The organism is Leptolyngbya sp. FACHB-261 (assembly GCF_014696065.1).
GTDB lineage: Bacteria > Cyanobacteriota > Cyanobacteriia > FACHB-261 > FACHB-261 > FACHB-261.
Genome location: NZ_JACJPL010000002.1, coordinates 56,909 through 113,734 on the forward strand (window position 1 = coordinate 56,909; position 56,826 = coordinate 113,734).

Genomic DNA, 56,826 nt, shown 5'->3' on the forward strand with positions numbered 1-56,826 from the left:
GTTCTGAATCGTATCGCAGTAGCGATTGATAGGCTCTGCTTCTTCAGGAAAATTGTCCAGCAAACGGGTCCGCAGCTTTTCCCAACCAAGCGGAATCTTAAAATCTGCCTCGTCTGTAATCACGCGGTCGATGCAGTCTGGATCAAGGCTATTAAAGACAACCTCGCGCTCAATGTAGTTTAGAAATTGACCAATGGTCTGATTAGGACCACATTGCGAAATGTAGTGGACATCCGCGCAGAAGCGGTACTCCCCATAGTCGAAGGTGTGACAGCAACCGCCCGGCAGGTAGTGCTTTTCCAAAACGGCAACCCGATAGCCTTGCCGGGTCAAACAGGCGGCGGCTGAGAGCCCTCCTAAACCAGCGCCTAAAATGATGTAATCAAAGGTTTTCATCTTAGATTCCTCCAAGAATTGAGTTACCGATTTAGACCGGCTGTCAGATGAGCCAATTTGTGTGCTGTTGTCATAGGAATATTGCAAGAGTGAGCAATTCAAAACTCACCTTTCAATACTTTGGGATGTTAATGGGATATGAATGAGGAGCTTTGCAGAGACTAAAGCACCCAGCACTATGCGCAAAGGCTGATTTAGATGCTTAATTCGTTAACAGGAAAACGCCCAGGACATCAATATCCTTAGCCTGTATCTTTAACCTGTTCTAGGTCCAAGGGAAACCCAGATTTTTCTCATCAAGAGACTTTAAAAGAAGAACTGGCCGCTGTGGATCGATTGTTGTAAACTAATGGACCGTGGGCTGATAGTGTGAGCTATAAATTGAAGATTTCAATTTCTACTCCACGCCATTGAGTTTATCAAACAAACAATAAATAGGTTTGATTAAAGCGAACAATCTTTGTGTTTCTCAACTTGCAGTTACAACACGAAGACTGATCGTGGTGGTGGTTACACTCAAGCTTGCCAAAGCTAATTGAGCAGGTTTCTATGTCTGTTCGGCCAGAACTTACAAAACCGCTAAAGTACGAGAGGCTAGTTTTGCAAGGTTGCAAAACTGATTGGCAAAGCTAATGGTGTGCTCAGGCTGGCTAGGAGTGATTCAATGACAGACTCAAACAATCCCTTTATGCAAGAGGCAATTGCGCTGTCTCTGCACAGTATGCGCACTGGCAAAGGGGGACCCTATGGAGCCGTGGTTGTGAAAGATGGCGAGATTATCGGCAGAGGCATGAACGAGGTCACCTCCCGCCATGACCCAACCGCCCACGCGGAAATGACAGCGATTCGTGAAGCCTGCCAAAGCTTGCAATCTTGGCAACTGCTAGGCTGCGAACTCTACACTAGTTGCGAACCCTGCCCCATGTGCATGGCCACAATCTATTGGGCAAAACTAGCTCGGGTCTACTATGCCAACACTAAAGAAGACGCCGCTCAATTTGGCTTCAATAGCCTGTCGATCTACCAGGAACTCGCGCTGCCCATAGAGCGCCGCCAACTGCCAATGGATCAGCTCATGCAGGAGCAAGCTCTAGTTGCCTTTGAAGAGTGGCAGAACAAAGCAGACAAAGCACCGTATTAGTTTGACCCAGCATTACTGGCTGCCACTTCTCTAGCTCCGGCTCAGAGTAATGCTGGCTACTTTTTAATCACTTTCACTTTTTAATCACTACCCATTGCCCCCTCCTAACCTCCCCTTGCTAAGGGGAGGAGCCGTAGGCGGTGGGGTTCTGATTTTTAGCTCTCAATAAGAGAATTGATCTAGCTCTGGTTTAGAGCCCAGATTTAGCTCTCAGATTTAGAGCTTACTAGCCCACTCACTGCGCGGGATCCGCTAGCAAGTCTGCCGCCACAACATGCAGTCTGGCAACCTCTGGGTCGCGTTCTATCGCCTGGTAGTAACGTTGCTCCTGCGGCGTACCCTCTGCGGAGGAACGGATTAATTGGCGGGCGGTGGCAAGAAATCCATTCACCTGCTCCAGGGTCATCGGCTGCTTCGCTGCCAGGGTTTCATCCACTTGGGCCACAAACTGAGACATGGGACGCAGCCAGTTAAACCATTCGTGGCCAATCACTAGCCGAAAGAAATCGCCGGATGTAGCAATGCGACCATGAACCCGTTCGTACTGCACTCGCTCCGAATCCAGCAACGCTTTGTGGAGACGGAGAAAAGCCAAACGAACATTCTGAAGGTGCTGACGGACAATCTGGGGAGCGGGCTGGGGGGCGGGACCGGTTGAAGACATCGGCTAGCAAACGCGAAAAGCAGCTTTTTCATGCTGCCACAGGCGCATACTGCTATAGGAAAACCTGGGCCAGATGCAGAACTCCCCTCGTAACCTCCCCTCGCAACCTTGACTCTTAGTCTCCTGCTGCTAGGCGTCTAAGCTCCCAGGTCTAGATGACCTGCGACTGCGGCTAAACACTAGCAAGGCAATCATTGCGATCGCTGCCATACCTGCCGTTAGTCGAATTGCAGGATTGTCAACCTGACGCACAGCAATCGCCACATAGGCCCAGACGAACACCAGCGTGAACGCAACATCTGCGCGGCGAAGCGCAATCAGGCCACCAATAGCAGCGCCCACGATCAGCATGATCACCGTCCAACCTTCAGCAGAAATGCCCCAACCATTCCAACCGGAGTTGTAGAGGGCAGAGGCGACATTGACAATTGTGGCAACCGAAATCCAACCCAAATAGATGCTCAAGGGCACATACACCAGCCATCGCTGCGTTCGCGACGGGCGGCGACCCGCACCCAAGCGCAGATAAGCCCCAATCAATGGCAATAGGATGGCTAGAATTGCCACGACCGAAAGCCAGAACTGTTGCAGGGTGAAGAGATAAACCCAAATAATCTGAGCAATGCAAGCAATAATCAGCAGCGTATCCACCTGACGCAGGGTTAGATTACTGCGCTGCGCCGGAAGCAACTGGTAGATGCCATAGCAAATCAAGCCCAGGTAGATTAAGCCCCAAATTGCAAAGGCATAGTTAGCAGGCGTAATCTGCACGCCTCGCAGAATGGTGTTGGAAATTTGACCAATATTTAGCCCTTGCGGCGGAAAGAAATTCGACAGGACGTTGACGGTCAGGGTTGCCAGGATCGCGACCAGGGTTGCAATGGGCAGTGCGAGCCCTGGCTGGGGCTCTTGCGCGGATGTTCTCATTCACGTCTCCTACAAGATGCACAATCGAATGCTGCCTTTCACCTTCAGGCCCATCATCTCATTGCCAGTAATTCCACGCCCTAGCCCACGGCTAGGACCAGACCTCAAAACTCAGCTTGTTTGTTGTCGTTGGGTGACCAGTTGCTGGTGAGCCGCGCTGAAGTCATCAGCCGTAATTTGAATCGTGCTGGGGTCGCTGTGTCCTTGCCGACGGTGACGACGAATCGCTTCCACCGCCGCCTGGTTACTTAACAGAGTGAGGTCAGCGCCGTTCCAGGCCTCAGTTTCAGCCGCCCAGTGAGCCAAGTCCACACCCGCCAAAGGCCGGTCTTGATTGTGGACCTCTAAAATCGCTAGGCGGCTGGCCTGATCTGGTAAATCAACTTTCAGTTGCAAGTCCAAACGTCCAGACCTGAGCAAGGCCGGGTCCAGCGCTTCGGGGCGGTTGGTCGCTCCCACCAGCAAGACGTTAGGGCAGTCTTGCAAACCGTCGAGTTCAGTGAGCAACTGGCCCACCACACGGTCACTCACGCCCGAGTCGCCCTGAAAACTGCCCCGAGCCGGAGCCAGGGTGTCAATTTCATCCACAAACACCACGCAGGGAGCGGCCTGCCGCGCTTTGGCGAACAAATCTCGCACTGCCTGCTCCGAGGCTCCCACCCATTTGCTCAGCAGTTCGGGACCATTGACGGCAATGAAGTTGGCCCGAGCTTGTGCCGCAACCGCCTTGGCTAGCAGAGTTTTGCCGGTTCCCGGTGGCCCCCAGAGCAGAATGCCGCGCGGCGCTTTGGCTTTGGTGCGGTGATAGAGTTCGGGGTACAGCAAGGCCCCCTCGACCGACTCTTTCAGCGTTTGCTTGACGCTCTCTAGCCCACCAATCTCGTCCCAGGTGACTTTAGGGGCTTCAACTTCTACCGAGCGCAGAACCGCAGGCTTGATTTGCTTGAGTGCCTGGAGAAAATCGGCTTGCGTCAGGTTCAGGCCACGGGGCACTGGCCCTTGAAGGAGCGGCACCGAACGACGCAGGGCGGTATAAGCTGCCTTCTGGCAGAGGGCTTTCAGATCGGCACCGACCATGCCCACAGAGGCATCGGCAATTGCTGCCAAGTCTACAGACTTACTCAGGGGCATTGGCTTGGTCAGAATTTTGAGAATCTCCAGCCGTCCGGCTCGGTCAGGAACACGGAACTGAATTTCTCGGTCAAACCGCCCTGGTCGCCGCAGGGCTGCGTCGAGGTGCTCGGGTCGGTTGGTTGCTGCCAACACAATCACGCCTTTGGTGCGGGCAAAGCCATCCATTAAGCTCAACAGCTGAGCCACTACCCGCTTCTCGACTTCGCCTTCTACTTGGCTGCGGTCGGGGGCCAAACTATCAATTTCGTCGATGAAGATGATACAGGGAGCAGAGCGCGCCGCTTTCTCAAACAGACTCCGCAGGCGCGACTCAGCTTCGCCGTAGAACTTACCGATGATTTCCGGTCCGACAATGGCGATGTAGTTAACGTCTAAATCTTGAGCCAGAGCTCGGGCGGTTAGAGTTTTGCCGGTCCCCGGTGGCCCCACTAAAAGCACCCCGGAGGTAGGCTCCAGGCCAAACATCGTGAGCAGATCGGGACGCTTGAGCGGCAGCTCGACCAGTTCCCGCAGTTCTTGCAGAACCTCGGCTAAACCGCCCACCCCTTCCAAGGAAACCGCTGGCGTACTGCCCGGTGGTGGGGGCGTGACAATTACCTCATCAGTCGCAGCGGCAGAGGTTGACTGAGGATTGGCTTGCTGTGAATTGGCTTGCTGCGAACCGGCCCAACTAGTAGCCGTTGAAGTATTGCCGCCAGGGCTACCAGTATTGTTGCCTGCATTACTGCGGGAGTTGCGCTGCACGGGCGTCTTAAACTCTCCTAGATCCGCTCGTCCTTCTATTTCGCGAACGAAATCTAGGAAGTCGCCAACTCCCTTATCAACAAAGTCTTCAAATTCTTTAAAAAGGTCTGTCATAAGTTTGTTACCGCCCGTTGCTTTAGTATAGTCACTTCAGTTCTGGGGGCCGATGATACTGTGTTAGGTCTTGTTACAAGTGCAAGCGATGCAGGCCCAAGAATACAGGCTCAAACAATAGCTAAGCAGTGCTATTTCCAGGCTATTTCTTCCGAGCTTTTCCAGGTTATTTCTGGACAGAAAGCAGTAGGCAAAAAACACAAAAGAACACACCCAAAAGAACACAAGCTTGAAGCCCCTAAAACCTAAACAGAACCTCTACCCAGAGATAGAGGTTCTAGCTCAGAAGCACCCCTCGAGGCTGCAATTCCTCAATGCTCAATCAGAGCCAATTTGACAAGTTCTAGGGGTTTTCAGCTGAGAAAGCATCGCACTGCTCAGGGTTGCCACTTTCGACTCCACGCTTAAACCAGCGCGCCCGTTGCGCTGCACTGCCATGCGTGAAAGAGTCCGGCACAACATAACCTTGAGCTTGTTTCTGCAAGCGGTCATCACCAACACTGCTAGCGGCGTTGATTGCTTCTTCGATGTCACCTTCTTCCAGAATCTGGCGTGACTGTTGCGCACGATTGGCCCAGATACCTGCAAAACAGTCTGCTTGTAGCTCCTGTCGCACGGAGAGTTGATTAGCTTCTTCTTTGCTAACTTGTCTTTGCGCCGCTCGAACTTGCTGAGAAACACCTAGCAAATTCTGGACGTGGTGACCGACTTCGTGGGCAATTACATAGGCCTGGGCGAAGTCGCCGGGGGCTTGATATTTAGTTTGCAGATCATCGTAGAAGCTCAAGTCAATGTAGAGCTTTTGATCGGCAGGGCAATAGAAGGGGCCAACTGCTGATTTGGCAAAACCACAGGCAGACTCTACAGCGTTGGAATAGAGAACTAATTTTGGCTCTACATAGTCGCCACCAGACTGTCTGAAGATATCGCTCCAGGTGTCTTCTGTATCGGCAAGGACGACTGAAACGAACTGAGCCTGTTTGTCCTCAGCAGGGGGTGCACCTGCGGGCGCTTGGGAAGATGAGCCACCCGTGGACCCACCCTGGTCCAGAATGACGCTGGGGTCGCCACCTAACAGAGCCACCAGCAGGGACAGGACAACTGCGCCAAGCCCACCACCGACAGCCACAGGACCAGAAATACCTGAGCCGCGTCTGTCTTCGACATTGGTGCTTTTGCGACCAAATTCCCAACGCATAGTTTAGAGTCTCCGAGCGATTAATCCGAAAGGAAGTTCTAGCCAAAAATGCAGCAATCTAGATAGAACCTTAGTCGCTCGGTTTGTTTAACTCATCTGTCACAGGAGCAACAATGTCTTCAGGGCCGGTCAGCCTTAGGGCTGACTGCTTCAGCTATAGCGATTTAGAGATATAGAAATACCAGGGTTGAACAAAGCTCGTTTCTACGCCTGGAACCGATTCATTAACCAGGCTCATTAACCAGGCAAAGACTTGGCCCTGGTTCATCTGACGGCTACGTTGAAAGGCTTCCTGGAGCAGGCCAATGGCTAGAGGCAAGACTTGAGATTGCTGGATGCGCTTACTACCTCCATCGACAATTCCAAACGCTATAACCTCCATATTCTGCACATCAATAATCCAATATTCTGTTACTCCTAAAACTTGATACAAAAGCCGCTTCTCACCTTTATCAGCAGTTAAAGATAGGACCAACTATCCTTAAACACCCAACAGGGTTTGTTAACCAAAACGATCTAGATCAAAGCGATACTTTATCGTTTCGAAGAAACCCTCAATTGCCCAGTGATGCCGACCCCAGCGAGTCATAGTGCTGGCCTTTAGGGCTTTGTTTTTAATTTGCCCTCTGGTCGCACAAGACGCAATCCCAGTTGAGCTAGAGAGGGAGTATCCTTGCCACGATAGACTTGAACCCCCCCTACAAAGACTATATATCTGTTGCGATGAAAATTTCTGTTTTGAAGGTTGGAATTATTGCTGCCATTTCCTTTTTCCTCGGCGCCTGCGCCCACGCTACCGATAGCGGAGACCAAAGCCAATTGGAGCAAGTCGTGAGCGAGGCGATTCGGCCCCTTATGGACGAGAACAATGTTCCGGGGATGGTTGTGGCGGTCACGGTTGAGGGAAAGCGATATTTCTTTAATTACGGTGTCGCCTCGAAGGAGAGCGGACAAAAGGTCACTGAGAATACGATTTTTGAGATCGGCTCGATCAGCAAAACCTTCACAGCAACCCTCGCGTCCTATGCGCAAGTGAGTGGGACTCTGTCTCTGTCCGATCACGCAAGCAAATATCTGCCCGCACTCACTGGCAGCAGTTTCGACCAAATTAGCCTTCTCGATCTGGGCACCTATACGGCAGGCGGTCTACCCCTGCAGTTTCCGGACGATGTCAGTGATCAGGAAGGGATGATCGCCTATTACAAAGGCTGGCGCCCGAGTTATACGCCTGGTACCCATCGGCTCTATTCGAACCCGAGCATCGGCTTGTTTGGCTATCTGGCCGCTAAAAGCATGGGCGAGCCTTTCGATGATCTGATGGAAAAGAAGCTTTTCCCGAGGCTTGGCCTGACGCACACTTACCTCAGGGTCCCGCAAGACCAGATGGGCCAATACGCTTATGGCTACTCGAAAGATAACAAGCCAACCCGAGTGACGCCTGGCGTTCTGGATTCGGAAGCCTATGGCGTGAAGACAACTGCGTCAGACATGATCCAGTTCGTTGAGGCAAATATGAACGGCACGGATCTGGACGCAACCCTCCAACGCGCGATTGCTGGAACGCACACCGGATACTTTAAGGTCAGCGACATGACGCAGGGCTTGGGATGGGAGATGTATGCCTATCCAATAAATCTTGAGCAGCTGCTTGCAGGGAACTCGCCGCAAGTGATATTTAAGGCCAACGAGGTGACCAGACTTGCCCCGCCGCTGTCACCGCAGGAGAATGTGCTGATCAACAAAACCGGCTCGACGAACGGGTTCGGCGCCTATGTTGCCTTTGTTCCCACCAAGGGCATCGGTATTGTGATAATGGCGAACAAGAACTATCCCATTCCAGCTCGCGTGAAGGCGGCCTACCAAATATTGATAGCGCTGGATAGGTAGATTAGATTACTGCCTGCCACTTTAGCAGAATCGATAGGTGAAGGCAGAAGAGTTATAACCTTCACCTGCCGATTATTACTAAGCTGCTGACTAAAGCTGCTGGCTAAGCCGGAGACTTTGTGGTTTTGGGCGCTTCTCCCTTGAGGCGCGTGTTGACGCTTCTACGGACGCGTTCGCTATCTCGCACGCCACCGGCTACCTCATATTCATGGCTATCTCTGCCATAGGTAAAGGCAACGCCGAGTAACAGATTCTTGGAGACATCACTGACTGCTTTCTCTAGAGCCGCGATTTCCAGTTGCGAAGAGTTAATCGCAGCTAGAGCTGTGTTGTAAGCGTCAATTTTGGCGTGGACTTGATCGAGAAGACTGGTGAGACGGCTGAGCGAAACAGAGTTACCAAAGTCCATGTTTGGGTCAACGGCACGCAGGCCAGAGGCGCGAATTTCGGCTTTCTCTAGCTCTAGAGATGTTCCTTTTTTACGAGGCATTGGTTTTATTACCGGAAAGACTTCTCATTCCAATTTGCCCTTGAAGTCTGAATAATCTACCAGCAAAATTCACGAAAAATTTATGGCCCTTTCAGAACTGACTATTAATTCTCAGTAGATTTTCTAAAGGCACACCCCAACTTGCCATCAACAGGGGTTAAGTTCTTTTAAGTTAGACACATAAGTTAATCCTGGTGACCAGATTGATTAGGCTGGTAACCAGATTTATTAGCCTGGTAACCAGATTGCTTGTCCTGGTAACCAGATTTATTGGGCTGGTAACCAAGTTTATTAAGCTGGTGACCAGATTCGTTACCCTGGTGACCAGCTTTATTGGGCTGGTCACCAGATTGGTTGTCCTGGTGACCAGCCTGACTTGAAGCGTTGGCTTGCTCCTCCCCTTGGCAACGGGAGGTTGGGAGGGGTCAATCTGGAGTGCTTCAAAAATGAGCTGATATAAACCACTTGCCAGATCGAGCTAGCTGGTGTAATTTACACCTCAGCCGCTTGCGGTTGTCGTCCTGGTAAGGTGCTAGCTACACCCTGCCAGGACTAACCCCTAGACCATGACAAGGACTAGGGGCTAAGGGTAGTCTAATCGACTGCCCCCAACTCTGGACCGAGGTCTAGGGGTACCCCGCAGGCGGCTACCAGGGTAGTCGCTATCACATGGCTTTCTGACTGCCCCGGTTTTCCTCTGCTAATTTTTTGAGGGTTTACCGATGACCAGGTCTGTCTATACGTTTGGCATGCTCCCTGTGGGAGCAACGTTCTACTATTTGGGCCATGCCGCGCTCAAGCTTGCGCACGGGGAGGGCAACCAACCGGGCAAGTTCAAGTGGCTGTTTGAGTCGGAGCATCCGGGTTGGAACATCTACAACGGTGATGCTGTAGCTCCTGCCAACTTACCCGTCGAGGAGAACAAGGCGCGACAGAACTAAGGCTTTTAGAGACCTAACCATGCCCTCACTCCCTTGAGTGGGGGATATTTACCCTGCTTGGTCAAACAACAAGGGCTTGCCTGGCTTCAACAGCCAACCAAACAGTTCTCCAACCGTAGCTGCAACTCAGACAAAGGACGGAACAGGCAACTGAACGGCCGCTTCATCAAACGCCTTAGGCAGCTTTTGAGGCAAATAAACAAATATCGTTTGCTCCGTGGGTCAACCAGCCAGCCCATCCGCCTTCCATATTTCATGCAATATCGGCCTGGGGGAGGTCAATCACGTAAAGATTTTGAGCATTTAGAGTCACATATAAAAACTATAACTAATCTGTGGCTCATCATCGTCAGGACCAAGATATTTCATGATCTGACCAACCTTGCGAGAGCATGACAATGTAATTGGATACTTACCATCAAACTGAGTATTATTCCAATTCATTTTGGTTAAGCCTAAAATCTCCTGGTGTGATTTGCCAGGAGACTCATCAGCTCTAACAATCCGAATCTCTAGAGGTTTCGGAACATACTTCCCAGTGTATGTTCTATAGTAGCTAACTTAGCCTCTAGTGTAGAGTAAGTGGTTATTATCATCAAACTCTACATGCATGCCTCGGTAAGCTGGATAGTCATTCCCTCGTAGAAGAAGAAAATCGCTATCGAGGATAGTAACAAAGTCAATTTTGCGAACTCGCATTTCTCTGGTAGCTGCCTCAAAGCCATCCAGCTCTTCATCACTGTATTTTGAGGACTTATGTAATACAAGCCGAGCTGGAGAGGTGTCTAATGCAATTTCATATTCAATCAAGGCGCGTTTTAGTAACTCAAAGGCTTGTTCTGCACTGAGATGAGGCCTGCGATCTTTTTTACCGAGGTCAACAGGGTTACCTCGAAGGATGACATTGTTACCTAGCTCATCAAAGATTTGAGCAAGGCTGGTATTCAGTATTCTGCGATCACGGCTTCGGTAGAAGCTAATCCCAACAAAGCAAACAGAGGGGCGATTGATATTAGTCGAAAGCTTCCAAGGCACCGTCTGATTAGTCTTGTAATAGAGAGCCGTACACAAATTCCATGCTTTTGTTGCATCATCTTGTTGACCTCTAGAGTTAGGTTCTAAAGAAGTCTCTCTAATGATTTGCAAAGGTTTCCCAAGATGCATTGCTCGGGCCTTGAGTGCTCGTCTGAAGTTAACTTCTAGATCGTCGTTATCTTGTTCATCTTTATCCTCTAGAGACTCCTCTACAAGAGATACGTCTGATTTAGAAATGCAATCGTACAACTTAGCTGGTAGTACGCAGGCAATTACGTCCACCACCCGGTTTTGAGCTAAAAATTTAGCCTGCCGGTAGTAAAGCTCTACTGTTGCATCAACTCGTTCATTCCAGCTCTTGATCTTAATGATCTCATTAATATCTGAATGGCTCAGCGTTCTGGTAATTTCTTCATCAATTACTAATTCTGATCTAAATCCCAGATCTGTTCTAAACCCGCAGAATGCAACCCTGAGATTAGGTTGTCTGCTGTTTGCCTGTGGGGGAATTAGTTGTGAGCACTTGTCCAACCAAGCATGCAGTTTGGATAACATATCACTAGTCCCTACTGCACCAATCAAGACTCGCTCACGTCTGATTTTGAGCCTTGTATCATAGACATCATATTCTGTGATACCAGCTCTAGGACAGACATGGGAGCCTCGACCAAATTCTAGAGAGGGTTCTTTGATATAGTGCAGTTTCATAGTTCCAAGGGTAGCTCTATTTGCTTTAATTCATCTGTACTAACGTTGGCATCCCCCAAGGTTTTAGGGTTCCAATCATCATCATTCAGGGATGGGGAATCATCAAAGGTGACAAGCTCTCCAAAAGACAGGAAGGAATAATGGCGCCTTGTAAAAAATAGGTCTAAAGGTCGCTCAGTCTTTAGAAATGCTGCGATAAAACTTAAGTGATTATAAATACTTCTGTCATTTTCATGCCGTTTTAGCCAATCTAATTTCTCCTTAGCGTAGAAAGAGCGACGGTAGCCGTCGAAACTAAAAAACCAATCTGGCACAATGCAAAGGTACCAGTTTTGCCCAAACCTCTGGTATTTGGTTCGGAAGGCAAAGTGCTTGCAGTAGAAGATCTCATCAGGCTTGTTATTCTTCATCACCCGTTCGTAAACAGTACGAGTATTCTTCTTGTCGCTGTACCACTCTTCTTTACGCGTTGTAGAACCTTCGACCTCGGAAAAAATAAAAACCTTGTCTTGATGCTGCCAAACGACATGTTGATGATATAGTTTTTGTTGCAAACAACGGCCTAGCAAGGACTTGAATATGTTTTCATGATCGTCGTCAATCTCATAAAATTCTTGTGGATCAATTGAAGTTGTTGTTCTGCGGTCAATAATTGTTGAGAGTGGCAAATCACTATTTCTGAGATCATGAAAGGTCACAATCCTTCCTTTATGGCAGACCCAGTCTAGCCCAAAGCTTACACCTGCTTGTCCTAAGGCAGCACGCACTACGTCTCGTGTAGAAGCGTCTCTATTAAGCCCCAAACCTTCATTTACAGAACCGTCAATGACTCTTTCTCTATCAATACTTATGTCAGAGATGTACAAATTTTTAGGGAAAAACAGTTCTAGCAGATTGAGATGAACTGTCTCAAACGCAGGCGGTTCAGGTTCTATTAAAAGAGGAGTTCCGGTGTTCCCAAAGTTAGCCTCTAAGATATTCAGGATTCTGCGAAGCTTATCGATTTGAAAATTAGACGCAACAGCAAGCAGGTCTCGATAGTCACGAACATCTTTGTTCTTATCAAATAGAAATTTATTTTGAATAATATTTTGGTAACCGCGCCCTGAGTATGTCTTCTGCTTCTCAGTCAAAATATAGACAAACAATCGATCAAATTTCTCATAAAGCTTGTGCTCTACAAAGCCGCGCAAGGTGTCTTTTATCTTCTCACTATCTGTTGTCGAAGTAACTTGAATCGCAACCCTTGCTATTTCATCGCCTAAATCGATAGCGGGATAGTTAGCTCTCTCGTCAGTGTTTAGGTTTTTGAGTTTAGTGTAGCCATATATCTCTTTGAACAAGGGTATTAAAACTGTCTCGGCAACCTTGTTAATATCAGTCCTCCCCATTGATGTAGCGCCTTTGACCTGAGACACAAAAACTGCCATCAACTCATTAATCTTGTTTTGAGTGTGTAAAGATTGCATAACTAATTCAATTCCAGGCAGTGTAGGTCAGACAATAAACAGCTATGCCATTAACAAGCTTTCAAAGAAAATTACTGAGAGTAAAGTTCGGACAGATGGTTCAATCCACTGTTTATCATCCCCAAGGTCTTTCTGAATAGCAACATTCAGACAGCTCCGAATAGCATCCTCAAGGGTCTCTAGTAAATGTTCATAGTCCTCAACCCAAGTGTGACAACCAGGAAGAGCTGGCACCGAACCACACCACACGCCGTCTTCCTGCCAAATAAATGCCTTGATTTCTATCACAAATCTCTCGCACTTCTCTGCTCTATATCATAGCCAAACCGTAGAATTGCCAATAGTGAGCTTCAAGCTTGAAACTGAGACAACAACCAAGCACTAACCTTGCCATGATTCATCTGCCGACTACGCCGAAAAGCTTCTTCTAACAGTGCAATATCCAAACCCGAAAGCACCTGAGACTGCTCAATCCTGCGACTACCTCGATTCTGAATCTCAAACGCAAGCACCTGAACATTTTGGACATCAATAATCCAATACTCCCGAACGCCCAGTGATTCGTACAGTAGTCGTTTCTCCCCCTTGTCATCCGCCAGCGAAGAATAGGCAACCTCAATCACAAGGTCAGGAGCTGGGTAAACATCAAGGTCAATAATCGTCGCTTCCCAAGGAATAGCCTCAGCATTAGCCCCCAGGTAAAACGAGACATCCGGCTGCGCTTCCTCACTTCCCATCTTGCGATAGCTACAGTTGTCATGACCATCCAAATCAATGCCTCGAACTGTGGCAAAGAGAGAGATCGCAGCAATCACAATGAAATGGTCACGGGAATGAGGATTGCCAAGCGGAGCCATTTCCAGCCTCATGCGTCCATTGTGGTAGTAACCTTTAGCTTCTGCATAGGCGGGATTGCTAGCAGCCTGAAGGTATTCGTCCCAGGTAGCACTCACCCAGATATCAGTTGAAAGCTTGGTTTGAATTTGACGCATGGCCCGACCAAATCCTGCAAGTTTTAGGCAAATTAGGCTACTTGCTGCCACTCTAGCAGAATCGATAGCAGGCAGAAGCGCCAGAAGCTTCAATCATCACTATGACCAGTTTCTATTACCTTGGTAACTTTGGTATGCTCCCACCAAGGGCAATATTCTATTATTGGGGTGCTGCGCCATCAAGCATACACACAGAGAGGTCAACCAGCCAAGCAAGTTCAAGCGGTGTATGCCCATATCTCAAATCGTGCTTGAGATGATAACTCCACCTCCAATGAACCGTAATAGTCATGACAAAATACTTCAAACTCTTCCATTGCAAAATGAAACGCTTCATCTGGAACAAGCCAACACAACCCGTACGCCCGTAACCTGTAGAAACTGAGTAATTCTTGAACTTGGTTGCTTACCGTCCATTCCTTAGCTATCAAATAATTACACTGATACCCTTTATTACGCAAATAATCTTCTACGTTAATTCTATTAGTTACTCTACGTGGCTGTTGTGAAGGTTGTGGCTCTTCATACTTGGATAAGATAGTTCTGAAATGCTGCTCAAATTCTAGTCTTGCGGGTGGAGTAATCCATTGAGCATTAAGATAAAAACCCTTTGGTTTTAGGACACGATCGATCTCGTCTAAAAATATTTCTAAGTTGGAAACAGAGTGGAGCATGTGAACAGTTAGCACAACGTCAAAACTGGTGTCTGAAAAAGGTAGCTGTGAGGCATCCCCATGGATCAGCTTCAGATTCGGAGGAATTTCAGGCAGCTTTTGACGAAACTGGTTAAGCATCTCCTGGGAAACATCAATGCCAGTCACAGAATAGCCGCGTCTTACCAAAGGAAGAACGTTTAACCCAGTTCCTATACCAGGTTCTAGAAAAGTAGTTTCAGGAGTTGCCTTGACTAGAGTAAGAATAAAATCTGCAACTTCCTCAGCGATTGGTTCTGTCAGCCAGCGAGTTTGATCATAAACATCAGCAATTTTGCTGTAGTAAACACTTATTCCCAATTTTCTAGACCTTATGTTGCACTATTAAACAACTTTACCGCTAATTACACCACCAAGCCCTTTCACAGCATTCTCACAATCTGAGGGCACAAGCTAACAGCTCAAATCAGCTGCGCCTAGGAACCGACGCGATCGGCCGCCCTCGACTATGCCAAACAGGGCATTCGAATTAATGCCGTCAATCCTGGTCCCATTACGACTGACCTAATGGCTCGTAGCGCTGACCAGATGGGCATAACGTTCGATGATATTGGGTCTATGATTCTGGTGGGGCGCATTGGACAGGCAGAAGAAGTTGCTCAAGCCGTTGTGTTTCTCTGCTCTGATGCTGCCAGCTACACACGGGACAGCCTCTAGTAATCGATGGTGAATTCACAGCGAACTAATTTGCGGTGGCCCTGCCTAGCCAAAGGCACTAACCGCCACTCGCGCTTTGATTCAAGAGAAGTTGGTTTAGCCCAACAATAAACAAATCCTAAAGAATGTAGCCAATGAATCCGAGCAAACTAACCGAACGTGGTGAAAACGGATACAATTTCCCTGCAATGCAATCATTGAAGAGTAGCACCAGGTCGAATCGATAAGTTCAATGCTGAGATAAACGCTGAGAACAAAAGCTATGGCAGGGAACCTTATTAGTCCGCTTGAACTCGGTCAACGACTGAATAAACCTCCGGTATTATCCAGTCGGCAACTGGGCTGGAATGGGATTTTAGTTGAGCAATGCCAATGTTCTTCACCGTCATCCTTTGAAATGGAGCTTCCCGCCATATCAGATCATTGGCTTAACTTGTCCTTGGGGCGTCCTACCTCTTTAATCCAGCAACGCGACGATCGTCTACATGAATCCATTGTTCAAAGGGGGGACAGCATCTTTGTTCCTGCCGGACAACCAAGCTACTGGCGTCAGCACGAAGGTGACATTTGCTGCCCGCTACACATTTGCTTGAAACCGAAGTTGATCGAACAAGTCGCTGAAGCATCCGAAATTGATACAGGGCGGATCAACCTCGTAAACTGTTTCGGCAAGCAAGATTTACAGCTTCATCATATTGCGATGCTGTTTTTAGCTGAGTTGCAGTCAGGTAGCGTGATGGGTCGATTGTATATCGAATCATTGACTCAAGTATTAGTTATTCATCTACTGCGACATTATTCTGAAGTTGCACAAGTCATTACATCTGAGAATAGAAGATTAACTCATACTCAGTTGCAGCAAGCGGTCGATTATATTCACACTCACCTTAATCGAGACTTATCCCTGGCTGAACTTGCAAGCGTGATCAATATCAGTCCCACTTACTTTGCCAGTTTGTTCAAACGTGCTACAGGAATTTCTCCACATCAGTATGTGATTCAACAGCGAGTGAAACGGGCGAAAGCGATGCTGATGAAAACAGATTTGACGATCGCGGACATCGCCTTACAAGTGGGCTTCTCTAGCCAAAGTCATTTGACACAACAGTTTAAGCGCCTCACTGGAATGACACCCAAGCAAGTTCGCTAACACCCTAAAAATCTAACAAATCATTGTAAGAATCTGAAAAGGGAACATATCGCCTGGGTTGTGCTGGATGATTGGCATGATCTTGTCTTTCTCGAAAGAGGCAAAGTGGTCAGTGAAGGATTTGAGCAGCCTAACGTTCCCAGTCGCCAGCTACAAGTAATGCCAACTCACTGTTTAAGCGCTACCCATTGCCCCCTCTCAACCTCTCCTTGCTAAGGGGAGGAGCCGTAGCCCCTGGGGTTTTGATTCATAGCTCTCATTTAGAGAATTGGTACCTCACCAAGCTCAGCCCTAACCGAGAAGTATTACCGAAAAGTATTGCAGTTAGATTTAGCTTGTTAAATCTATTGCTCTTCAAATTAACACCGTCATTTAATCAAAGACTGTGAGCGCTCAGACCTTGAGTCGATAGCCAATCCCACGCACAGTTTCAATTCGTTTTTCTCCCAGCTTGCGGCGGAGATGCCCTACATAAACATTGACGATGTTGGTACCGGGGTCATAGTCATAACCCCAGATGCGATCGAGCAGTTGCTCTCGCGTCAGCACCTGTGTAGGGTGGCGTAGAAAGACTTCGGCAAGCAGAAACTCACGGGCAGACAGATCGATCGTGCGATCACCAACCCAAACTTGGCGACTGAGCAAATCTAAAGTGATTTCGCCCACACGTAAGGTCGTTTCCTGCCGAGCACCGGGCACCTGCCGATTGCGGAGTTGCACCCGAATCCGAGCGAGGAGTTCCTCAAATCGAAAGGGCTTAGTCACATAATCATCGGCTCCTGCCTCCAGAGCAATCACCGTATCATCGACGCCATCGCGTGCAGTTAAGACGATGATCGGAATGGTTTCGCCCTGACCCCGAATCCTGGCAATCACAGTTAGACCATCCCCGTCCGGCAGTCCCAGATCTAAAATCAACAGGTCGAAATTATTGCTGTCCGCAAGGCGAGAAGCATCCTGAGCAGAGGACACCACCATTGTGGTGAAACCGTGAACTTGCAACCCCGTCTCTAAAAAGGAAGTAATGCGGGGATTGTCTTCAGTGATCAGGATGCGATTCATGCAGGGGATTATCCAACAGCAGTTCGCGCAGGGGAGCCAGATGCCTGGTGGGAAGCAAGCTACGGGCAATAGTAATGGGGCTCAGGTTATTCGAGCCTGGAATTTTCATGGCGACACCCTTATCCGCAGTTGCAGTTCATCACCAGAAAACTTAACAGGAGACATCACTCTGGATTGTAGATGCAGGCTCTTAGTTTGGCAAAAGCCAGTGTTCTTAATAGAACACTAGTGCATACTCAGACCAACTTTTTTGCAAGATCCCTGCAGCCCTCATCCCCCAACCCCTTCTCCCAATTTTGGGAGAAGGGGGGTAATACTCACTCACTGTTTAATCGCCCCACATTTGACCCCTCCCAACCTCCCCTTGCCAAGGGAAGGAGCCGTAGGCGTGGGGTTCTGATTTATAACTCTCATTGAGAGGATTGGTATGAGAGTAGATTGAAGTCCCTCTTCTAAACTTGGCAGAGGGATTTAGGGGTGAGGGCAGGTTTAGTAAGAAACGAGCCTTAAGCAAGGTTCTGAACCTGAGGTTTTGGCGTGGGAGGTTTGGATTTAGAGGCAGTGCGCTCAGAGAAATCGCGCAATAGCCCCATAATCGCTGGCACCACCGTTGGTGTGAGAATCGTGGAGAATGTCAGTCCTCCCGTGAGGACAATTCCCAAGCCCTGATATAGCTCTGCCCCCTGTCCGGGGACCACTGCTAAGGGCAACATGCCCAGCACACTGGTTCCGGCAGCCATGAAGATGGCTCGCAGACGATCTCGGGTGGCATTGTAGAGCGAAGCATCGTAATCCTCGCCCTCCTGTTGCAATTGCAGGGCGCGATCGACCAGCAGAATGGCGTTATTCACCACAACTCCGGTCAAGATCACGAACCCCAGAGCGGTAATCATATCCAGAGGTACCACCCAGCCCAGCACCCGGTTGACCAGCACCAGGCTCAACAAGGCCCCACTCATCCCCATGGGCACCGTTGCCATAATTACCAGGGGATAAAGGAACGAGCGATACAAGGCCACCAGCAACAGGTAGGTAATCAGCACGGAGAAGGCAAACGCGCTCGCCAGTTGAGCCACGGTTTGCGCTAGTTGATCCGCCGAGCCTGACAGATTTAGACGATAGCCCGCCGGCAGTTGCGCTCGCAGAGGAGCCAGAATCTCATCCTCCGTCCGCTGAACCAGCGTGCCAAGGGGGGCATCGGGGGCAAGGGAAATTGTCAGACTGACTGCCCGTTCGAGATCCACGTGGTTGACGACATCAGGGCCCGTGGTTTCCCGCACTTCTGCCACGTCACCAAGCTGAATCTGGCGTCCCCTGGCAAACAGGGGTAGCTGGCGCAGTTGTTCGGGGGTTGCCACTGCTGTATCTCTCAGCTCCACGGAGATATCCAGTTCTTCTTTGCCATCAATAAAGTCCGATGCCAAGCGTCCGCCCAGCGCTGCTTCCACCAGGGAACCCACCTCGGCTTCCGACAGTCCGACTTCTGCTAGCCGTTCGCGATAGGGGATGACTTGGATTTCCCCTGCTCCCATGACAAAGTTCGAGCGCACGTTACGGACACCAGGTAACTCCCGCAATTTGCCAGTGATGTCCTGTTCCAGTTCGCTTAACTGCTCCAGGTCAGCGCCCACGATATCCACATCAAATTCCTTGCCTGGATCCTGGAAGATCGAAATGCGGGTCGGGATGACAAAGCGGTAGCCGGCAAAGTCACTGGCTTTCGCCCGCAACCGATCCACCATTTCGGCAAGCCCCTGAGTGGTAGCAAATTCCGGTTTGAGGATGGTAGCAATCCCCCGCAGCGCCCCCGGACGATCGACATACATGATCCGCTCCACTTCCGGCTGCGAGCGCAGAAAGTCCTGTACTGGCTGGGACTGCCGGATCGCTTCGGGAATACTGGTTCCCGGCATGGGTTCTGCCCGTAACACCACCAGGTTGCGGTTACCTTCTGGCAAATAATCGGCTGGGGGCAACAACAAAACGCTGACGACGAGCAACCCCAGGGGAATGCCTAGCATCAACAGCCTGCGCCCCATCCGTCTACGTCCAATCGACCAACTGACAGTAGCGGCGAGGAAATCCTCTAACTTGCCTTGGAAATACCGGAAAATGTCAGAGGTGCGGTAGATCGCTTGCTGCACTTTGCCAAACCAGCCAGAGGCGGGAGGCATCGCCGGAGATTGAGATGGGGATTGCCCTGTTGTGGAGAGCATCCGCTGCGCCTCGGACTGATCCAGAAACAGCCCGGAGAGCATCGGCACCAGCGTGATCGCAGAGAACAGAGCGAAGATGGCAGAGAAGGAAAGAACGATCGCCAAATCAGCAAATAGTTGCCCCGCTTCTCCCGTCACCATAATCAGCGGCAGAAACACCACCACGTTAGTCAAGGTGGAACCAAGCATCGCAGCCCACACTTCCTGAGTGCCCTCGATCGCTGCTCGCATGACACTCTTCCCCTTTTGCATGTGGGTGAAGATGTTTTCGATCACGACGATCGCGCAATCCACCACCATGCCCACGGCAAAAGCAACTCCGGCAAGGCTGATGATGTTCAAGGTCCGCCCCAACAGTTGCAGAACCACAAAAATGGCAATCAAGCTGATTGGAATGGTCAGTGCCACTACAGCAACGGTTCGCAGAGACCCCAGAAACAAGACCAGAACCGCAGTGGCGAGTAAGGCACCGCTGATCAGATTTCCTTGGACCAGGGAAACCGACTGCTCAATGTACTGGCTCTCGTCGTAGTTGTAGGCAAACCGAACCCCTTCGCCCTGGCCATTGAGTTCCGCTTCCAACTGGGTAATGGTGTCGCGCACGCCTTTGGCAACCACGGGCACGTTCGCGCCCACCTGCCGGACCACGCCGATCGCAATCGTAGGCGTGCCATTAAACACCAGAGCACTGTCCTGCACTTTACGACCCATCTGTGCCTGAGCCACATCCCGCAGATACACGGTTCCTGAGGCATCTCGACGCAGCACAAAGCCTTCAATCTGGGACAGATCCTGCGAACGGCTAATCGTTCTCACCCGGTATTCTCGCCGCCCTAGAATCAGGGGGCCGCCGCGAATATCCCGGTTGTTTTCTTGCAGTGTTCGCACTACATCGCCGATCGTCAGGTTGCGATCGGACAGCGCTCTAGGGTCAACCTTGACCTCCACTTCTCGCCGGCGACCACCCACAATCAAAAATTGCCCAGTGCCCTCAACCCGCCGCAGGCGAGGCACAATCACCTCTTCTGCCAGATCCCGGTAGCGATCGGGATCGCCGTTGCCATCCCTCGGCACCATCGGAATCCACATCATGGGCGAGCTGTTGCCGCCCACCAGCTCCACATTGGATTCGTCGGCTTCGGGCGGTAGGCTATCTGCCTGTTGCAGGCGGTTGATCACGTCCACCAAGCGAGCATTCAGATCCGCATCCTGAGTAAATTCCAGGGTGATGTTGCTCCGTCCAGCCCGGGAGCTACTGCTGATCTCCTGGACGCCCAGCACCTGTTCCATTTGCTCTTCGAGCGGGCGCGTCACCAGGTCTTCCACTTCCGTGGGTCCTGCACCAGGATAGGTGGTGGTAATTGTGATTTCAGGACGGTCGCCCCCCGGTTGTAATTCCAGAGGCAGGCTGAGTAAGGCAAACACCCCCAACATTGCCAGCAGGCAGAACAACACAAAGGTGCCGTGCCGCCAGCGCACCGCGAGTTCAATGAAATTCATTTTTGACCTCTAGCTACCTTTACGGTTGGTTGTTCTGAACAACTTTTACGGGCGCACCGTCTCGCAGCGTATCGCCACCCCGCAAGACAATTTCCTGCCCCGGTTGCAGTTCGCTGCTATAAATGGCAACGGTTTCACCCATGTCAGTCACCATTTCCACCGGGATTTGCTTCGCCTTGCCCTCGGCGAGCGCAAACACCAACCACTGATTCTGTCGCTGGGTCAGCGTATCGCGGGAAACCACAAAACTGGGGCGGTTTGAGGGCAAGCCCAAGGTTCCAGTGATTGCCATACCGGGGAGCAACCGCTGCCCCACATTCTCTAGGCGCACCCGTACCCGTTGTCGCCGGGAAGCGGAATCTGCCGCAGGCACTACTGCGGTGACAGTGGTGCGCTGGTTCCACTGGGGCAATGCCCGTGAGGTCAGCTGAATCGGCATTCCCGGCGTCACTCGTCCCGTTAACTCTTCCGGCAATTCCAAAAAGATGTCGAGACGATCGCCCGAAATCAGCGACACCAGTTCTCCATTGTTTTGCACATAGTCACCCCGGCTGACGAGACGACGCTCCACCACTCCGGTAGAGGTTGCCTTCACCTGCGTCCGCAATTGGGCGAGCTTTGCCTGATTTACTTCCGCTTGTGCGGCTGCCATGTTCGCCCGTTGGGCGTCGATTTCTTCCCGAATTGGGCCTGCCTGCGCCTCTGCTAGTTGTGCCTGAGCTTCCAGCCGTTCCCCTCGTGCTGCATCTACCGCAGATCGGGCTTCAATCAGTCCCCGTTGGGAGAGCGCGCCTTCCTGCACCAGGGTTTCGGTGCGCCTGAGGTTATCGATTGCTTCCTGTTCCCGCGCGGTCGCCGCACTCAGGGCTGCTTCCCGTTGGGCAATGATTTCAGGACGGGTGCCCACGGTTAACCGTGCCAGGTTGCTGCGCTGCTGGGCCAACCGTGCCTCCGCCTGCGATAGAGCCAATTGTTGATCCGCGCCATCCAGCACAGCGATTGTCATTCCCGGTTGAACTCGCTCGCCCGGTTGCACCAGAAGCTGTTGAATTACCCCACTGGTTTGAGCGCGGACGGTCGCCCGTTCCGATGCTTCCACCTGACCCAAAAGTTGTACTTGCCGGGCAGAGGTCCCCTGGGTCAGGGCAGTCGTTTCCACCGCTCTGGGGGGCGGACCTTGTTGGGCAACGGCAGGCTCCGAGGCCGGACCTGCTGCCAGCGATCGCCAGGTTGCAATCCCACCCGTTGTCACCATCACTGCCAGCACTACCCACAGCCAACGGTTTGGAGAGGATGTCTGTGATGGGGTTTCAGGGACAGTTTCAGAGACTGGGGTTTCAGGGACTGGAGTTTCAGAGACAGGGTTCGACTGTTCAGAAGTTGGCACCGAAGAGTCAACGTTGCTCATAGTTCACAGGACTTGAAGGACTAGAGAACAGAAGCGTTGCACCTATATATTTCAAAGTTTTAAGCGAGTGGATAAATTAGGGGTAAACGCTTCGTGAAAAGTTTTTTATATTTCCTTTACTATTGCTGACTCATCTTACTGGCACCTATTGCTGACAGATCAGATCTATGGCCCTTTTATGGCCCCTTGAATGAGGTTGCAGATCCGAACAGCGAGGTTGCCTTGGGATTTTCTGATCCAAATCAACTCAATCCAAGCCAACTCGATCCAAGCCAGCTCAATCCAAGTCAATCTAAGTCAATCCAACCCAACTTCAGGAAGATGGAAGGATAGGATGGCGGGCATTTAGCGTCGTTGACGTAACGGCATCTTGCACTAGGGGAAGGACGATCATGAAGGTAGAGCCATGACCAAGCTGGCTGACCAGCTCCACCTGCCCTCCGTGGGATTGGGCAATGGCTGCCACAATCGACAACCCCAACCCATAGCCTTCACTCTGCAAATCGCCCGTTGCACGCACAAATCGCTCGAAAATTCGTTTCTGGTCGTCTGGGCTGATGCCTTCACCGGTATCACGGACCCAGAAGTAAGCACGATCGCCTTTGACGGCAGAGCCGAGGGCAATCGTATCTCCTACTTTGGTGTGGCGGATAGCATTCTGCACCAGATTCATGACAGCTTGGGTCAGGCGTTGCCGATCCACCGTGATTGGGCTTAAGCCCTTTGACTCTAAGCGCCAATCTCGTTTGGCAAGTCCCCGAGCTTTGAGATAAATTTCCTCTGTCAGCCAGTCCAACTCTTCCGGCTTCAACCGCAAAAAATCGGATCGCTCTGCTTTTGCCAACAACAACAAATCGTTGACCAAACGACTCATCCGTTCCAATTCGTCCATTACCAGGGCGATGGTTTCTTCCTTCTGGGGCTGATATTTCAGCATTTCCAGATGCCCTTGAATGACCGTAATGGGGGTTCTCAACTCGTGGCTGGCATCTTTCAAAAACTCCTTTTGGCTATCAAATGCGGCTTGCAGACGATCGAGCATTTCGTTCACGGTTGTTGCCAATTCCGCGATCTCGTCTTTCCCCTGTACAGGAATCCGTTGAGTCATATCGGATTCGGTAATGGAGTGAGCCGTTTTGGTCAGCAGTCGTAAAGGGTACAGCACACGTCCAGCGGTGAACCAGGCAAGCAAAAAGAAGATCAGCAGTAACCCAAAGGTCATCCGCATGACCAATCCGATCGCGCTCTCTGCTATCTGGTACTCAGTCGTACTGTCATTCAAAACCACGATCGAACCTGTTTCCTGGGTCCTATTCCAGACCACAGGTTTCGCTACGTAGTAAAGGTGCTGCCCCTGGGTTTCTATGTGTTGCCGTTGTTCCTTAGCAAGACCTGCCCAGGTTTGAACTAATCCGGGATGCTGCTCCAGTACATCGGACGGAAGTTCTGGTTTGGTTTCGTGGATACGATTGCCCACCAGCGTAATAATATATTCACCGCGAGTTGGCACATAGCTGGAAAGCAACCACTGGAATAGGGTATCAATATTGTCAGGTCCTTGCTTGCCTTTTAGCCGATACTTTTCAACCAGCACATTAAGTTGGTTGGCCTGTTGCAGGGCTGAATTTTCTGCCTGAACTCCAATGCGAGCACAAAAGATACTATAAGTGGTTTTGATTGAGATAAAGACTGTCCCTGTCGTCAGCAGAAAATACCAGACAAGCAGCCGCGTTCGAACACTGGAAATAGCACGGTACCAACCTTTCCCCACCATCTAAAAGTGCCCCTTACACTAATCAATTCGGATCTTTGCTCACGGTCTTAAAGGTATACAAGTCACTCAGCATCCAGTATGACGTTCCCTGGCTGGGTTGCAACCACCATTCTGATTCATTTAATTTGCAAACGTGACTATTTCTCTACAAGCTGAGGTCTACTAAACGAGCGAGCCTCTCTGTGGCTAGAAATCTTCTCAAGCAGTTCTAAACGTGATTGTTGTAAACAGTCGATCTGCTCCTCTATTTCCTCAAGTTCAATTAGGAGAATCGCGAGATTTTTGCGATCAGCTTGAGCTGGCAGGAAGGAGTTCATTCCATAATTTAAATTCATGTTCACTACCTCTCATGGAATAATGTTTTACACACAACCATGAGTGTCGAACAGGCAGATAAAAGATAATTAAAAGAAAGGTGAAAACTTTTTTACCAATCTGGAGTGCAATACGGCTCGGTTGAGCCTTTCTCAAAATCGGCAGGCACTCAGACAGTTCCGCGCCTTGCCCTAAGGGGCTCCAACACCAGGCGCGGCTTGTGCGTCAGCCGGTGACATCAACAGATCCCTTGTACCAATGCTCTAAGTGAGAGCCACCAATCAGAACCCCAGCCTACGGCTCCTCCCCTTGGCAAAGGGAGGGTGGGAGGGGTGGGTGTATAGCGATTAAATGTGCTCGCGCAGGTTTAATGGCTCGCGGAGTCTGGAGGCAGAATAGTCAGACCATATTGGGGAGCCACGGCGATTGTCTTTTGGATATCCGCCTCTGTGACAGGCGGGGGTGCTGCAGTTAGATCATCAGCTGGAGTGCCAATTTCCATGAAAAACTGCTCCAGTCCAGCAGGGGTCACCCAGCACAACATCTTTGCAGTTTGGCCACTGACGTTGGCAAACAGATGGCGCTGTCCTCGAGGCGAGTAGATAAAGGTTCCGGGCGTTGCTACAAGGGTTTGTCCATCAATTTGAAACTGAATTTCTCCAGATTGAACTAAGAAGGACTCATCTTCGCGGCTGTGAATGTGAGGAGGTGAACCAGTTTGGGGATAAACGATCATTTCCATCAGCGAATACGTTCCATTTGTATCTTTGCTCACGGTCTTAAAGGTATACAGGTCACCCAGCACCCAGTAAGATGCTCCCTGGCTAGGTTCCACCACAAGACCATTCTGATTCATTTGGTTTGCAAACATGACTATTTCTCCACAAGGTAAGGTTTACTAAACGAGTGAGCGTTTCCTTAGCTAGAGCTAGAAATCTTCCCGTTCAGCCCTAAGCACGATAGTTGTAAACAGTTCAAGGTGCCCCTTTACTCCCTCAAGTTCAATTAGAAGAGTCGCGAGAACTTTCCGGTCGCCTTGAACTGTTAGGGAGAGTTCGTTCTATCAGTTAAACTCATGTCCGTTATCTCAAACAAAATAATGTCTTACACAGAACTATGAGGATCGAACAGGTAGATAAAAAATAATTAAAAGAACCGCGAAAACTTTTTTATCTAATCTGAAGTGCAATACTACTCGGTTGAGACTTCAGAGTTGGCAATGGCAGATGATGCCTCTTGACGAGGCACCACTGGAGCAATGCCTGTGAGGTGAACTCAGCGGATCTTCGCTCGCTAGCTGCTTGAGCTTCAAGCAGGAATGCGGTTCCACAGGTCGGCAAGCTCAATCGTATCGAAGAATGCCACTACCTTTACAATACGCCCGTTTTGCATGGTCATATACCAGGAATAGGTGTTGCGATACGGTTTGCCGTCTTTGGCTGTACCCGTTCCATCCCAGAGGGCAATAACCATATTGCCCTCGGCATAAATGCCCCGCAGCCTGGGCACTATTCTCACGCTCAATCGCTCGTTGATTGGCGCTATAGCCTCTTCCAAGAACTGTTTGCGGCTGGTGTAGGTTTTGGAAATGGGACTACGGCCTGTAATTGTCCATTCCACGTCATCAGCCAGCAGATCGAAAAAGCTGCCAGTGCCGCTTGCCCATCTAGCAAAGCCTTGGCGTACTATCTCTTTATTCTTGACCTCGTCGGATTGTGCAGTCATGGAATTATCTTGTTTTCTAGCCGCAGCGATCGCCAACGGTGCAGCGGCACCTACCACGAAGCCAAAGCCGGTTAACAACATACGGCGGGGTATAGGGGCATTAGTGGTGGTCTGTTTGTTCATGGCTTCTCCTCATTCATGAGAATTCAAGTCTTTTAGTTCTCGATCGCGACGAGTGTGCGTCCTTCAGCACTAAGGATTGCAAGAGGTGTTTCCCCTGATTCCGAACGACCTCTATTCTTCAGCGTTTAGCTAACGCAGTCCAGGCAAGTTCTTGAAGATAGGTTCTAACTTAAATTCAACTTAAGCGTCTTGAAGCGCGATGCTCTACAAGAGGCTATTGCCAGGGGCAACGGCTATGGTCGGGCAAGAGCGAACGCAGACCTCAACAGTCTTTGGAAGATGGCGAAGGTTATGTTTTAGACCGGTTGCTTATAACAACAGGCTTAAGTGATGTCCAAACAGGTCGAGCTTCAGCAATCCTGCAAGCACACGAAAGTAGATCTGCAAGCATTGGGGGCAAGCGCAGGACAGTGCAGCAGTGGCTAATTGATTCAAGCTTTTTATCTCAAGCTTCTTATCTCAAGCTTTCTCAGGCTTCAACGGCAAACCATCGCGAAACACTAATAGCTCCCCTGGTTCAAGAGTCGTCCAGACCTCGTTGTCAGTTAAGGGAACTGTGGCAATGACTGCGACTCGGTCACTTGGCGTCGTTAGTTCTTGAAAATCCACCGTGAGATCGGCATCAACCAAGTGGGCAGCCGCAAAAGGAGCTTGCCGCACAATGTAGCAGAGCTTAGTTGCGCAGTGGGCGAAAAAGTGTTCGCCATCCGAGAGCAGGAAATTAAACGTGCCCTTACTGGCAATCTCGGCAGTCACTGCCGCTAACACCGAGTAGAGACTTTCTAGCGGTGGCTTGCTGTCCGGAAAAGACTGCCGCAGCCTATTCAGAATCAGACAGAAAGCCCGTTCACTATCAGTTTGGCCGACAGGACGATAAAACCTTGTATCTTCTGGGTAGAAATCGGGCAAGTCGCCATTGTGCGCAAACACCCAATAGCGTCCCCACAATTCCCGCTGAAAGGGGTGACAATTTTCTAAGGCAACAACCCCAAAAGTTGCTTTGCGAATATGCGCAATTACATGGGTGGACTTAATCGGATACTGACGCACTAACTCAGCAATCGGTGAGACAACCGATGGTTTTTCATCCAGAAAGACCCGACAGCCAACCCCTTCAAAAAAGGCAATGCCCCAACCATCCTGGTGTTCGTCTGTTTTTCCACCTCGGGCCGAGAACCCCTCGAATGAAAAGCAGATATCAGTCGGTACATTGCAGTTCATTCCTAGTAGTTGGCACACGGAGGTAAAATCTCTTAAAGCCCTAGGCCCTTGATTGTAGCGGTGGCAGCCTCATCCCTGCGCTAGGAATTTGGATGTCTTGACAATCGACTCTTATTTTTGTCTGCCCCAGCCTTAGTTATACAGAGTTATGCAGATTGGTTCTATATAAATCGAAGCTATGCAGATTAACCTGCATCATTAATCTAGAGAGCAGACCCAGATAGCCGTCCAGATAGCCGGTCTGCTCGGAAGCCTGCCTTGCTTAAACTCTCTCCTAAGCCTTAGTACAGAAGGGTTTTGGGACTGCTAGGCTAACGGCAAGACCTGATGGTTATGCTGGTTGAATCTTCAGAACTCCGGAGCGCAATGAATCGTCTGTTTACGCCACTGCAACAGCTTCTAGTCACTTGGGTTCTGATACTGATTACAGGCTGGATGACCCTGAACGCGGTGAGCTATTTCAGTGAGTTAATCAGCATTTTAGTAACCGCTGGGTTGATTGCATTTCTGTTGAATTATGCAGTGCTAAGACTGCGACCTTTCATGTCTCGGGGGCTCGCAGCAGGCTTAGTTTATCTGCTGGCTGGAGTCGTCGTTGGGCTGCTTGGCGTCACCATCGCCCCTCCCGTCCTCAACCAGGCCCAACAGCTGCTCGTCAACCTGCCAGACTTGATTGGATCTGGACAGGAGCAATTGGCAGAGCTGCAGAATTGGAGCAGAAGTCATCACATCCGCTTCGCTGTGCCGATGCTGGAGGAGCAAATCCTGGCCCAGCTCCAAGAGCAGGCCGAAACGATCCCAACCCGTGGCCTGGGCCTGCTCTTGGGCACGTTCAACTGGGTCTTGGATCTGATTCTGATTCTGGTGATCTCGTTCTACATGCTGGTGGATGGACAGCGGTTGTGGAACGGCGTGACTAGCTTCTTCTCGCCACCGATTCGCGATTTTCTAACCCAGTCGTTTCGCCGCAACCTACAAGGGTTCTTCTCTGGACAACTATTGCTGGGGCTGTTCATGGCCGCGTCCCTGTCGCTGGCGTTCGGCTGGCTCAAGGTGCCGTTCTTCCTGGTCTTTGCCACCTTTATTGGTCTGATGGAAGTCATCCCTTTCATTGGGGCGACCCTGGGCATTGCCACGGTTGGCATTGTGGTGGCCTTTATCGATTGGTGGACAGCGGTGCAAGTAGTAGGGACGGCCATCCTGATTCAGCAAGTTAAGGACAACGTCTTGGCACCTCGCGTTTTAGGCAACCTGACCGGCTTGAGTCCGGCAATGGTGCTGGCGGCCCTACTGCTGGGGGGGCAAGTCGGTGGCTTGCTGGGGGTGATTCTGGCGATTCCCCTGGCCGGTACGGTGCGGACGATTGTTGAGCTGTTGCTTGACCCGACCCTGCCCCCGCAAACGGGTCCGTTCTTCGTCAACCCAATGGCTCATGCTGAACCTGAGGTGGCCCTGGAGTGCCTTATCGACCCAGAATCTGACCAAGCATTGGTGGAAGGGGCACAGGAGGGGGCACTGGCACCACAGACGGAGCCAGCTTCCGTTCCACGGCTTGCCTGATCTGACGAGTCTTTCGGGTCTAGATTGCTCGTCCGCTGCAAGCAGACTAGCGGTTGCTCAATGTCTCCATTGCTGTTTTCAACCAGTCAATATAAGTCTGCTCGCGTTGAATCACCGACTCTAGGACCAACCGTTGCATGAGCTGGTCCCGAGTGGCTGAGGCGTCATCGAGGCTGGGTAGCTCAATCGCTTGGCACTCGGCTAGCTTGTCGCGGCGAGCGTCTAGTTGCTCCGCGAGTAACTGGATGATTGCGTCATTGGGCAATTGTGCGGCGAAATACAGCTGAATCAGCAGCGGATCCCGCATCGTAGGCAGAGACTGAGGTTGCTGGATCCAGCGGTTCAATTCGGCTTTCCCAGCTTCGGTTAGGCGATAGACCTTGCGGTTGGGACGCTCTTGCTGAACTTCGACGGTACAGGCAATCCAGCCCTGCTCGACTAGCTTGTCGAGGGTTCTGTAAATTTGGGCCTGGTCAGCGGGCCATAAGTGAGCAATGCACTGATCAAAGCAGTTGGTTTTGAGGTCGTAGCCAGTCATCTCTTCCTGCTCAAGCAGACCCAAGATTGCGTGCGCCAATGACATAGACAATTTGCGAGACGGTTTACCGAAAAAGTGGTTGTGGAAGCCGTACTATGACCCTCCCGGTCCCTCCATGCTACTATATGACTAGTCGGATATGGGACAAATCAAAGAGTTCGATTTAGGAGGGACCATGACCGCACAAACCCAGACACAAACCCAGACACAAGCCCAGGCATTACGGACGAGTGCTGGCGTAATCAGCAGTGTGGAAACCCTAGAGGGTGCTGGGTTCTTGGTGCGTCGTCCCTTCCCAAAGAGCAGCTTTGCAGGTTTTGATCCCTTTCTGCTCCTAGATGAAATGGGTCCGATGCAGCTTGAGCCCGGTCAAGCCAAAGGTGCCCCAGACCATCCCCATCGTGGTTTTGAGACGGTCAGCTATGTTCTAGAAGGGCGTTTGGAGCACAAAGACTCTGAAGGTCATGCAGGTAAGCTAGGACCGGGGGATGTGCAGTGGATGACGGCAGGGGCCGGAGTGGTGCATTCAGAGATGCCGGAGCAGGAGTTTACCCGCACGGGTGGACGGCTACACGGGCTACAACTCTGGGTGAATTTGCCCCAGCGTGACAAAATGATGCCACCGCGCTATCAGGAAATTTCAGCAGCTCGCATCCCAACTGCGCAAACCAGCGATGGTTCTGTGAAGGTGAAGGTGATTGCTGGGGAAGCACTGGGAGCCAAGGCGGTGATTGAAACTCAGACCCCGATTCTGTATCTACATTTCACGCTGCAACCGGGAGCCACTGTGGTTCAACCAGTGCCAGAAACTTACAATACCTTTGCCTATGTTCTGGATGGTGAAGGGGTATTTGGGGGCAGTGAGGAGCAGGCGGGCGATGGGCAAATGGTGCTGTTCGCGCAAGATGGGGAAGCGGTAAAAATCACGAATCCAGCTACTGCGACAACACCGCTTGATGTTCTGTTAATCGGGGGTGTGCCCCTCAATGAGCCGGTGGTTCGCTACGGTCCGTTTGTGATGAATACCGAGGCCGAAATTCTTCAGGCCATCGAAGATTATCGTAATGGAAGGATGGGTAGAATCAATGTCTAATACGCTGCTGCAACGGATCCAGCAACATCAAAATTTGCGGGATTTGCGTAATAAGTTATTGGCCCTGCATAAGGTGCTGCTGGAATCAGAGCGCATTTCTTATGAGCAGGCGCGAGGTCGGGTAACGGGTGGCGAACTGCTGCAATTGGTTCTCGAACACGAGCAATTTGCTTGGCTGCGCCGCATTTCGGATCTGATTGTGCGCATTGATGAAATGCTGCATGGTGATGAACCGATTGCTCCTGGTGAAGCTCAAGATGTGGTTACCTATGCTCGTGAGTTGCTGGTCCCGTCAGAAACGGGCAATGCATTCGCTAGAAGGTACTATCAGGCTCTTCAAGATGAGCCAGGTGTGGTGATGGCCCACGCAGAGGTCACGCGGCTGCTTCAGGCCAGTGACCAATAAAAGCCAGTGAAAACAATAGCTCTCTGTAGGGACATGGCAATGCTGTGTCCCTATTTTTTTGGGTAAAACCAACTCACTGTTTAATCGCTACGAATAACCCCTCCCAACCTCCCCTTGCTAAGGGGAGGAGCCGCCTTAGGCGAGAACGCAGCGAGATGCCTGGGTAAGGGCATAGCAATGCCATGCTCTTGCGGGAGTTTGCGGTGGCCCTGGTGAGTGCTGTGTCTCTACGAGATTTCGCAATTCTGGGTACGGACGGGGGGATGTGCCATACCCCTAGGGGTTTTTACGGGTGCAACACAAAAGTTTACGCTGGCGACTAATTTTATAGTTTTAGTAACCAAATCTTTTGTGTGGTGACTAAATCTTTTGGGTTAGTAACTAAATCTTTTGAGTTGGTGACTAATTTTGTTCCGTTGGTAACCAAATCTTTTGCGTGGTGACCAAACTTTTTGGATTAGTGACTAATTTTGTCCCGCTGGTGACCAACCGGTCCTGGAACGTCAGCTCACTCCTCTCCCCGCTCACCCTCAGTGACATCAATGTGCCCTACCCACTTGCCAGATCGAGCTAGCTGGTGTAATTTACACCTCAGCCGCTTGCGGTTGTCGTCCTGGTAGGGCGGTTATAACACCCTGCCAGGACTAACCCCTAGACCATGACAAGGACTAGGGGCTAAGGGTAGTCTAATCGACTGCCCCCAACTCTGGACCGAGGTCTAGGGGTACCGCAGGCGGCTACCAGGGTAGTCGCTGTTACCTAGCTTTCTGTATTAGGGGGCTTTCTGACTGCCCCGGTTTTCCTCTGCTGATTTTTTGAGGGTTTACCGATGACCAGGTCTGTCTATACGTTTGGCATGCTCCCTGTAGGAGCAACGTTTTACTATTTGGGCCATGCAGCACTCAAGCTTGCGCACGGCGAGGGCAACCAACCGGGCAAGTTCAAGTGGTTGTTTGAGTCCGAGCATCCGGGTTGGAATATCTACAACGGTGATGCTGTAGCTCCTGCAAACCTACCTGCCGAGGAGGACAAGGCGCGACAGAGCTAAGGCTTTTAGAGACCTAACCATGCCCTCACTCCCTTGGGTGGGGGATGGGGTCTTGGGTTAGCCAAATATCAACGGCTTGGCATCACGCCAACTCACAGCAATCTCGATCCAGAGCACGATCAGGCGGACCTATTGTAGAGATAGCAACAGAGGGGGCGATAATATCACCTCAATAGACCAGGACCAGGTGAAAGTGATTCAGCGATAGACCCACCGGAGAGTGCAGCCCATGCTAGCCGAGCTAATTCATGACTTGGAACAGGACTATCCGGGAGTGCTGGAGCGGGGGCTTTGCCTCCTGATGAGTGGTGTGAGTTGGCAATACTATGAAGCCTTGATCTGCAAACTCGAAGATAGGGCTTCGCTGCGTCTCACTTATTTAGATGGGGAATTGGAAGTTGTAGCGCCGAGCCGTCGTCAAGAGGGCATCAAAAAACGCATTGCAATTTTGCTAGAAGCCTATTTTGAGGAAACAGATACCGAGTATTTTCCTTTGGGTTCAACGACCTTTCGCAGTGAGCAGCAGCGAGGTGGCAGTGAACCGGATGAAAGCTATTGCCTCGGAGTCGAAAAGGACGTTCCTGATTTAGTGGTAGAGGTATCTCTCACAAGCGGCGGCATCGATAAACTAACGGTTTACCAACGGCTCAAGATTCCTGAGATCTGGTTCTGGCAGGATGAGCAGTTGTCTATCTATTGCTTGAGAGAGGGGCAGTACGAGAAGGTTACTCGCAGCGAGCTGTTGCCCAAGTTAGAGCTAGAGCTTCTGAAAGCCTATATCTTGCATCCTCAACCTTTGTCAGCAGTCAAAGAGTTTCGGCAGAGAATACGGCAGTCAATGTAGATTGAGATATTTCTCCAAGGGAATGCTGCCCTGCTTAGCCGAATATCAACTGCTTGGCCTCACTCCAACAGCCAACCAAACAGCTCTCCAACCGTAAGCTGCAACTCACCCACAAAGGACGGCACAGGCAACTGAACGGCTGCTTCATCAAATGCCTCTGGTAGCTGTTGAGGCAGATAAACGAATACCGTTTGCTCCGCCGGATCAATCAGCCAGCCCATCTGCGTTCCGTATTTCAAGCAATGCAGAATATTCTTTGTAACTTTTGTCTGGCTCTGATCGGGTGACAAGATTTCAATTGTCCAATCTGGAGCAGCCTGAAACGTGTTGGCAATTTCGCCGTTCTCGTCACGGGGAATTCTGTTCCAAGCAAACACAGAGATGTCAGGCACAGTTGAACGTCCGCCAAAGGTGCAGCGCAACTCAGGAAAGGCACGAGCAATCTTCTTGAGCTTTACAACGCTATTGATAGCTGTGACGAACTCACCCTGAATCGTGCTGTGTTTGCCCTGTGGCATTGGCTTCTGAATAATTTGACCGTCGATGTACTCGCTGGCAGGTTTGGTTTCCGGCAGTTGCAGAAACTCATCGAGTGTGATGGGTTTAGAGAGGGCCTGTACCATTGGGTTGCCTTCAGAAGTGCCAGACAAGCTTTAGCTCTATTTTATGTGGAGAATGTCCATAGAGGGTTATCGAAGTGTCTAAGTCAGGTAATGATTCTGTAACCCCTGAAAACCTAATCACTGAGAAAAGCAAGAACGGACAGCCATACTTTTAGTCACTCACGACCTATATATTAACTAGGGATAGGATGGCTGTGATCCTTAGGGAATGCTATGTTTCGAACTTATATGGGCTTCGCAAGAAGTCCAGAACAATTTGAGGATAATCGTTCTGTATAAGACTCATCAAACGATTTATTAAAGGGAAAATTCCATCGCCCTTCTCAACGCGGCCTAGAGAAATCCATATCGATGGAAAGTACCTCGTCAACATACCCAAAACATAGGACGCAGAGAAGTAAAGAGACAGCGTGTTGAGATAAACACTCTCTTGAATTGGTGGAACTAGATAAATATCCCCGATATCAACAAAGTCATGATCATGCAACTTCTGCACAAAGTAAGGGACATATGATTTGGGAAGGTCTACGTTTATCTCTGTCTGGTTTACATCTATATTTAGAATATTCCAATTCACCACCGGAAGAATCTGCTTCAAATGCTCTATTTCAACTGGCAATTTTAGAGTTGCAATGTGATGTTCTGGCTCTGAAGACTTAAAAGCTTTTAATTCTGAAGCAACAAATTCTTTATCTTTCCAAATCCTATATTCCTCTGAGAGATCAGGAATACACTTGATTATATCTTCAAAGCTCAAACGTGTCCCAAGATTCGGCAAATCAAAAGAATACATCCAATTAACTTCGCTACAGTTACCTCTAAAATAGCTTCTATTCTCAGTCGTTTTCAAAAGATCATAAAAGGCACCTTCTGAAATACCAATTTCAAGGAGGCATACATTCCTCAGTTCGTTTTTCAGTGTTCCTCTCCATTCTTTTATTTCTAAACCGTGTGCTGGTTTAAGGGCAGATTCGGAAAGCTGAATATCAAGAGCTAGAATCAAACCACGACTAAGTGCAAGGACACCATAATACAGAAGCAAAGGCCGTACTGTTATCGCTGATTTCTCAGCATTGAGATAGTACTCTCTGGCTTGGATAAAATTTGATGTTACCTCATTGATAACCCGTGCTGAGGGTGAGCGTCCATGTCTCCGTTCGAGCGCTCGCTCTACAAGGTCACGGGTTTCAAACTCAATAAGCTTATGCCAGACTTTTTGCATTTTACGATCCTTAGTAGGGAACATAGCCATTTTCTAGGACAGGTACCATAAATCTGACTACTTATCGAGATGTTATCCCACAAATAGGGAATTACTAGAAAAAGTAGGCTTTGAGGTTTTAAGGATATACACAACCAAGTAGAAGCGAGTCCAGCTCACAATAGCTTGTCTTCACTACTTGAACGTGTAAAATATCTTTGGGCAAAGCAATCAAACGCAGGTCTTGACAAACTAGCATTTCTGCAGCCTTGGAGCTAGAAATCAAATGATTATGCAAGCCAAGGACAAAAAATATTACACAGCCGAAGAATACCTAGAACTTGAGCTTGATTCGGCAGAACGCCATGAATACCTTGACGGTGAAATTGCCACGATGACAGGTGGAACACCAAACCACAATCAAATCGCCCTCAACCTAAGCGGCACCCTGAACCTAACCCTCAGGCGTCAACCCTATCGCGTATTCGTCGCAGACCAACGCCTCTGGATTCCCAGAAAAAAGATTTACACCTATCCCGATGTCATGGTCATTCAAGGCGAATTGCAATTTCAGGAAGGGCGACGAGACACCATCACCAACCCACTGATAATCGCTGAAGTTCTATCAGGCTCCACCCGCAACTACGACAAAGACGCCAAGTTCTCAGCCTATCGAACCATCCCAGGTTTCCAGGAATATCTTCTGATTGACCAATACACCTTGCACATCGAGCAATACTTCAAAACCGACCAAAAACGGTGGACATTTTCCGAATACGACGAGGCCGATGAAATAGTCTCCTTCAACTCCATCCCCTTTCAAATGCCACTCGCAGACATCTACGACAAAGTGGTGTTTGAGGAGATAGGCAACGGCTAGAGAGAGCTAGCTATGTTGCTAGAGAAATACGCTCTCTATTGTTTCAACCTCGACTATGACGTGGGACTGGCTCGGACAGCAACCCCGACATCTCCAGCACAATATCTGACCAGGCTTTCGCTTGCTCAGCAACCTTCATCCGCTGCGAATAATCAGCCGAGATACTTTTCCAACTTAGCTGCCACCGAGCCAATTGAACTTGCATCTCAACCAGTTCTGCTGCTCTGTCAATGCCTGCATCCATAGCTGTCCACTCAATGAAGAACTTACTTTCTTCAATCAAGCTGGCAACCGCATCACAATTCAGATCATTACGGGAAAAAGATTTAATTCGAGCCAAATTTGCAGCAAGTTCGCCCAAACGATTGGAAACCGGCTCACGGAGATAGCGCTCCCGAGATGAAGTCCAGTCTTTCATACACCTCCAAATCCTGAGTAATCTGGCTCACTCGCTCCCGACCCCCTGAATTCAGAATCTCCATTGAGCGATTATTTTGGCGAGGACAAATATTGATCAGCGATTCATAAAACATCTCTTGTGTTCGAGGGTTCCAACTGTCTTGTGGCGCGAGTACGGATAACGAAAATCATTCAAGTCAAACTGAGTAAGCCGCCACATAGTTTACCAAGGAAGCCAGCTAACACAACGGTTTTCATCATCCGAAAAGCTTTTGCTTCAAGGCTTCTGAAGACATGCCCCAATCCAAGCCTGTCCAATATTCCTGCAAAGCAGTCTCACTCTCTGCAATCTCTTCAGCAGGAATGAACTCATCTGTATCTTCAACCGCAACCCCATGATGAACTAAAGATGACAGAGCCTCTATTAACCGGCTTTGATCAGGCAAGAAAAGCTGCTTTGCTAAACTAAGTACCTCTTCATAAGTAGGCATAGAAATTGCCTTTACACGAATTCCTGAACTCAGTATAGAGATAAATTTCGCTGCTGACAGTCTAAAGAAGAGAAAGCCAATACAAACAGACAATCAAGAAACCAGCAGCAACGTCTAAACCCACTGCATCGGGTCAAGTTGATAGTAGCGTTGCAACTGCTCATAAATCGCCGGGTGCTTCTTCAGCAACGCCTGTGGCTTCTCAAAAAACGTCTCAGTAGCCACCGCAAAAAACTCCGCCGGATTCGTCGCGCCATAGCTATCCATCACCGTCGTGGCGCCTCGCTCAACATCTCGGCAAAGCTGCTCATATCCCGCCGCCATCACCTGCGCCCAAACCGAATAATCTGAATCCCGCCGCAAAATCGGCACCCCCTCCGCCTTGCCATCCTCCTGATCCAACTGATGGGCAAACTCGTGCAGAACCACATTATGCCCATCCCGCCAATTGCCCATGTCTTGCTTCACCTGTTGCCAAGACAACACTAACTGGTCATTCGTCCACGACTCCCCCAGCCGCGCCACCCGCCGTTCCTCAACCACATAATTGCCTAACGCAGCTGTTTCATTAACAAAATAAGCAGTGGGATAAACCAGCACCGAACGCAACCGAGGGAAATAATTGCCACGCTCGTTCAGCAACAGCAAACAGGCCACCGCCGCAATTACCAGCCGCATTTCTTCAGTGACCTGTAAACCAGCACAGCCAATAAACTGCTTCTCCGCCAAAAACACCTGAACATGCCCCTGAAGCCGCCTTTGATCAGCCACAGAAAGACGAGCATAAATGGCAAGATTCTGCTCAATAATCGCAGCCCAAACCGGAGAAAAAGAACGTCGTCTAAGACGATTGCGCCGCCGTTCAACCGATACAGGATTAATTAAAATCCCAGTAATCACCAGCCCAACAATGAGAAAGACAACAATGGTTCCAACCATATGGCAACGCTGGGTGTCCCCTCAATACGCCCCAATCCTTGAAGCACGTCCCCTCCCTTCCCATTCAACCAAATCTAGAGAGAGGCAAGCCCACCTGTAAGATCGAGAATATGGCCAAGCTCCCCCACATCCAACTTCCCAACACCCTCAAAGAACGGCTCGTGCAAGGCCATCCCTGGGTGTATCGCAATCACGTGCCAGCGCAGATGCATTTTCCTTCAGGCACCTGGGTGCGAGCGCAGTGCGGGAACTGGACGGGCTATGGCCTCTGGGATGCCAATGGTCCAATCGCGATTCGCATCTTTTCAGAACAACAACTTCCTACTCCGCAATGGCTGCGCGAACAGGTGGGTTCGGCTTGGGACTTGCGCTTGTCTTTGCGCGAAAAAGGTTGCACCGCCTATCGCTGGCTGTTTGGCGAAGGCGACGGGTTGCCCGGTCTAACCGTAGATCTCTATGGCCAGTTCGCCGTCATCCAGACCTACATGGAAGGGGCCACTGCCCTACAGGATTGGTTGATTGATGCCCTCAAAGCAACCACATCCCTGCAAGGCATCTACCTACGAACCCAGCACCGCAACCGCGAGAGCATCGATAACAAACCAGAACCTAAAACCGGCCATAAACCAGAGCCTAAAACCGAAAACCAAGCCGAAAGTAAAGTAGAGCTTTTGTGGGGCAAACCTGCACCTACTGACCTGGTCGTCATCGAGCATGGCCTGAACTTTCAAGTGAACTTACAGGCGGGTCAAAAGACCGGCTTATTTCTAGATCACCGCGAAAACCGTCGCTTCATTGAGGGACTGAGTCAGGACCGCGATGTGCTCAACTGCTTTGCCTACACAGGCGCGTTTTCCCTCTACGCCCTGCGCGGCAAAGCCCGTCAGGTCACCAGTGTTGATATTGGCAAAGGCTTGGCTGAGGCTGCCAGCACCAACATCGCCCTCAATCAGCTCGACAGCCAGCGCCACACCTTCGTGACCCAAGACTGCTTCAACCTGCTTAACAGCTACGTCGAGCAAGGCCGCCGCTTCGATTTGCTAATCCTCGATCCCCCTAGCTTCGCCAAAAGCAAGCAAAATCGCCACGCGGCCCAACGAGCCTACACCAAACTCAACGCACTGGCCCTGCGTTGCGTAGCTCCAGGTGGTCTCCTAGCAACCGCAAGCTGTACCAGTCAGATCAGCACCGAAGCCTTCAAAGAAGCAATCGCTGCCGCAGGTGCCTCAGCCGGACGTCGCTTCCAAATCATCCATGAGGCCGGTCAGCCCGTTGATCACCCCGTACCTGCCCAGTTTCCAGAAGGCCGTTACCTCAAATTTGTCGTGGGCAGAGTTAGGTGAAAAGAGTCAAGTGCGGCTCAATGGCGCTACCCAGCTAATGCTAGGCTTCAACCGGCTGAACAGGAATCTCGATCACGAACTCTGCTCCCTGTCCCGGCGATGAGAGACACTTCAGCTGACCGCCATGCTGCCGCACAATTTGGTAGCTAATTGACAGCCCTAGCCCAGTGCCCTGGCCCACAGGTTTAGTCGTGAAAAACGGATCGAAAATGTGAGGCTTGACCGCATTTGCGATGCCAGGTCCATTGTCAGCAATCGATACTTGAATCCAGTTAGTTTGCTGGTTCGGTTGCGCTTTTAGCCAACTGGTTCGGATTGTGATTTGAGCGCGTCTGGGCTCATCTCGATTCGGCTCCGGATTGAACATCTCCAGAGCATCAATGGCATTGCTCAGAATGTTCATAAAAACCTGATTCAGCTGCCGCGCATCGCAATCGACTAGAGGCAGCTTGTCATACTCCCGCACCACCCAAATCAGCGGCTCGCCAGCGCCATCTTGCAGCCGATACTGCAACAGCAGCAGCGTCTGATCGAGTCCTTGATGCAGATCCGTAAGCTTTGTGGTCGCTTCGTCTAGGCGGCTAAAGTTTTTGAGCGTGTTGACCAACCGACGAATGCGTTCTGTCCCTCGCTGCATCGACTGCAGTGTTTTCGGTAAGTCCTCGCTCAGAAACTCGAAATCGATCTCTGTCAGTTTCGCCTCAATCTCAGCCACAGGTTCTGGATAATGAGCCTGATAGAGCTGCACAAGTTCTAGTAACTCTTGGACTGCCTGGTTGGTATGGATTAAATTGCCGTAGATAAAGCCCACCGGATTATTAATTTCATGGGCAATACCAGCTACCGTTTTGCCTAAGCTCGCCATCTTCTCAACTTGGATCAGTTGTACCTGGCTTTGCTTCAAGTCGTGATCGCCCTGTTGCATTAAGTTAAGCACCACCTGGTAAGCCTCATCCCAAGCCTGTGCCAGGGTATCTGTCCAACGCTCCGCCAAAAACACAGCTAAGGTCTTGAGCAAAACTGTGCCAATCATGGCGTAATGATCATCAATCACGCCGTACTGCGTATGCCTAGCGCCCAGTCCTCGCAACGCACCTGCTAGCACGTCTGGTTTGCGCAAGTTCTCGATCACCAGCTCTAGAGAAATCCACAGTTTGCGGTTCTGTTGCTCCATATCCGTACAAGCAAACAGCGCTTGAACCTGCGGATACTCTACGAACAGCGTCCTATAGAAACACGCAACAAAGTCCGCTGCTTGGGGCTTAATCCACTGAAAGCTTTGCTCTAAGACTTCGATCTGAAGAGACATGGCACATGGACAACTAAGAGGTAATCACGTCAACCTTGCAGGCACCCCGTTTAGTATGTTCACGCATCTAGCTGCAATTACCGGGTAGATACAGGATGTCAATGAGCCTTAACATCCGGCAGCTCAATCAGGCGTTGAGACAAACCAGTCGATTAGTTTACGCGCAATGCTGACCCTCGGCGGAACCTTCGGCAGGTTGTATTTGCTGAACCAAGCCGCCTCTACTAGTTCCTGCGCTTCGACCACAATCTCGCCACCCGCATAGGTGGCCGTGAAGCCGATCATCAGGGAGTTGGGAAACGGCCAGGGTTGGGAGCCAAAGTAGCGAATGTCTTTGACCTCGATGCCCACTTCCTCGCGCACTTCGCGCACCACCGTCTCTTCCAGCGACTCTCCCGGCTCTACGAAGCCAGCCAGCACACTGTACATGCCCGATGGGAAGCGATGGGCCCGAGCCAATAGCAGTTCTTCCCCCCGCGAGATCAGCACAATGATCGCAGGTGAGAGGCGCGGATAATTGACTAAGCCGCACTTTGGGCAGCGTTTGACCCGCTCCGTCGGCAGTTGCGTCATCGGCGTGGCGCAGTGCCCACAATATTGGTGGGTCCGGTCCCATTCCATGACTTGAAAGGCACGACCACTGACTGCATACAAGTCTTCTGCCAAAGTTCCATACAGCTCACGCAGGCCCCGCAGAGCCATTCCGGTAGGTGGGCTTGCATCTTGGGGCAGTTCGGCGGCGTAACAAGGCTGGTCCTCTAAGCTGCCGAGAAATTGGGTCCGCACCGGTTGCAAACCAATTTCTGTCAGGCTGACTAGATTGGGGATTTGGCTGGCTGTCTCTTCGCCCTGAACCAGCAACTTGTTGCCGACAAATGCAAACCACCACGCGGCTCCAGACTGGGCTTCCGGGGGAGCAATGCCAGGGATAAAGGTTCGACTCATAGCCTTGGAACGCAATCGCCTTCATCGTATCACCGCAACCCAATGGTGGCCGTGCTGCTCAGAAAGCGCTCAGAAAGTACCCGGAAAGCACCCAGAAAGCATCAAGTTTGATTGTGCTGTCTGCTAGTAGGTTAACGCGCAATGAGTTGGGAATCGGTTCACTTTTAAGCACTATTCCAAGAGCCTGAAGTGGAGATTTAGAATAGAAACATTGGCAGAGTGATCAATGTTTTTGAGCAGAAGTTTAGGTTGTGCAGCGTAAACCCACCCCAGCAGAAATTCGTGCGGCCTTCGGCACGACCATCCCAGACATCATTGCCCCAAACTTGCAGGTTTTATTCTGTGGCATTAACCCCAGCCTCTACAGTGCGGCAATTGGACATCACTTTGCCCGTCCTGGCAATCGTTTTTGGCCAGCTTTGCATGGTGCCGGTTTTACCCAACGGCTGCTAACGCCTTTTGAAGATCACGACCTGTTGCAAACGGGCTATGGCCTGACCAATATTGCCACTCGTGCAACTGCCAGAGCCGATGAATTGGACACGGCAGAGCTGGTCATAGGTCAACAACAGCTAGCGGCCAAAGTGCAGCACTACCAGCCCCGGTTTCTGGCAGTTCTAGGCATCAGCGCTTATCGCACTGCCTTCAATCGGCCCAAAGCAGTGATGGGACAGCAGGAAGAGTTCTTGCACCAAACAGCAATTTGGGTACTGCCTAATCCCAGTGGTTTAAATGCGCACTATCAACTCGAAGATCTCAAACGCGTGTACGGAGAACTGCGAGTTGCAGCTCAAACTTAAGCCCCTGAACTTAAGTGCTGATTTAAGCACATGAATTAAGCCCATATCCGACGAGCAAGACGCTGTGAGTCATCCTGCTTACAGCAAGGGGACACCAGTAGAGTAAAATTGCCCTTCAACCGGCATTTATACCCGCCTGACCCTATGCACTCCGACTACTTGGAGCGAATCCTGACTGCCCGCGTCTACGATGTCGCGCAGGAAACGCCGTTGGAATATGCGCCCAATCTGTCGAGACGGCTGAATAATAAGCTTCTGCTCAAGCGCGAGGACATGCAGTCGGTCTTTTCCTTCAAGCTACGGGGTGCCTACAACAAGATGGCGAAATTGCCGCCAGACTTGCTGGAGCAAGGAGTAATTGCGGCCTCTGCCGGAAACCATGCGCAAGGCGTTGCCCTAGGAGCGGCCCGACTGGGCACCCGCGCCATTATCGTCATGCCTGTAACCACGCCCCAGGTCAAAGTGGATGCAGTTAAAGCCCGCGGCGGTGAGGTGGTGTTGTATGGCGATACTTATGACGATGCCTACACCTATGCCCGCCAGCTAGAGACCGAAAAAGGCTTGACCTTTATCCACCCCTTCGATGACCCTGACGTGATCGCTGGCCAGGGCACAATCGGCATGGAAATTCTACGCCAATGTCAGCAGCCGATCCATGCCATTTTTGTGGCAATTGGCGGGGGCGGTTTAATTTCTGGCATTGCCGCTTATGTTAAACGCTTGCATCCTGAAATCAAGATCATTGGCGTTGAGCCGGTTGATGCCGATGCGATGTATCAATCCCTGAAGGCGGGAGAGCGGGTGCGCTTGGCCCAGGTGGGTCTGTTTGCGGATGGGGTAGCCGTGCGACAGGTGGGCGAAGAGACTTTCCGTTTATGCCAGCAGTATGTGGATGAGATCATCCTGGTCGATACAGATGATACCTGCGCCGCAATTAAAGACGTGTTTGAAGATACGCGCTCGATTCTGGAACCCGCAGGTGCGCTAGCAATTGCTGCGGCCAAAGCCTATGTCGAGCGGGAGCAAATTCAGGGCCAGACCCTAGTTGCTGTAGCTTGTGGGGCCAATATGAACTTTGATCGTCTGCGCTTTGTTGCAGAACGGGCTGAGTTCGGTGAGCGCCGCGAAGCGATTTTTGCTGTCACGATTCCGGAAGAACGGGGCAGTTTGCGCAAGTTTTGCGAATGCATTGGCAGACGCAATCTCACTGAGTTTAACTATCGTATTGCCGACGAAAAAGCAGCCCACATTTTTGTCGGCGTGCAAATTCAAAACCGAGCTGATGCTGCCAAAATGGTGGCAAATTTTGAGGCTAATGGCTTCGAAACCATTGACTTAACCGACGACGAACTGACCAAATTGCACCTACGTCATATGGTCGGTGGACGCTCTCCCTTGGCCCACAATGAACTACTCTACCGCTTCGAGTTTCCCGAACGTCCCGGTGCCTTGATGAAGTTCGTCGGTTCCATGAGCCCCGACTGGAATATCAGCCTATTCCACTACCGCAACAACGGTGCAGACTATGGGCGAATTGTTGTAGGCATGCAAGTGCCTCCTCACGAAATGGAAGAATGGCAAGCCTTTCTCGATACTCTCGGCTATCGCTACTGGGATGAAAACAAGAACCCAGCCTACAAGCTGTTTTTGGGATAGAAGGATCGTTCCTTGTAGTGTCCTAGAAATGCAGAATCTTGAGATTATTTAATTTCAGATTCGGTTCAGCCTACGCATAGTCGAGCGCAGAATAGTAGAGAGGCGTTAAAGGTATGGTATGTCCGTCGCAACATCTGCCGCTGTTCTCTGTTTTGGTGGACCTGGAAAATTGAAGTCTCCGCCAGCGGCAAAGATATTACCGCCAGCGACCCTTTCTACAGCCTTCTTCTTTACACTGTGAGAAAGAATATTACCGTCTTTATCGCAGTGATAATGAATCACTAGAGCTGGTTGCGCAGGCGGAAGGACATTCTTCACGTCCACGATTTCACAACTGAGTCCATAGCGGCCGTCTCTTCGCGAGCCATCTGGATTTCTTTCCCACTGAGACAAAAACCAGCGGTGGGCATCAGCGACCTCGAATCCGGCGTTCTTGACCAACCACAACACTTCAAGACCATGGTCGACTAGAGGGTCTTGCAATCGGTTCCAGTATTGAAGAGCCATCACCTTCATCTCAGCCTCGCTTGCCGCTTTTTCTTGCTGCGCCTTGAGTGCTGCTTTCTCTTTCGCTTCCCCTTGATGAATTAGCCCTATGACAACTCGTGCAGCAGCGCGAATCTCGTTGCCCTTTAGCCCGTTCACTGAGCCTGACAGATCTAGGATAATCTTTAGCCCAGCTCGGATCTCCTCTAGATTCTCCCCACCCTTCTCAACCGCTTTCTTTATCTGGTTGTTGATCAACCCTCTCACTTCTCCTGGATTATCTCTCAACGTTTGTTGGATCATGGCTTTGAAATCAGCATTATCTCCAACTTCAGCTGTTACCCTGCCAATTTTTGCAGTCATGCGTTGAACATATGTCGTTTCCTGCAAAAGAGGTAATGAATTGCCTTTCTGCTGCACCACATGCGTTAACTCATGAGCAATTAGCTCCTGCCCATCTCGGCTCCCAGGGTTGTACCCTCCCTGCCGGAAAAAGATATCTTGTCCTGTCGTAAAAGCCTTTGCCTGAATGGATTGATTTAACTGGTCAGATTGCGGATCGGTATGAACTTTTACCCGACTAAAATCTGCGCCAAACACCCGTTCCATTGGCTTGCGAATATTGTCGGCCAATGGCTGTCCGCTCCCTCGTGACTGCTGAATTGATGTTTCCAACTCCGGTGGGGCAGACATTAAGCCGCCAGCGGATAGGCGTTGGACCACTGGCTTCATCATCAATTTGTCTTCATCCTCAGGCGTCTCCTCCCGCTGGATACTGCCTGCTGGCTTCATCTGGAGTTCTTCGTCCTCAGCCAGCCCCTCCCGCTGGAGCGTTTGGCTCGGAGGCTGATTGATTTGATTGACAACTTGATGCGCAACTCGATCGGCTTCTTGCTCATACCGATCTCCCGCAGCACCAATGGTTAGCTTAGGCTGCATGAGCACCGGCAAAGCGGCTGGCACCACTCGGGATGCATTGGGGCTATGGACTGGCACTGTCGTAAAGTTGAAATCAAATCGAGAGGTTGGCTCAGTCCTAGGGACCGCCTCTAATCCCCGTTGTACTTGGTTAACTGAGGTGTGAGGCAGAGCTTGAAAGGTTTGCTGAGAGGACTCACTCTGGGAGGTAGACTGATGGGCTCTATGCAACGTCATACTCGCAGCCTCACTTATCGGATAATTGGCATCCAGCTTTTTTGTGTCTGATTACTGAGACCCATAAAATCGTCAAAGTAATCATCAACCTAGACTACAACTATCTGCAATTGTCTTTGTGGGCATCTGCTTAACCTGACACCTGAAAAACTACAGACAGATTATTGGCTGGCATTGCAACGGTTTTAACCAGCACAAGCTTGTGAGCTTGGGCAGCAGCCACAACATCTTCTAAATCCCGTACGCCCCACTCTGGGTTCCGGCTCCGCAAATTCTCGTCAAACCCGGCATTACTAGGTGCAGTATGCCTGCCACCCTGCTTAAAAGGACCGTACAAGTAGAGAATGCCACCGATTGGCAGAATCCGCCCTGCTCCTGCCATTAACCCTAGGCAAGCTGACCAAGGCGCGATGTGAATCATATTAATGTTGACAATTGCCGTAATCGGGTCCCGTTCGAAGTCCAACATTTGCAATGGCCCAGATGGCTTCTCTTCAACCACCCAAACTGGGTCACAAACATTCAGCGCAACCGGCGGGTGCAGGTTAGTCGCGGAGGAGCGTTCTTGCCAAGCAGCAATACTGGCTCGGGCTACTGGATCAGGATCCGAGGGAATCCACTTCCGAGGTTGCAACCGAGGTGCAAAGAAGACAGCATGTTCACCAGTGCCACTGGAGATTTCTAGCACAGTTCCAGTAGGCGGTAGAACCTGTAAAAGTACCTCTAGAATCGGCTCTTGATTGCGCTGGGTAGCCGGGGCATATTGTCGGGCATCGGGAGATCCATGCATTTGAATTCTGTAGTTCCAGTCGGGACCCCATCATTTTCAACCAGGATCAACTCCCTCCAACAAGCGAGAGCGAGTGATAAAGCGTTCGCCATTCGGTCCATCTAGGGAAAAATCGCTGCCGCCTGGACCTGGGGCAACATCAATAATCAGCTGTGTGTGTTTCCAATACTCATATTGCGCTGCATGCATGTAGAAGGGACATCCCCCAATTTGACCAAGCAAAATATCTCGCTCCCCAACCTTCAATTCGCCATCGGGATAGCACATGGGAGCACTGCCATCACAACAGCCGCCCGACTGGTGAAACATCAGCGGACCGTGTTGGGATTTGAGCAGATCGATCAGAGCCAGAGCAGTCTCAGTAGCAACAACTTGGGCAGTTTTGATAGGAGCCATTCGTACCTCCTGCGGACCATTCAGAGTTCAATAGAGATTGCAGGGGCGGTACTTGCCCCTGCAAATTTCAACTATCAATTGCTGTCGAGATGGGGCTATTAACTAAAAGAAGCCAAGCGCTTTAGAGCTGTAGCTGACCAGAACATTCTTGGTCTGTTGATAGTGCGTCAACATCATTTTGTGACCTTCTCGACCGATACCCGACTGTTTGTAGCCCCCAAAAGTAGCGTGAGCCGGGTAGAGGTGATAGCAATTCGTCCAGACACGTCCCGCTTGAAGTTTGCGTCCCATGCGGTAAGCCCGATTGCTATCGCGAGTCCAGATGCCAGCTCCCAGGCCATAGAGCGTATCGTTAGCAATTGCCAGTGCTTCTGCTTCATCCTTGAAAGTGGTTACTGCTAGTACTGGACCAAAGATTTCTTCCTGGAAGATGCGCATTTGGTTGTGGCCTTTGAAGACTGTGGGCTTGTAGTAGTAGCCCCCGCTCAAGTCACCAGATAGCTCGGCACGCTCGCCGCCAATCAGACACTCTGCTCCTTCCTGTTTGCCCAAGTCGATATAAGACTGGATTTTTTCGATCTGATTAACTGAAACCTGCGCACCTAACATGGTTTCTGGGTCAAGGGGATTGCCCTGACGAATTCGGGCGATTCGCTCTAGTGCTCGCGCCATGAAACGTTCATAAATCGATTTATGAATCAGGGCTCGCGAGGGACAAGTGCAAACCTCACCTTGATTGAAGGCAAATAGCACTAAACCTTCGATTGCTTTGTCTAGAAAATCGTCGTCAGCAGCAGCAACATCTTCAAAGAAAATATTGGGAGATTTGCCGCCTAGTTCCAGGGTTACGGGGATAATATTCTGAGACGCATACTGCATAATCAAGCGCCCTGTGGTTGTCTCGCCCGTGAAAGCAACCTTGGCAATGCGGGGACTGGTAGCTAGCGCCTTACCAATCACGCTACCAGAGCCATTGATCACATTGATCACCCCGGCAGGCAGCAGGTCCCCAATCAATTCCATCAGCACCAAAATCGAGGCTGGTGTAGGACTAGCAGGTTTGAGAATGACACAGTTACCCGCTGCTAAAGCAGGCGCTAATTTCCAGGCTGCCATCAGCAATGGAAAATTCCAAGGAATGATTTGCCCAACCACACCTAGGGGCTCATGGAAGTGATAGGCAACCGTATCTTGATCGATTTCGCTGATGCCTCCTTCTTGCGCCCGAATGGCACTTGCAAAGTAGCGAAATTGATCAACAGCCAATGGAAGGTCCGCCGCCGTGGTCTCGCGAATGGGTTTGCCGTTCTCCCAGGTCTCCACAGTAGCCAGCCGCTCTAGATTTTCTTCTATGCGGTCAGCAATTCGCAGCAGAATACGGGCTCTTTCAGCCACTGAAGTATTCGCCCAATTTTCTTTGGCGGCGTGAGCAGCATCCAAGGCCAGCTCCAAATCAGTCACATCTGAATTAGGAACCTGACACAGGGGTTTACCTGTAATTGGTGTTAGATTATCGACATAGCGCCGACTCGCAGGCGGCACCCATTTTCCACCAATGAAATTGTCATAGCGAGCATGAAAAATTTTGTCGCTTTCTAATTTAAGCGGTGCAGAGACAACCATTTTAAGCCTCCTAAAAGTGAGGTCTGTGAGCTATTTGTAGCGATAGCTCACAGCAACTGGCTAGAAGCTTAATCTATCATCTGTCTCTACTGAATCTCAGCCTCAAACATGCTTTTCAAGAAAATGGCACGAAATGTAATTCTAAAGAGATGCAGTGTATAGATCTGTATTCTCAGAGAGTTAAATCAACGAAGATAGTGAGGTGGCAAAACAGCGACCACCTCATCACCACTTAACTAGCCCCTTTGGTTAGCCCTTCTAAGTAGCTAGATTGCTATCTCCGCCCTCCAAAATCGTTCCTTCTAATTTAGTGTTCTCTAGGTTGGCTCCACTCAGAGTCGCCTCCTCTAACGAGGCATCGGTGAGGTTTGCCTCTTGCAGGTTCGCGGCTGCCAGATCTGCACCACTGAGGTCAGCCGCTTCTAAATTGGCTCCGCTCAGGTCGGCCTGATGCAACTCGGCTTGGCTGAGGTCTGCTTGCACCAGGTTGGCCACTTGAAGATCGGCCTGGCTTAGATTGGCGCCGTCTAGAATTGCCCCTTCCAGGATTGCCCCATCTAGAATCGCATCCCGCAGGTCAGTTCCACTTAGGTCAGCTTGAGTCAGATTGGCACCGTTCAAATCAGCGCCACTGAGATCGGCACGGCTGAGGTTAGCGCGCTTCAGATTCGCTCCGTCCAGGGAGGCACCGCTCAGAACCGTGCCACTGAGGTCAACGCCCTCCAAGTTGGCTTCCCGTAGGTCAATTGCACCAAACTCTCTTTCGCCCGCCGTATAACGCTTCGTGAGTTCTTCCGTGTTCATTTCCCTCACCTTTTTATATGAGCTAAGACCAGCCTGGGCACCAATGCAACGATTAACGTAACGACTAACGTGCTGAACAGCCAATCGCTAAAACGCTGCGTTACAAAGGTCACACCCCTTTATCAGGTGTAAGTTAGGGATATGGATTGAACACCTGCCCACAGGTACACTTTGCAAATGTGGCTAAAGAGATAGCTGTCAAAGCCGGGTTCGTGGCAGCTATCATCCTATAAACATCTCTAGCCATCTAGCCATTTAATCAAGTAGACCTCGGCAGCCATCTCGACTTGCCTTAGCAAGACATTTCTACACCTCGTCGCGCCCCCATGACCATCCTCACGCCTCGTGCTGGGGCCAGTGTTACCCCCCGACGCTTTGGATGCTCTGGGCTATGGTCTGCAAGAGCTAGTTCGTAGCGTCGCAAAACTGTGGCCAACACTAATTTCATCTCAAATGAAGCTAACGCCTCACCAATACAACGACGCACCCCGCCACCAAAGGGTAGGAACTCATAGGGAGAAAATTGACGTTCTAAAAATCGTTCTGGCTTAAATTGCCTGGGATTTGGATAAAGGTCCTCACGGTGATGAGTGAGATAAATACAGCCGTAAAGCCTCGTACCAGGCTCTAGAGAATAACCCAGTAGTTCCACCGGTTCTTTCACTGCTCGTGGCACAGTCAGCATAGCTACTGGGTAAATCCTCAGCGTCTCATTACAGACTGCCGTTAGATAAGGTAGCCGGGTAATGCTCAAGGGGTCTGGCTCGTTTCCCAGAGTTTCTAGTTCCCGAAGCAGCTTTTCCCGGATATCTGTAGACTTATAAACCCAGTACAAGGCCCAGGCAATCGCTGTGGCAGTAGTCTCATGGCCGGCTAGCAGCAAGGTCATTAACTCATCGCGTAATTCGACATCAGTCATCCCTTCTCCGGTTTCATCACGAGCACAGAGAAGTAAGCTGAGAATATCTAAATGCGAAGCGTCAATGCGTTCTCGACGCTCACGAATTTCTGCATAGAGGCACTCGTCAATTTGTCGTTGCAAATGACGAACATATCCCCAAGGGCTTTTAGGGCCTAAGTCTTTTTGCAAAGATGGGAAAAAGAGTAATCCTGCTAGAAATGGTGACTGAAATGCATCTGTTAGGGCTGCGATCCGCTGTTTGAGCTGATAAAATCGCTCCCTATCTGAAACACCGAAAACCACCTTCAAAATCACTGCCATTGAGATATCTTGCATCACGCTACGAGCCGTAAAAGCTTGGCCCGATGACAACTGAGCAAACTCTTCTTCTGCCAACTCAATAATCAGTTGTCCATAGGTCCGCATACGCTCACCCTGACATCAACTTACGCTCACGTCGATGGCGCTCACCTTCTAACAGGAACATAGAATGATCCCCGACCAACGGCTGTAGAAGCTGATTGGAGGGAGCGATAAATTGCTTGGCATCGTTGGAGAAAATCTGCTGAATGGCCTGAGGGTTGCTTACGAGCAGTAGTACGTCAGTATTGCCAATTACAGGGGCATTGAAGACGTCGCCATAGCGCTGTCCAGCACTACCCATGTAGCCCAAAGGGTCCAATGTGTATTGAACCTTCTGCAACCACTGAGGTGTTTTCGGCCCATCGGGGAGTTTCATCGTTAGCACCGCCAAGATCAGCATTAACTCAGCCTACAACAGGGCAATAGTAATGCGCGATAATCCGCTCAACCCTCTAAAAATTAGATAGGGTGCTTAACTCTACCATCTTGCTCGGAAGTAGTTGAGCTAGCAGCAATACATAATGGCGTCTCCTTAGCCCAAGTGTTTTCCCACAAATTGTAAGCAGGCGTACAAGATCAAGTTCTCCCCCACTAATTCAGAGGATTCTTCAAAGGCAGCCCGAAAATTTTCTATGGATATCCCGACTATGTATTCTTGATTAATCGCTCGGGAATAAGAGCCTTTCAGCAGAATATCTTTGAGAATTTCAGAGCCGTAGCCTCCTAATACAAAGATCCCAATTCCAATCAGTACAAAACAGGTTTCACGACGATAATGATGCCAAAGGGTAACAAAATCTCGATATCGCCATACCATTAGAGCTGTAAATAAGCTTAGATACAACCATTTCCAGTTCTGTCCTGCTAACCACTGATCCAGATGCAGATGAATTTTAAATAGTTCATCAAATGCAGCATAAAACACCAGAACAGCAAATGTGGTCAAAAAAGACCGTGACGGATGAGGAAATCGCGTTCGAGGTTGTGGCAGTACCCACAAAATGAGCAGTCCAATCATCAGAAAATGTAGGGCCTGAAGCAGAGATGGCAGTGTGCCTTGACCATTAAAGTCAACGGGGGAATAAACCTGACCTGTGACAGCGATACTACCCAAGTACACGAAAACAATGAGCACCTCAATTGCAATCAGACCAAGGAGCAAATAACTACTGGTCTGCCGAAGGTGTTTAGCTGTGAGCATTTTGGGATAGAGATGAGGATTTCATCTCCGTTCTAGCTGTCTTTAGCTGCATTGTCAGGATATGAAGATTGAGTGTGATCCAACTAGAGTCACTGACTGCTTGGCTATCTGTATTGACCCTAAGGTACTTATAAACTTTCTTCTATATCTTCAAGTACCCAAGGCACCTTCGCAGTGAATTCGATTTGCACTAACGGCTTCCCTTTAAATGAGTTCCAGCAAAGCCCTATTTTCTCAGTAAAACTAGTACAGAAGCACTCTGCAACCAGCCTCAGTTCAAAACTGCAAACTTTCGTCTGAGCGTCATACTCACTAGCAGGAACTTTTGCATCATCTCCAGACTGCAGCCATTCAGGTCGACGCTAAGCTTAAGCAGCCTTGCACTGTTTTCCTCAACTTGAAGATTAGTGCACCGAACGAGCCTTTACAACACTTTCTGACGCAATTGCGGAAATACTTTGGACACTTTATTTAGCAGATAGTCGCCATAGGTGCCGCGAAACTCGTGAACACTGGCTCGGTCCCAGCGTTCAGACTTATTGTCATTAATCTCTTTAACAATCTTGATCGGTTGTACTTCTGCATTAAAATTTGGGTCGAAGAAGAAAGGAAAAGATAGACGATCTCGGCCTGCCGTATTCTGCACTCGGTGGGGAGTGGATAGATACTGCCCTCCAGTCATGCGGTCCAACATATCGCCGATGTTGCACACAAACGAGTTAGGAATTGGAGGTGCAGCGATCCACTGAGACTTGATCTTCACTTGCAACCCACCTGACTCATCCTGTTTGAGAATGGTTAGCAAGCCGTAGTCCGTGTGCTCACCAACTCCCCAATCCGAGCCAAGCTCAGGCCTAGATGCATTGGGAGGATAGTTAAAGATGCGAAACAAGGTCAAAGGATCTGAGGTGCAATGCTTGGCAAAATAGGATTCTTCCAGGCCAAGGCTGAGGGCAATGCCCGCCAGCAGTGTGTAGCCCAACTGCGTCATTGCGGCCATGTAAGCCAACACAATTGGTCGAAATTGCGGCAACTCGGCAGGAAACAAGTTAGGACCATGCATTGGTGTCCCTGACTTCACGAGTGGGTGATCATCCTCAAGTTGGGTACCAAAGTAAATCCCTTCCTTGAGATCAGGTTTGCCAGAGGTCAGTTCATTCCCAACTGGAAAATATCCGCGCCAAGCCCTACCCCCCCGCGCCATGTTGATTTCAAGCTTGGTCCCCAGATCTTGAGCAAAAAACTGGCTACTGACTGCCTCTAGTTGTTGTTGTAGATGTTCATCGACACCATGACCAACGATGTAAAAGAAGCCAAACTCACGGCAGGCCTGCCCAATCTGGACTGCAATTTCATCACGCCCATCTGTGCTGCCTACTAACGCACTGATGTCGATGATCGGAATCTGTAATTGGCTATCTTGTAAGCTTTTCATATTACGATTGCCAGTCCTATCCAGTACCTAATGTAATCGTTAGTCCCAAGCGAGCATGAGCCTCTTAAAACTGATAAAGATTGAGGCTCTAAGCTTGAGCACTCATACTTCTAATAGCTTAAAGAGGGCAATCACTGAAGGAGGGGCAGTTTCCTACCCCTCTACATCGCTCTGTTCAATTATCTAGGCTTTAACTGGGCTAATCATCGCCCAGCTTCAGAATCGCCATGAATGCCTCTTGGGGCACTTCGACAGTCCCCACAGACTTCATGCGTTTTTTACCTTCCTTTTGCTTCTCCAGCAGTTTCTTCTTACGACTGATATCACCGCCGTAGCACTTGCTGAGCACGTTCTTGCGCAGAGCCGGAATGGTCTCACGGGCAACGACTTTAGAACCAATCGCAGCCTGCACCGGAATCTGGAACTGGTGCCGAGGAATCAGTTCCTTGAGCTTGCTCACCAGCGACCGACCGACGTAATAGGCCTTGTCCTGATGCACAATCGTTGCTAGCGAATCGACTGGCTCATCGTTGAGCAGCACATCCAGCTTGACGAGCTTATTCTCGCGGTAGCCAATCAGTTGGTACTCCATGCTGGCGTAACCGCGTGACCGGGACTTCATCTGGTCAAAGAAGTCCGTCACCACTTCCGCCAAGGGCAGCTCGTAAACCAAAGTGGTCCGCCCAGGTGTCAGGTATTTCATGTCCTGGAAACTACCCCGGCGCGACTCACACAGCTCCATCAGGGGGCCGACGTAGTTCTCAGGCGTGATCAGATCGACCTTGACATAAGGCTCTTCGATTTTCTCGCGCTCCTGAGGACCGGGCAGCAGACTGGGATTGTCAACCAGCACCACATCGCCTTTCAAAGTGGTGACGCGGTAGATCACCGATGGCGCGGTTGTGATCAGGTCCAGGTTGTACTCGCGCTCCAGGCGCTCTTGCACGATTTCCATGTGCAGCAACCCTAAAAAGCCGCAACGGAAGCCAAAGCCCATCGCGCTGGAGGTTTCCGGCTCGTAGTTGAGTGCAGCATCATTGAGCTTGAGCTTTTCTAGAGCTTCGCGCAGGTCTTCGAACTGATCCGCATCAGTGGGGAACAGGCCGCAGAACACCATGGGCTTGGCTTCCTGATAGCCCGGTAGGGGTTCAGAGGCGGGAGCTGTTGCCAGAGTCACGGTATCGCCTACCCGGGCGTCAGCAACGGCCTTGATTGCAGCTGCCAGATAGCCTACTTCTCCAGCATGCAATTCTTCGACCTGAACTTGACGAGGAGCTAGAACGCCCAGCTCATCAATTACGTATTCCTTGCGCGAGGCCATGAAGCGTACTTTGTCGCCTCTCTTGAGCGAGCCATCGAGCACCCGGAAGTAGACGATCACGCCTCGGTAAGCGTCGTAGTAGCTGTCGAAGATCAGCGCTCGCAGTGGCTTCTCGGTGTTGTCTTGGGGCGGCGGCACCAGGTGAACAACCGATTCCAAAATCTCAGGAATGCCAATGCCTTCTTTAGCAGAAGCATGGATGGCCCCTGAGCAGTCCAGGCCGATCACTTCTTCGATTTCAGCCGCAATCCGCTCTGGGTCGGCACCTGGCAAGTCAATTTTGTTGAGAACTGGAATAATCTCCAGGTTGTTATCCAGGGCCAAATAGACGTTGGCGAGCGTCTGCGCTTCCACGCCCTGCGAGGCATCTACGACGAGCAATGCGCCCTCGCAGGCCAGCAGTGAGCGCGAGACTTCGTAGGAGAAGTCCACGTGGCCAGGGGTGTCGATTAAGTTCAGGACGTACTTCTCACCGTCTTGCCCGGTGTAGTCCATGCGAGCGGCCTGGAGCTTGATTGTGATGCCGCGCTCGCGTTCCAGGTCCATGTTGTCCAGGAACTGCTCTTTCATCTCACGGTCAGCCACAGTGCCGGTAGCCTGCAAGAGCCGGTCGGCCAGGGTCGATTTGCCGTGGTCGATGTGGGCAATGATGCAGAAATTACGGATTCGGGACACGGGCACATCGGTCATAGGAGCTGTCCCACCAAGACGGTCTGGGTAACAAGAATTTACGATTTCTCACCTAATCGTAGCGTGTCAGGTTGAGACGGGTAGCGTTGTAGCCTTCTTGCGCCCCGAAGGTTAGCCCGGCAGGGCGAGGTGTCCACTCTACCAGTAGAGAGACGATGAGATTGGGATTGATTACTGGGGGGTAAAACGATGATCAGCCTATTAGATATGATCACTTTGACCGCAGACTTGAGTGATCAAGCCGTGCGCCAAGGGCAAGTGGGCACCGTGGTGGAGCTGCTCAGTGACGGAGTGTTTCTGGTTGAGTTCAGCGACTACAAGAACCGGACCTACACGCTGCTACCGTTGCAAGCTCACCAGTTAAAGGTGCTGCACTACGACACAGGCATGGCCGCGTAATGGACTGGGGTGGACAGGATTGCCTACATCAGGCGAATGTCCACCCTACAAGCTCTCAAACCTGCCTCAAACTCGAATTTCCGTGTAGCGGCTAAGGATGCTCATCATCACGCCAGGTGGGTAGTTGGGCGCGGGGATGATTTCACTCCACTCGTCGGGTCGCGCATAGCCAAGGGCATAGAGGTCATTGATGGTCTGAATAATCGCCTCGTGCAGACCAATCAGCAGATGCCGAATACGCTTGTGCTCTCCTGAACCGGCAGAGATGTAAGCCTCAGCCCGAAATGGATTGTCGAGGTCAAGCCTATCGCTCATGATGTTGATACTCCTGTAAGGGGGTAGGCCCGGTCTTCGCTTGCCAGTGAGGGACCGGGCTTGTTGTTTGGAGCAGTTGTAACACGAGGTAGACAGGTAGACAAGCACCCAGGTAGACAATCTGACGCAAACAGTATCCGGTGCTAGGGTAATTGCGGTATCGGGGTACTGGTAGATTGTCTAACGAGGACGCAAAGCAGCCTGAAGTGGAGCGAGTCACATTCAAAGTGGCCCTACCTCCTGGTGTGCGGATTCACTACAAAGCCGCTTGTGCTCTGCGAAAAAAATCTATGGCAGCAGATTTGAAGGCTTACATCATGTCAGTCGTTGAATCAACACCGATTGATCCGGCAGTTTTAGCCTTATTTGCAGATAGAGATGATGAGAACTAGCCAGTTCTCATTTCTCCTAAGAAGCACTTACCTACAGAATTAAGCAACTCGGAAGTGGGCGAATATCTCTTGGATATATGCAATGGCTTGAGACTCAGTATCAATATCCAGTCTAAGAGCTAAATCCTCTTCTTTTTGTCTTTGATATTCGCTAAATGGCTGCTGTCGCCAAGAATTCAATCTTGTTTCCTTATGTTCTTTCAATTCCAAAAACCGCTTCACTTGTTTTTTTAATTTGGCTATATACCTGTCAAACATCTCTTTGTCAACCAAGTTATATTTAGCCAGATTTATTATGTTGAAATATCCCTCAACTTGTAGTGAGCGAAGCTCAATCAGTGCATTTAGCCTTTCCTGTTGATTTTGCTGTGTAGGATCAAATCGCTCCAAGAAATCTCTTACCCTACTAAGATAAAAAATACCTCCCAGGGCAAAATCTATGCCAAAGAGTTCTGACTGGTTACGAAGTTTCTGATAGCTATCATCAACATCATTTTTAGTTCTCTCAGAGTGTTTCTTTAAATCCTCAACGTCCGACCGGCCGTTATTGATAGACATTAGTGTAGTCTCAATATTGTTCAGACGAACTACCGCTTGAGCTTCAATCGTGGCTACAAGCATAGTTATTAAACCTTTCTCTTTTCTCTTCACCTCCCTCTGTTTTTCCTGCTTTGTCATTGTTTGCCCCAGCGCAAAAGTTGCTACTGGCAGAATCAGCCTAAATATCTCCACTTGTTGACTGACCTGATAGGAAGAGAGATACGTAAATAAGAAAG

General features: G+C 50.3%; 54 protein-coding genes and 3 pseudogenes (2 of these 57 only partly in view). 16 read left to right on the forward strand and 41 right to left on the reverse strand.

The window, feature by feature from the left end:
- Positions 1-396 carry the start of a phytoene desaturase family protein gene (locus tag H6F94_RS02420; RefSeq protein WP_190800658.1) on the reverse strand. Its footprint begins 1,167 nt before the window's first position, so only the first 396 of its 1,563 coding nucleotides appear in the window; it begins with the start codon at positions 394-396; the stop codon falls past the left edge of the window.
- Positions 397-1,060: 664 nt separating this feature from the next.
- Between H6F94_RS02420 and H6F94_RS02425 the strand changes: the two genes are divergently transcribed.
- Positions 1,061-1,537, forward strand: coding sequence for a nucleoside deaminase (locus H6F94_RS02425; RefSeq protein ID WP_190800659.1), 477 nt, complete (start codon positions 1,061-1,063; stop codon positions 1,535-1,537).
- A gap of 235 nt (positions 1,538-1,772) precedes the next feature.
- Here the strand turns inward: H6F94_RS02425 and H6F94_RS02430 are convergent, their stop codons facing one another.
- The 6 genes and pseudogenes from H6F94_RS02430 to H6F94_RS33395 form a co-directional block, all read right to left on the reverse strand.
- The gene (locus tag H6F94_RS02430; protein WP_190800660.1) at positions 1,773-2,201 is read right to left on the reverse strand and encodes a hypothetical protein; all 429 of its coding nucleotides are present in this window, start codon (positions 2,199-2,201) and stop codon (positions 1,773-1,775) included.
- A 129-nt stretch (positions 2,202-2,330) separates the two neighbouring features.
- Complete coding sequence (locus tag H6F94_RS02435; protein ID WP_190800661.1) at positions 2,331-3,128, reverse strand: TspO-related membrane protein; 798 nt, start codon at positions 3,126-3,128, stop codon at positions 2,331-2,333.
- A 111-nt stretch (positions 3,129-3,239) separates the two neighbouring features.
- Positions 3,240-5,120 (reverse strand): AAA family ATPase, encoded by a 1,881-nt coding sequence (locus H6F94_RS02440; RefSeq protein WP_190800662.1) that lies wholly within the window; start codon positions 5,118-5,120, stop codon positions 3,240-3,242.
- A 343-nt stretch (positions 5,121-5,463) separates the two neighbouring features.
- Positions 5,464-6,318, reverse strand: coding sequence for a KPN_02809 family neutral zinc metallopeptidase (ypfJ, locus tag H6F94_RS02445; RefSeq protein ID WP_190800663.1), 855 nt, complete (start codon positions 6,316-6,318; stop codon positions 5,464-5,466).
- Between the two features lie 154 nt (positions 6,319-6,472).
- Positions 6,473-6,793, reverse strand: a complete 321-nt coding sequence (locus tag H6F94_RS02450) for a Uma2 family endonuclease (RefSeq protein WP_190800664.1) — start codon at positions 6,791-6,793, stop codon at positions 6,473-6,475.
- 33 nt (positions 6,794-6,826) lie between these two features.
- Positions 6,827-7,008 (reverse strand): annotated as a pseudogene (locus H6F94_RS33395) (hypothetical protein); the annotation flags it as partial.
- A gap of 33 nt (positions 7,009-7,041) precedes the next feature.
- Between H6F94_RS33395 and ampC the strand changes: the two are divergent.
- Positions 7,042-8,205, forward strand: coding sequence for a class C beta-lactamase (gene ampC, locus H6F94_RS02455; RefSeq protein ID WP_190800665.1), 1,164 nt, complete (start codon positions 7,042-7,044; stop codon positions 8,203-8,205).
- A 103-nt stretch (positions 8,206-8,308) separates the two neighbouring features.
- Here ampC and H6F94_RS02460 read toward each other — a convergent pair whose 3' ends face one another.
- A complete protein-coding gene (locus H6F94_RS02460) occupies positions 8,309-8,695 on the reverse strand; it encodes a hypothetical protein (protein ID WP_190800666.1) in 387 nt (128 codons plus the stop codon).
- A gap of 722 nt (positions 8,696-9,417) precedes the next feature.
- Here H6F94_RS02460 and H6F94_RS02465 point away from each other — a divergent pair.
- Positions 9,418-9,636: a hypothetical protein gene (locus H6F94_RS02465; RefSeq protein ID WP_190800667.1), complete on the forward strand. Its 219-nt coding sequence runs from the start codon at positions 9,418-9,420 to the stop codon at positions 9,634-9,636.
- 561 nt (positions 9,637-10,197) lie between these two features.
- On the opposite strand, the gene H6F94_RS02470 is transcribed toward H6F94_RS02465, so the two are convergent.
- From H6F94_RS02470 to H6F94_RS02485, 4 genes are all read right to left on the reverse strand, one after another.
- Positions 10,198-11,379, reverse strand: a complete 1,182-nt coding sequence (locus tag H6F94_RS02470; protein ID WP_199320153.1) for an argonaute/piwi family protein — start codon at positions 11,377-11,379, stop codon at positions 10,198-10,200.
- Positions 11,376-12,848 (reverse strand): SMEK domain-containing protein, encoded by a 1,473-nt coding sequence (locus tag H6F94_RS02475; RefSeq protein ID WP_190800668.1) that lies wholly within the window; start codon positions 12,846-12,848, stop codon positions 11,376-11,378. Before H6F94_RS02475 ends, H6F94_RS02470 begins: the two co-directional genes overlap by 4 nt.
- A gap of 350 nt (positions 12,849-13,198) precedes the next feature.
- A complete protein-coding gene (locus H6F94_RS02480) occupies positions 13,199-13,840 on the reverse strand; it encodes a Uma2 family endonuclease (protein WP_190800669.1) in 642 nt (213 codons plus the stop codon).
- A gap of 218 nt (positions 13,841-14,058) precedes the next feature.
- Positions 14,059-14,853, reverse strand: a complete 795-nt coding sequence (locus H6F94_RS02485; RefSeq protein WP_190800670.1) for a class I SAM-dependent methyltransferase — start codon at positions 14,851-14,853, stop codon at positions 14,059-14,061.
- Positions 14,854-14,991: 138 nt separating this feature from the next.
- On the opposite strand from H6F94_RS02485, the pseudogene H6F94_RS02490 reads away from it, so the two are divergent.
- Together H6F94_RS02490 and H6F94_RS02495 are read left to right on the forward strand one after the other, a co-directional pair.
- A pseudogene (locus H6F94_RS02490) lies at positions 14,992-15,210 on the forward strand (SDR family oxidoreductase); the annotation flags it as partial.
- Positions 15,211-15,472: 262 nt separating this feature from the next.
- Positions 15,473-16,360, forward strand: coding sequence for an AraC family transcriptional regulator (locus H6F94_RS02495; RefSeq protein ID WP_190800671.1), 888 nt, complete (start codon positions 15,473-15,475; stop codon positions 16,358-16,360).
- A gap of 393 nt (positions 16,361-16,753) precedes the next feature.
- Here the strand turns inward: H6F94_RS02495 and H6F94_RS02500 are convergent, their stop codons facing one another.
- From H6F94_RS02500 to H6F94_RS02530, 8 genes are all read right to left on the reverse strand, one after another.
- Positions 16,754-17,422: a response regulator transcription factor gene (locus tag H6F94_RS02500; protein ID WP_190800672.1), complete on the reverse strand. Its 669-nt coding sequence runs from the start codon at positions 17,420-17,422 to the stop codon at positions 16,754-16,756.
- Positions 17,400-17,531: a hypothetical protein gene (locus H6F94_RS32785; RefSeq protein ID WP_277877964.1), complete on the reverse strand. Its 132-nt coding sequence runs from the start codon at positions 17,529-17,531 to the stop codon at positions 17,400-17,402. Before H6F94_RS32785 ends, H6F94_RS02500 begins: the two co-directional genes overlap by 23 nt.
- A gap of 397 nt (positions 17,532-17,928) precedes the next feature.
- Positions 17,929-21,138, reverse strand: a complete 3,210-nt coding sequence (locus tag H6F94_RS02505) for an efflux RND transporter permease subunit (RefSeq protein WP_190800673.1) — start codon at positions 21,136-21,138, stop codon at positions 17,929-17,931.
- 19 nt (positions 21,139-21,157) lie between these two features.
- Complete coding sequence (locus H6F94_RS02510; RefSeq protein ID WP_190800674.1) at positions 21,158-22,546, reverse strand: efflux RND transporter periplasmic adaptor subunit; 1,389 nt, start codon at positions 22,544-22,546, stop codon at positions 21,158-21,160.
- Positions 22,547-22,859: 313 nt separating this feature from the next.
- Positions 22,860-24,320, reverse strand: coding sequence for a sensor histidine kinase (locus H6F94_RS02515; protein ID WP_190800675.1), 1,461 nt, complete (start codon positions 24,318-24,320; stop codon positions 22,860-22,862).
- Between the two features lie 682 nt (positions 24,321-25,002).
- Positions 25,003-25,506 carry a quercetin 2,3-dioxygenase gene (locus tag H6F94_RS02520; protein WP_190800676.1) on the reverse strand — a complete coding sequence of 168 codons (504 nt, stop codon included), beginning with the start codon at positions 25,504-25,506 and terminating at the stop codon, positions 25,003-25,005.
- 437 nt (positions 25,507-25,943) lie between these two features.
- Positions 25,944-26,483 carry a nuclear transport factor 2 family protein gene (locus tag H6F94_RS02525; RefSeq protein WP_199320154.1) on the reverse strand — a complete coding sequence of 180 codons (540 nt, stop codon included), beginning with the start codon at positions 26,481-26,483 and terminating at the stop codon, positions 25,944-25,946.
- 459 nt (positions 26,484-26,942) lie between these two features.
- Complete coding sequence (locus tag H6F94_RS02530; protein ID WP_190800677.1) at positions 26,943-27,722, reverse strand: class II glutamine amidotransferase; 780 nt, start codon at positions 27,720-27,722, stop codon at positions 26,943-26,945.
- A gap of 348 nt (positions 27,723-28,070) precedes the next feature.
- Between H6F94_RS02530 and H6F94_RS02535 the strand changes: the two genes are divergently transcribed.
- A complete protein-coding gene (locus H6F94_RS02535; RefSeq protein ID WP_190800678.1) occupies positions 28,071-29,264 on the forward strand; it encodes an AI-2E family transporter in 1,194 nt (397 codons plus the stop codon).
- 46 nt (positions 29,265-29,310) lie between these two features.
- Here the strand turns inward: H6F94_RS02535 and H6F94_RS02540 are convergent, their stop codons facing one another.
- Entirely contained in the window at positions 29,311-29,847 is a 537-nt protein-coding gene (locus H6F94_RS02540; protein ID WP_190800679.1) for a PadR family transcriptional regulator, read from the reverse strand.
- Between the two features lie 130 nt (positions 29,848-29,977).
- Between H6F94_RS02540 and H6F94_RS02545 the strand changes: the two genes are divergently transcribed.
- The 4 genes from H6F94_RS02545 to H6F94_RS02560 all read left to right on the forward strand — a co-directional run bounded on the left by H6F94_RS02545 (position 29,978) and on the right by H6F94_RS02560 (position 33,193).
- On the forward strand, positions 29,978-30,895 hold the full coding sequence (locus tag H6F94_RS02545; protein WP_190800680.1) for a pirin family protein: 918 nt from the start codon (positions 29,978-29,980) through the stop codon (positions 30,893-30,895).
- A complete protein-coding gene (locus tag H6F94_RS02550; protein WP_190800681.1) occupies positions 30,888-31,301 on the forward strand; it encodes a hypothetical protein in 414 nt (137 codons plus the stop codon). Before H6F94_RS02545 ends, H6F94_RS02550 begins: the two co-directional genes overlap by 8 nt.
- 829 nt (positions 31,302-32,130) lie before the next feature.
- Entirely contained in the window at positions 32,131-32,349 is a 219-nt protein-coding gene (locus tag H6F94_RS02555) for a hypothetical protein (protein WP_190800682.1), read from the forward strand.
- 229 nt (positions 32,350-32,578) lie between these two features.
- Positions 32,579-33,193 carry a Uma2 family endonuclease gene (locus H6F94_RS02560; RefSeq protein WP_190800683.1) on the forward strand — a complete coding sequence of 205 codons (615 nt, stop codon included), beginning with the start codon at positions 32,579-32,581 and terminating at the stop codon, positions 33,191-33,193.
- A gap of 59 nt (positions 33,194-33,252) precedes the next feature.
- Here H6F94_RS02560 and H6F94_RS02565 read toward each other — a convergent pair whose 3' ends face one another.
- Together H6F94_RS02565 and H6F94_RS02570 are read right to left on the reverse strand one after the other, a co-directional pair.
- Positions 33,253-33,843, reverse strand: a complete 591-nt coding sequence (locus H6F94_RS02565) for a Uma2 family endonuclease (RefSeq protein WP_524537847.1) — start codon at positions 33,841-33,843, stop codon at positions 33,253-33,255.
- Between the two features lie 184 nt (positions 33,844-34,027).
- A complete protein-coding gene (locus H6F94_RS02570; RefSeq protein WP_190800684.1) occupies positions 34,028-35,038 on the reverse strand; it encodes a YaaC family protein in 1,011 nt (336 codons plus the stop codon).
- A gap of 265 nt (positions 35,039-35,303) precedes the next feature.
- Between H6F94_RS02570 and H6F94_RS02575 the strand changes: the two genes are divergently transcribed.
- Entirely contained in the window at positions 35,304-35,897 is a 594-nt protein-coding gene (locus H6F94_RS02575; protein WP_190800685.1) for a Uma2 family endonuclease, read from the forward strand.
- Between the two features lie 43 nt (positions 35,898-35,940).
- On the opposite strand, the gene H6F94_RS02580 is transcribed toward H6F94_RS02575, so the two are convergent.
- From H6F94_RS02580 to H6F94_RS02590, 4 genes and pseudogenes are all read right to left on the reverse strand, one after another.
- On the reverse strand, positions 35,941-36,315 hold the full coding sequence (locus H6F94_RS02580; RefSeq protein ID WP_190800686.1) for a hypothetical protein: 375 nt from the start codon (positions 36,313-36,315) through the stop codon (positions 35,941-35,943).
- Positions 36,275-36,442, reverse strand: a pseudogene (locus H6F94_RS33400) (DUF5674 family protein); the annotation flags it as partial. The gene H6F94_RS02580 and the pseudogene H6F94_RS33400, both read right to left, overlap by 41 nt.
- Positions 36,443-36,553: 111 nt before the next feature.
- Positions 36,554-36,787 (reverse strand): hypothetical protein, encoded by a 234-nt coding sequence (locus tag H6F94_RS02585; protein ID WP_190800687.1) that lies wholly within the window; start codon positions 36,785-36,787, stop codon positions 36,554-36,556.
- A 114-nt stretch (positions 36,788-36,901) separates the two neighbouring features.
- On the reverse strand, positions 36,902-37,726 hold the full coding sequence (locus tag H6F94_RS02590) for a M90 family metallopeptidase (RefSeq protein ID WP_190800688.1): 825 nt from the start codon (positions 37,724-37,726) through the stop codon (positions 36,902-36,904).
- Between the two features lie 110 nt (positions 37,727-37,836).
- Here H6F94_RS02590 and H6F94_RS02595 point away from each other — a divergent pair, with 110 nt between their 5' ends.
- A complete protein-coding gene (locus tag H6F94_RS02595; RefSeq protein ID WP_190800689.1) occupies positions 37,837-39,069 on the forward strand; it encodes a class I SAM-dependent rRNA methyltransferase in 1,233 nt (410 codons plus the stop codon).
- Between the two features lie 40 nt (positions 39,070-39,109).
- On the opposite strand, the gene H6F94_RS02600 is transcribed toward H6F94_RS02595, so the two are convergent.
- Together H6F94_RS02600 and nudC are read right to left on the reverse strand one after the other, a co-directional pair.
- Entirely contained in the window at positions 39,110-40,378 is a 1,269-nt protein-coding gene (locus H6F94_RS02600) for a sensor histidine kinase (RefSeq protein WP_190800690.1), read from the reverse strand.
- A 123-nt stretch (positions 40,379-40,501) separates the two neighbouring features.
- Complete coding sequence (nudC, locus tag H6F94_RS02605; RefSeq protein ID WP_190800691.1) at positions 40,502-41,323, reverse strand: NAD(+) diphosphatase; 822 nt, start codon at positions 41,321-41,323, stop codon at positions 40,502-40,504.
- 251 nt (positions 41,324-41,574) lie between these two features.
- Between nudC and mug the strand changes: the two genes are divergently transcribed.
- Together mug and ilvA are read left to right on the forward strand one after the other, a co-directional pair.
- On the forward strand, positions 41,575-42,123 hold the full coding sequence (gene mug / locus H6F94_RS02610; RefSeq protein WP_190800692.1) for a G/U mismatch-specific DNA glycosylase: 549 nt from the start codon (positions 41,575-41,577) through the stop codon (positions 42,121-42,123).
- A gap of 144 nt (positions 42,124-42,267) precedes the next feature.
- Positions 42,268-43,779, forward strand: a complete 1,512-nt coding sequence (ilvA, locus tag H6F94_RS02615; RefSeq protein WP_190800693.1) for a threonine ammonia-lyase, biosynthetic — start codon at positions 42,268-42,270, stop codon at positions 43,777-43,779.
- A 105-nt stretch (positions 43,780-43,884) separates the two neighbouring features.
- Here the strand turns inward: ilvA and H6F94_RS02620 are convergent, their stop codons facing one another.
- The 10 genes from H6F94_RS02620 to lepA all read right to left on the reverse strand — a co-directional run bounded on the left by H6F94_RS02620 (position 43,885) and on the right by lepA (position 54,944).
- A complete protein-coding gene (locus H6F94_RS02620; protein WP_190800694.1) occupies positions 43,885-45,420 on the reverse strand; it encodes an eCIS core domain-containing protein in 1,536 nt (511 codons plus the stop codon).
- A gap of 130 nt (positions 45,421-45,550) precedes the next feature.
- Positions 45,551-46,210 (reverse strand): DUF938 domain-containing protein, encoded by a 660-nt coding sequence (locus H6F94_RS02625; protein ID WP_190800695.1) that lies wholly within the window; start codon positions 46,208-46,210, stop codon positions 45,551-45,553.
- Between the two features lie 36 nt (positions 46,211-46,246).
- A complete protein-coding gene (locus H6F94_RS02630; RefSeq protein WP_190800696.1) occupies positions 46,247-46,606 on the reverse strand; it encodes a DUF779 domain-containing protein in 360 nt (119 codons plus the stop codon).
- Between the two features lie 102 nt (positions 46,607-46,708).
- The gene (gene exaC / locus H6F94_RS02635) at positions 46,709-48,229 is read right to left on the reverse strand and encodes an acetaldehyde dehydrogenase ExaC (RefSeq protein WP_190800697.1); all 1,521 of its coding nucleotides are present in this window, start codon (positions 48,227-48,229) and stop codon (positions 46,709-46,711) included.
- Between the two features lie 258 nt (positions 48,230-48,487).
- Positions 48,488-49,033 (reverse strand): pentapeptide repeat-containing protein, encoded by a 546-nt coding sequence (locus H6F94_RS02640; protein WP_190800698.1) that lies wholly within the window; start codon positions 49,031-49,033, stop codon positions 48,488-48,490.
- A 292-nt stretch (positions 49,034-49,325) separates the two neighbouring features.
- A complete protein-coding gene (locus H6F94_RS02645) occupies positions 49,326-50,360 on the reverse strand; it encodes a cytochrome P450 (RefSeq protein ID WP_242040948.1) in 1,035 nt (344 codons plus the stop codon).
- Positions 50,361-50,364: 4 nt separating this feature from the next.
- A complete protein-coding gene (locus tag H6F94_RS32005) occupies positions 50,365-50,697 on the reverse strand; it encodes a cytochrome P450 (RefSeq protein ID WP_242040949.1) in 333 nt (110 codons plus the stop codon).
- Between the two features lie 132 nt (positions 50,698-50,829).
- Positions 50,830-51,498 (reverse strand): DUF8692 domain-containing protein, encoded by a 669-nt coding sequence (locus H6F94_RS02650; RefSeq protein ID WP_190800699.1) that lies wholly within the window; start codon positions 51,496-51,498, stop codon positions 50,830-50,832.
- A gap of 424 nt (positions 51,499-51,922) precedes the next feature.
- Positions 51,923-52,933, reverse strand: coding sequence for an isopenicillin N synthase family dioxygenase (locus tag H6F94_RS02655; RefSeq protein ID WP_190800700.1), 1,011 nt, complete (start codon positions 52,931-52,933; stop codon positions 51,923-51,925).
- Between the two features lie 199 nt (positions 52,934-53,132).
- Positions 53,133-54,944, reverse strand: coding sequence for a translation elongation factor 4 (gene lepA / locus H6F94_RS02660; protein WP_190800701.1), 1,812 nt, complete (start codon positions 54,942-54,944; stop codon positions 53,133-53,135).
- A gap of 189 nt (positions 54,945-55,133) precedes the next feature.
- Here lepA and H6F94_RS02665 point away from each other — a divergent pair, with 189 nt between their 5' ends.
- Positions 55,134-55,343, forward strand: coding sequence for a DUF4926 domain-containing protein (locus H6F94_RS02665; RefSeq protein ID WP_190800702.1), 210 nt, complete (start codon positions 55,134-55,136; stop codon positions 55,341-55,343).
- Positions 55,344-55,409: 66 nt separating this feature from the next.
- On the opposite strand, the gene H6F94_RS02670 is transcribed toward H6F94_RS02665, so the two are convergent.
- Positions 55,410-55,658, reverse strand: coding sequence for a hypothetical protein (locus H6F94_RS02670; RefSeq protein WP_190800703.1), 249 nt, complete (start codon positions 55,656-55,658; stop codon positions 55,410-55,412).
- 206 nt (positions 55,659-55,864) lie between these two features.
- On the opposite strand from H6F94_RS02670, the gene H6F94_RS02675 reads away from it, so the two are divergent.
- Positions 55,865-56,050: a hypothetical protein gene (locus tag H6F94_RS02675; protein WP_190800704.1), complete on the forward strand. Its 186-nt coding sequence runs from the start codon at positions 55,865-55,867 to the stop codon at positions 56,048-56,050.
- A gap of 39 nt (positions 56,051-56,089) precedes the next feature.
- On the opposite strand, the gene H6F94_RS02680 is transcribed toward H6F94_RS02675, so the two are convergent.
- On the reverse strand, positions 56,090-56,826 hold the 3' portion of the coding sequence (locus H6F94_RS02680; RefSeq protein WP_190800705.1) for a hypothetical protein. Its footprint extends 157 nt past the window's final position; only the last 737 of its 894 coding nucleotides appear in the window; its start codon lies beyond the right edge, outside the window; its stop codon occupies positions 56,090-56,092.

Excerpts from the sequence above, each read along its gene's own strand:
- H6F94_RS02425 (WP_190800659.1), top strand. The coding sequence starts at position 1,061 with ATGACAGACTCAAACAATCCCTTTATGCAAGAGGCAATTGCGCTGTCT.
- H6F94_RS02430 (WP_190800660.1), bottom strand. The coding sequence starts at position 2,201 with ATGTCTTCAACCGGTCCCGCCCCCCAGCCCGCTCCCCAGATTGTCCGT.
- H6F94_RS02435 (WP_190800661.1), bottom strand. The coding sequence starts at position 3,128 with ATGAGAACATCCGCGCAAGAGCCCCAGCCAGGGCTCGCACTGCCCATT.
- H6F94_RS02440 (WP_190800662.1), bottom strand. The coding sequence starts at position 5,120 with ATGACAGACCTTTTTAAAGAATTTGAAGACTTTGTTGATAAGGGAGTT.
- ypfJ (WP_190800663.1), bottom strand. The coding sequence starts at position 6,318 with ATGCGTTGGGAATTTGGTCGCAAAAGCACCAATGTCGAAGACAGACGC.
- ampC (WP_190800665.1), top strand. The coding sequence starts at position 7,042 with ATGAAAATTTCTGTTTTGAAGGTTGGAATTATTGCTGCCATTTCCTTT.
- H6F94_RS02460 (WP_190800666.1), bottom strand. The coding sequence starts at position 8,695 with ATGCCTCGTAAAAAAGGAACATCTCTAGAGCTAGAGAAAGCCGAAATT.
- H6F94_RS02465 (WP_190800667.1), top strand. The coding sequence starts at position 9,418 with ATGACCAGGTCTGTCTATACGTTTGGCATGCTCCCTGTGGGAGCAACG.
- H6F94_RS02470 (WP_199320153.1), bottom strand. The coding sequence starts at position 11,379 with ATGAAACTGCACTATATCAAAGAACCCTCTCTAGAATTTGGTCGAGGC.
- H6F94_RS02475 (WP_190800668.1), bottom strand. The coding sequence starts at position 12,848 with ATGCAATCTTTACACACTCAAAACAAGATTAATGAGTTGATGGCAGTT.
- H6F94_RS02480 (WP_190800669.1), bottom strand. The coding sequence starts at position 13,840 with ATGCGTCAAATTCAAACCAAGCTTTCAACTGATATCTGGGTGAGTGCT.
- H6F94_RS02495 (WP_190800671.1), top strand. The coding sequence starts at position 15,473 with ATGGCAGGGAACCTTATTAGTCCGCTTGAACTCGGTCAACGACTGAAT.
- H6F94_RS02500 (WP_190800672.1), bottom strand. The coding sequence starts at position 17,422 with ATGAATCGCATCCTGATCACTGAAGACAATCCCCGCATTACTTCCTTT.
- H6F94_RS32785 (WP_277877964.1), bottom strand. The coding sequence starts at position 17,531 with ATGAAAATTCCAGGCTCGAATAACCTGAGCCCCATTACTATTGCCCGT.
- H6F94_RS02505 (WP_190800673.1), bottom strand. The coding sequence starts at position 21,138 with ATGAATTTCATTGAACTCGCGGTGCGCTGGCGGCACGGCACCTTTGTG.
- H6F94_RS02510 (WP_190800674.1), bottom strand. The coding sequence starts at position 22,546 with ATGAGCAACGTTGACTCTTCGGTGCCAACTTCTGAACAGTCGAACCCT.
- H6F94_RS02515 (WP_190800675.1), bottom strand. The coding sequence starts at position 24,320 with ATGGTGGGGAAAGGTTGGTACCGTGCTATTTCCAGTGTTCGAACGCGG.
- H6F94_RS02520 (WP_190800676.1), bottom strand. The coding sequence starts at position 25,506 with ATGTTTGCAAACCAAATGAATCAGAATGGTCTTGTGGTGGAACCTAGC.
- H6F94_RS02525 (WP_199320154.1), bottom strand. The coding sequence starts at position 26,483 with ATGAACAAACAGACCACCACTAATGCCCCTATACCCCGCCGTATGTTG.
- H6F94_RS02535 (WP_190800678.1), top strand. The coding sequence starts at position 28,071 with ATGAATCGTCTGTTTACGCCACTGCAACAGCTTCTAGTCACTTGGGTT.
- H6F94_RS02540 (WP_190800679.1), bottom strand. The coding sequence starts at position 29,847 with ATGTCATTGGCGCACGCAATCTTGGGTCTGCTTGAGCAGGAAGAGATG.
- H6F94_RS02545 (WP_190800680.1), top strand. The coding sequence starts at position 29,978 with ATGACCGCACAAACCCAGACACAAACCCAGACACAAGCCCAGGCATTA.
- H6F94_RS02550 (WP_190800681.1), top strand. The coding sequence starts at position 30,888 with ATGTCTAATACGCTGCTGCAACGGATCCAGCAACATCAAAATTTGCGG.
- H6F94_RS02555 (WP_190800682.1), top strand. The coding sequence starts at position 32,131 with ATGACCAGGTCTGTCTATACGTTTGGCATGCTCCCTGTAGGAGCAACG.
- H6F94_RS02560 (WP_190800683.1), top strand. The coding sequence starts at position 32,579 with ATGCTAGCCGAGCTAATTCATGACTTGGAACAGGACTATCCGGGAGTG.
- H6F94_RS02570 (WP_190800684.1), bottom strand. The coding sequence starts at position 35,038 with ATGCAAAAAGTCTGGCATAAGCTTATTGAGTTTGAAACCCGTGACCTT.
- H6F94_RS02575 (WP_190800685.1), top strand. The coding sequence starts at position 35,304 with ATGATTATGCAAGCCAAGGACAAAAAATATTACACAGCCGAAGAATAC.
- H6F94_RS02580 (WP_190800686.1), bottom strand. The coding sequence starts at position 36,315 with ATGAAAGACTGGACTTCATCTCGGGAGCGCTATCTCCGTGAGCCGGTT.
- H6F94_RS02585 (WP_190800687.1), bottom strand. The coding sequence starts at position 36,787 with ATGCCTACTTATGAAGAGGTACTTAGTTTAGCAAAGCAGCTTTTCTTG.
- H6F94_RS02590 (WP_190800688.1), bottom strand. The coding sequence starts at position 37,726 with ATGGTTGGAACCATTGTTGTCTTTCTCATTGTTGGGCTGGTGATTACT.
- H6F94_RS02595 (WP_190800689.1), top strand. The coding sequence starts at position 37,837 with ATGGCCAAGCTCCCCCACATCCAACTTCCCAACACCCTCAAAGAACGG.
- H6F94_RS02600 (WP_190800690.1), bottom strand. The coding sequence starts at position 40,378 with ATGTCTCTTCAGATCGAAGTCTTAGAGCAAAGCTTTCAGTGGATTAAG.
- nudC (WP_190800691.1), bottom strand. The coding sequence starts at position 41,323 with ATGAGTCGAACCTTTATCCCTGGCATTGCTCCCCCGGAAGCCCAGTCT.
- ilvA (WP_190800693.1), top strand. The coding sequence starts at position 42,268 with ATGCACTCCGACTACTTGGAGCGAATCCTGACTGCCCGCGTCTACGAT.
- H6F94_RS02620 (WP_190800694.1), bottom strand. The coding sequence starts at position 45,420 with ATGACGTTGCATAGAGCCCATCAGTCTACCTCCCAGAGTGAGTCCTCT.
- H6F94_RS02625 (WP_190800695.1), bottom strand. The coding sequence starts at position 46,210 with ATGCATGGATCTCCCGATGCCCGACAATATGCCCCGGCTACCCAGCGC.
- H6F94_RS02630 (WP_190800696.1), bottom strand. The coding sequence starts at position 46,606 with ATGGCTCCTATCAAAACTGCCCAAGTTGTTGCTACTGAGACTGCTCTG.
- exaC (WP_190800697.1), bottom strand. The coding sequence starts at position 48,229 with ATGGTTGTCTCTGCACCGCTTAAATTAGAAAGCGACAAAATTTTTCAT.
- H6F94_RS02640 (WP_190800698.1), bottom strand. The coding sequence starts at position 49,033 with ATGAACACGGAAGAACTCACGAAGCGTTATACGGCGGGCGAAAGAGAG.
- H6F94_RS02645 (WP_242040948.1), bottom strand. The coding sequence starts at position 50,360 with ATGCGGACCTATGGACAACTGATTATTGAGTTGGCAGAAGAAGAGTTT.
- H6F94_RS32005 (WP_242040949.1), bottom strand. The coding sequence starts at position 50,697 with ATGCTGATCTTGGCGGTGCTAACGATGAAACTCCCCGATGGGCCGAAA.
- H6F94_RS02650 (WP_190800699.1), bottom strand. The coding sequence starts at position 51,498 with ATGCTCACAGCTAAACACCTTCGGCAGACCAGTAGTTATTTGCTCCTT.
- H6F94_RS02655 (WP_190800700.1), bottom strand. The coding sequence starts at position 52,933 with ATGAAAAGCTTACAAGATAGCCAATTACAGATTCCGATCATCGACATC.
- lepA (WP_190800701.1), bottom strand. The coding sequence starts at position 54,944 with ATGACCGATGTGCCCGTGTCCCGAATCCGTAATTTCTGCATCATTGCC.
- H6F94_RS02665 (WP_190800702.1), top strand. The coding sequence starts at position 55,134 with ATGATCAGCCTATTAGATATGATCACTTTGACCGCAGACTTGAGTGAT.
- H6F94_RS02670 (WP_190800703.1), bottom strand. The coding sequence starts at position 55,658 with ATGAGCGATAGGCTTGACCTCGACAATCCATTTCGGGCTGAGGCTTAC.